This window comes from Mycobacterium sp. (genome assembly GCF_035640695.1).
Lineage (GTDB): Bacteria > Actinomycetota > Actinomycetes > Mycobacteriales > Mycobacteriaceae > Mycobacterium.
This window is the reverse complement of the sequence record NZ_DASQVQ010000001.1, coordinates 1-57,671: the sequence shown is the minus strand read 5'-3', so window position 1 is coordinate 57,671 and position 57,671 is coordinate 1. Positions and strand designations below refer to the sequence as shown.

The following is a 57,671-nucleotide window of genomic DNA, read 5'->3' as shown; positions in this document are numbered from 1 at the left end:
CGCACAGTGCGATCACGCCCCGCGCGGGCACACCGGGATTGTCCCGCAGCGCGGTCAGCGCGGCCGTCGCATCCGACAACGGCGCCGCCGGATTCGTGCCGCGCGACCATTCCGGCAGCGCGGACAGTGCTCGGCCCAATGCCTCCACGCTCGCCGGGCGCCAGTGCGTGGGGTGGGTGACGGTCGGCGGCTCGGCCGGTGGCCGGCCGTCGGTGGCCGCGTACAGCAGCGCGCGCAGTGCGTCGGCCAGGAGCACCTCGCCTCGGTGTGTCGAGCCGTCCGAAGCCACGATGCCCACGGGGTCGCCGACGCGGTCAACGAAGCCGCTGACGACGAGGCCGCGCTCGTCGAGGTTTGGGTTTTCCGACGGCACACCCACCTCAGGTTGCCGGTGCCGGAAAAGCGTCAGCACCGATTTCCGCGTCACCACCGCGCGCCCGGGCACCACCGCGGCCAAGTTGGTCGCACCGACCGACAACCCGACGGTCTCCGCCATGGCTGGAACCCTAGCGCTAGCGGTCGATTGTTCAGCGAATGGTCCCGGCCCCGGGAATCAGCGGCAGATCCAGTGCAGTCACCCAGCCGGGTGCGAGGTCGTTGACCGCGGGCACCGCGTTGAGTGCGCGCATGCCCGTCGCGAGGCAACCGGCCGCGGCGGCGTCACGGCCCGACCCATCGGTGAACCGAAAAGCAGTCTCCTGGAAAATGCTTGGCGTTCCCTCGATGTCGACGCGGTACACGTCGTCCTGGGTTCCTGACGGCCAATCCGGCGCGGCGTCGTGCCCGATGCGGTTGACGTGCTCGAGTTGGATGCGGGTGCGGCCCCGGTAGACGCCGTTGATCGTGAAGCGGATCGCCGCGACATGCCCCGGCTGGATGACCCCCTTTGCGGTTTTGCGCTCGTTGGGTGTCGCCCATTTCTCCCACGTGGTTGTGATCTGGTCGAGCATGATTCCCGCGGCGTGTGCGATCATCGGAACCGTTGCGCCCCAAGCAAATACAAGCACGTCGCTGTTTTCCATCAGGGGACGGAACTCCGGCGGCTTGCCAATGCCCATCTCGTTTTCGTAGTCACCCTCATAGTTGGTGTAGTCCAGCAGCTCCGAGGCGCGCACGTTGCGCACCTCCGAGCAAATCCCCATCAATGTGATCGGGAACAGGTCGTTGGCGAATCCGGGGTCGATGCCGGTGGTGAAGCACGACGCCTCCCCCAGCTCGCATGCCTCGGTGATCGGCACGATCCAGTTCGGCGGATTTAAGTGCATCGTCGGCCACACCCACGGCGTCATCGCGGTCGAGCAGACGTCGATGCCGGCGCGCAGGAACCGGGTGATCAGCCGGATGTTGTCGTCGGCGTGTGCGGCGGTCGGACCGTAATGGACGAGCGCGTCGGGCTTCAATTCGATCAGCGCGTCGACGTCGTCGGTGGCGGTCACACCGAGGGGCTCCGGCACGCCACAGATATCGCCGACGTCACGGCCGACCTTCTCTGGGTTGCTCACCCCGACGCCCACCAGCTCGAACAATGGGTGCTTGACGATTTCGGGGATCACCAGCTTGCCGACGAAGCCGGTGCCCCACACCACGATGCGCTTGGCCACCGCCTCACTCTAAGCGCGCAACGATAAGCTGAGCTCGTCTCTCTCAACGAAGTGGGGACGGCCGATTATGGGTATCGCAACTCGGGTCAACGGCACACCACCCGCCGACGTGCCACTGGACCAAATCGATCTCTCGTCGTGGGACTTCTGGGCTCGCGATGACGACTTCCGCGACGGCGCATTCGCGACACTGCGGCGGGTGGCGCCGATCTCATTTCACGCCGCCTTGGATTCGCCCGGCGTCGAAGACCACCTCGGACATTGGGCGCTGACCAAATTTGACGATGTATGGCACGCCAGCCGCCATCCGCACATCTTCAGCTCGAGTCCGAGCATCGTCATCAGCGACTCCAACACCGAGCTTTCGGAGTATTTCGGGTCGATGATTGTGATGGATGATCCGCGCCATGCACGGCTGCGCAACATCGTCCGGAAGGCGTTCACCCCAAAGGTCGTCGCGCACACCGAAGCCTCCGTTCGAGAGCGCGCGCGCCGACTGGTTGCGGACATGATCGCGCGGCACCCCGATGGCGCCGGCGAAGTCGTCTCCGAACTGGCCGGCCCCCTCCCGCTGCAGGTTATTTGCGACATGATGGGCATCCCCGAAGACGATCATCAGAAGGTGTTCCACTGGACGAACGTCATTCTCGGGTTCGGCGACCCTGACATCGCGACGGACTACGGCGAATTCGTGAAGGTGGCAACGGACATCGGCGCCTATGCCGCCGCGATGGCCGAAGACCGACGGGTCAACCCCCACGACGACCTGACCACTGCGCTCGTGCAGGCCGAGGTCGACGGTGAGCGGCTGACGTCGGCCGAGATCGCGTCGTTTTTCATCCTGCTGGTGGTCGCCGGCAACGAAACCACCCGCAATGCGATCAGCCATGGCGTGCTCGCCCTGTCCCGCTACCCCGAGGAGCGCAAGAAGTGGTGGGCGGAGTACGACAGAATCGCCCCCACCGCTGTGGAGGAGATCGTGCGATGGGCGTCGCCGGTGGTCTACATGCGCCGCAGAGTGGTCGAAGATACCGAACTGAACGGGACGAAGTTGGTAGCGGGCGACAAGATCACGTTGTGGTATTGCTCAGCCAACCGCGACGAGACCACGTTTTCCGATGCGTGGACGTTCGACGTCACGCGCGCCCCGAATCCCCACGCCGGCTTCGGCGGCGGCGGCACGCATTTCTGTCTTGGCGCCAACCTAGCCCGCCGCGAAATCACCGTCGCGTTCGAGGAGCTGTACCGCCAGATACCGGACACTGTCGCAACCGAGGAACCGGCGCGGTTATTGTCGCCGTTCATCCACGGGATCAAGCAATTGCCGGTGGCCTGGACCCCGCCCCGCTGACGCTACGCCGCCGACGCTCAGCCGCCGCCTGCGCTCAGCCGCCGACGTTCATCCCCGGCTGCGGGCCCACCGGGGTCGGGGTGACCGTCGTGACGCCGTTGCTGCCAACGTGAGGTGGCCCTGGGACGCCGGGCGCGCCGGGCGCGCCAGCCGGCTGCGGGGCGTCGGCGGGCGGTTGCGCCGCCTTGGTGCAGTTCAGCATCAGCGAGATGCGCGCCTTGGGCAGCATCTTCTGGCTCTCGACGACGCACTGGGCCTGGGGCACGTCGCTGCCGACCGAGCCGCCGAAAACGGCCTTGTAGCCCTGCTGCTTCAGCAGCGCCTCAGCCTTGCCGAACGGCTGGCCGGAGACGTCGAGCGGGGCGTCGCTGACGGCGTGGCCAGCGGTGATCAGCGCCATCGAGACCGCCGCGAAGGATCCGCCGGCCAAGGCGACAAGCTTCCTCACATGACCTCCACCTTGTGTCTGCGCCGTGCGAAACATAGCGCAGAACCGCCGGTCATGAAACCCGTGGCAACGGCAGGGTGCGCCAGATCTGTTTGCTGAGCTGGTGAACCACGACGAACGGCCCGACGTGTCACTGAGAGGGTTTGACGGCTGCGGAGGGGAGGTCAGCGCATAGTGACTCAGCTGGAATCGGTGCACGACGAAACCTCCCCTGCTCCGGCGCGGAGCCGGACCTGAGGCGGGAGCGATTCATGATGCGTGCCGTGCGAACATAACTCCACCGATCAGGAGGCGGCAGTGGCCGAGCACCAGGCAGTGGCCGAGCACCAGGTAGTGGTCGTGGGGGCGGGCCCGGCGGGTCTCTCGGTCGCGCTGAGTCTGCGTGACCGCGGCTTGCGCCCACTGCTGATCGACCGGGCCGACGGCGTGGGCTCATCCTGGCGCGGCCGCTACGACAAGCTGCGACTCAACACGGGCAAACAGCTCTCCCATCTGCCGAACCGCCCATACCCCAAGCACACGCCGGTGTTTCCGACCCGGGATCAGGTCGTCGAACATCTTGACCGCCACGCCCGCGAGGACGGCATCGAACTGCGGCTCAACACCGAGGTCAAACGAATCGATCCACGACCAGGCGGCTGGTGTCTGCGAACCTCCGGCGACGACATCGATAGCCGCCAGGTGGTGGTCGCCACGGGATACGAGCACACCCCTCGAATCCCGAACTGGCCGGGCCGCGAAACCTTCACCGGAGAAATGCTGCACTCGGCGGCGTATCGCAACCCGGCGCCGTACCTCGACAAGTGCGTTCTCGTCGTCGGTGCCGGCTCGTCGGCAATGGAGATCGTCCACGACGTTGCCACCGGCGGGGCGGCCAAGGCTTGGCTGGCCGTGCGCACGCCGCCGAACATCATGTTGCGCGCGTTGCCCTTCGGCTTTCCGTCCGATTTCATTGCGGCGCCGCTGTACAGCGCGCCGACCTGGTTCTCCGACACGATGGCGGAATTGGGGCGCCGAATCAGCATCGGGGACCTGACGGAATTCGGCTTGCCGAAGCCACCCGAGGGCGTGTTCAGTCGGGGAATCCGGCTCGGTCGGGCGCCCGCGATCGTCGACAAAGCCGTGCTCACCGCGATCCGGGATCGGCTGATCGAGGTGGTTCCCACCATCGATCACTTCGAGGGCAACATGACGTGCCTGATCGACGGGCGACGCATCGGCCCCGATGTGGTCATATGTGCGACGGGGTACTCCCACGGGTTGGAATCGTTGGTAGGACACCTCGGCGTGCTCGACGAACGCGGGGTGCCGCGGGCTGCCGGCGAGGTGCCCGCCGCCGAGGGCTTGCGGTTCGTCGGCTTCATGTCGCGCCCGGGGCTCATCGCATTCGTGGCCCGGCAGTCCCGCGTGGTCGCGGCGCACATCGTCGAGGAACTCCTGTCGTCGCCGCACCGTGACTCTGCAAAGCACACCAGCTAAACGATTTGAATCCGAAACTAGGCAATACCCCGCTTACCAGCGGAAACGCATGTGGTCACACTGCGGACCCTTTGACCTCGCAAAATTGACGGCGGCTTCACAAAAACACGGCGGAATTCCGCCTGAACCTCCCAGCCGCTGATCTCGTGGCAGTTAATGAGACCCAGTTAATGAGACAAGGCAAGTAGACGATCAGTGCACGACCGTTGGGAGGCCGTCGGTGCATGCCGGTTCGTCGGGGCCAGGACACGACTCATGGCGCGATTGGCTGCGCTCGGCGCGCGCCGGCATGGACCCGGACCGCTTCATGCGCCAGCATGCCGGCGACAAGGAACCATTCACGGTCATCTTCCCCGGCATGGGTCCGGTCCACTTCGTTGCGACCCGCGAGGCCGCCCGCGAAATCCTGACCACACCGCGGGAAGTCTTGTGCGCTCCGACGCCGAACCCGATCGAGCCGATCGTCGGACCGGAATCGGTGATCCTGACGTCGGGCGCGGTGCACCGCCGCCAGCGCACCCTGCTGTCCCCGGCGTTTCACGGCGCACAGATGAGAGAGCATGCCGACGGCATGGCGCGAGCCGTTGTCGACGAGATCGAGCCGTGGCGGGCCGGCGACCGGGTCGCGCTGCACGCGACGGCACAGTCGATCACGCTGCGGATCATTATTCGGACGGTGCTCGGCGTCGAGGCAGGACCTCGCTGCGAGGCGTACGCGGTAGTGGTCAGCGCGCTGATGAACGCGAACACCGCGCCGCTGATGCTGCTGCCGAGCTTGCGCAAGAACTTGGCGGGGCTGGGACCGTGGGCACGACTCGTCCGACTCCGGACGCAGTTCGACGGCATGCTGTCCGATCAGATCCGACTCGGTCCGCAATGTCCGGTCACCGGACGGGGTCCCATTCTCACCCAGCTGTTGTCGGAGGCCGAGGACGACGTCGGCGCCGCGCTCGACGCCGAGGAGCTGCAGCAGCAACTGCGCACTCTCGTCGTTGCCGGCCACGACACCACCGCCGCCGCGCTGGCCTGGACGCTGTACCACATTCATCACGAGCCGGGTGTAAGGGAGCGACTGACCGACGAACTGTGCACCGACCCGGCGCCGGAACAAATGGCGAAAATGCCGTATTTGTCGGCGGTCATCGCCGAAACCCTGCGGATGCATCCCGCGGTGCCGGTCGTGCTGCGAAAGCTCGTTGAGCCACGAACGATCTGCGGAGTACGGCTCTCGTCCGGCGAAATCGTCGGAATCGCAGTGCCGGCAGTGCATTTCAACCCGGAGCTGTTCCCGGACCCGTATCGGTTCGACGCCGATCGCTTTTTGGCGTACCGTCCGACGCCCTTCGAGTACATGCCGTTCGGCGGCGGGTATCGGCGCTGTCTCGGTGCTGCGTTCGCGATGTACGAGTTGGCGGTGGCTGTCGGGACGATGATGGGCATGGTGGCGCTGGCCATGCCGGCCAGGGAACGCCGCAGAAAGCCGCCCCGATCGGTGCCACGCGGCATCGCCGTCGTTCCGCGACGGGACGTGAAACTGCTCGTAACGGAACGTCTTTGAATATCGCGCGCCAGAGTCACACGCGTTGACGCCATGATCGTGGGCACACCCTTGTCACCGTGAACCGCCGACCGCATAGAGTTCGCATCGAGGAGGAGCCATGCGCGCAGTCGTCATCACTAAACACGGCGACCCATCGGTCCTGAAGGTGCAAGACCGGCCGGACCCGCCGCCGCCCACTGCCGGTCAGGTGCGCATCGCCGTACGAGCGGCGGGTGTCAACTTCGCCGATCATCTCGCCCGTGTCGGCCTGTACCCGGATGCGCCCAAGCCGCCATGCGTCGTCGGCTACGAGGTGGCCGGGACGATAGCGGCGGTCGGCGATGGCGTCGACCCCGGGCGGGTCGGCGAACGGGTCTTGGCCGGCACTCGCTTCGGCGGTTACGCCGAGATCGTCAACGTTCGCGCTCTCGACACGGTCGGGCTGCCGGAATCCATGAGCTTCGAGCAGGGTGCCGCAATCCCCGTCAACTATTCCACCGCCTGGGCCGCGCTGCACGGCTACGGGTCGCTGCGGACCGGCGAGCGCGTGCTCGTGCACGCGGCGGCGGGCGGTGTCGGCATCGCGGCGGTCCAGCTCGCCAAGGCCACCGGCGCGGAGGTGCACGGCACTGCGTCGCCCACCAAGCACAAGCGGCTCACCGAGCTTGGCGTGGACCGTGCGATCGACTATCGGCGCGCCGGCTGGTGGAAAGGCGTGGGCCCGTACGACATTGTGCTCGACGCGATCGGCGGCAGGTCGCTGCGGCGGTCCTACGAGTTGTTGCGGCCAGGCGGACGGCTCGTCGCATACGGGTTGTCGGCGATGCAGCAGGGCGAGACTCGCTCGCTGCGCAGAGCTGCGCCACAGGCGTTAGCAATGTTTCGTGGGTTCAATCTGATCAGGCAGCTCGAGGAGTCGAAGGCCGTCATCGGGCTGAACATGCTGCGCCTGTGGGATGACCGCGGCACGCTAGAACCGTGGATCGGCCCCCTGTCTGCGGCACTTACCGACGGCACCGTATCACCGGTAGTGCACGCCGCAGTGCCGTTTGACAAGGCGCCCGAGGCGCACCGCATCCTTGCCGCGCGGGAAAACGTCGGCAAGGTCGTGCTGGTGCCGTAGGGACCTAGGCCTGCTGTGGCGCAACCGCTCTGGTGCGCCGTCTGAGGAGCGATTCGAATCCGCTCATCACGTCGTAGTAACGGCTCGGAGCCAGCCGCGCGAGTGCGTCAAACACATAGGCGTCCGGGCCGACCAGGATGCGCGCCTTACCTTGTTCGACGCCGCGATGGATGATCGCGGCGGCCTTGTCCGGCTGAGTCATCGCGATCGCCGCGAATTCGGCGCTCATCTGTTCGTGCGTGCGGCCGCGGCCGTCCGGATCCCTGCGGAAGCGGGCATTGCGAACGATGTTGGTGTTGATACCCCCCGGGTGGACGTTGATCGCCGTCACGCCGGTGCCGCGCAATTCTTGCCGCAGCGAATCGGTGAACCCGCGGACCGCGAACTTCGCCGAGCAGTAAGCACTTTGATTGGGCATGCCGACGAGCCCGAACACGCTTGAAGTGTTGACGATCGCGCCGTCGTCCTGTGTGACGAGGATCGGCAGGAACGCCCGGGTGCCGTTAACGACACCATGGAAGTTGATGTTCCACAGCCAGTCGTCGTCCTCCGGAATCGCGTCGAGGACGCTGGAGGCGACGGCGACGCCGGCGTTGTTGAACACCGCGCCCAGCGACTGCGGCGCCCAATCTCGGACCTGGGCGGCGAAATCATGCTGCGCCTCGGCGTCACGCACATCCAGCACTCGTGCCAGCGACGGCCCGAGAAGCGAGGTCTCGGTCTCCTTCAGGCCCTTTTCGTCGACATCGGCGATGGCTACCGGGCAACCATGGGCCGAAAGCCGTTGCGCCAGCGCGCGTCCGATGCCTGACGCCGCGCCCGTGATCACCACGGTGCGGCCGCTGATCGTCCTGCGCCGTAATCTGCTCATCGCTGCTCCTCGCGTTCGGTGTGGGTGCCGGGTCCCCAGGTCGCTTGCTCAGTGATCAGATCGAGGACGCGATTCCACGCGCCTCACCCAGGTCGCCACCCTTCCATCGTGGTACTGCCAGGTACCGCCCACGGTACGCCAACGTACCGGCCCCGTACAACCGTTCCCGGCTTCGCTTCCCTGGCACGCCCGGGCCTGGTACGGTCTAGTACCAACGACTGGTACGTGTTCGTACCAGCTGCTCGTACGAGAGGTTAGGCATGTCGAGTGGACCGATCGAACACAGCGACGTCGTGATCGTCGGGGCCGGCCTGTCCGGCGTCGGCGCGGCGTGTCATCTTCGGCGCGAATGCCCGAACAAGTCGGTGGTGGTGCTCGAGGCCCGCGAATCCATCGGCGGCACGTGGGACCTCTTCCGCTATCCCGGCATCCGTTCCGACTCGGACATGTTCACCCTCGGCTACCGGTTCCGCCCATGGACCGAGCCCAAGGCGATCTCCGATGGCCCGAGCATCCTGCGCTACATCAATGACACCGCGGACGAATTCGATGTCCGGCGTCTCGTCAGGCTCAACCATCGCGTCCTCGATGCCAGTTGGAACAGCGACGAATCACGTTGGACCGTCAGCGTGCATCGCAGCGACATTGCCGCGTCGGCGACATTCAGCTGCCAATTCCTGTACGTCTGCTCCGGTTACTACCGCTACGACGAGGGCTTCTCCCCCAGCTTTCCCGGTGTAGAGCGTTTCGGCGGGCCAGTGATCCATCCCCAACACTGGCCGGAGGACTTGGATTACCGCGGCAAGCGTGTGGTCGTTATCGGAAGCGGCGCAACCGCGGTCACGCTGGTGCCGACGCTCGCCGAGTCCGCTGAACACGTCACGATGCTGCAGCGCTCACCCAGCTACATCGCGGCCCGTCCGGCGCGCGATCCGATCGCCGATCGACTGCGGGCATGGCTTCCGCAGAAGCCGGCGTACGGGATCGTTCGATGGAAGAACGCGCTCGAGGGAACCGCCTTCTTTCAGCTCAGCCGCCGCAGGCCCGAATTGATGAAGGCGCTGTTGCGCAAGGCCGCAACCAAGCAACTGCCCGACGGCTATGCCGTCGACACGCACTTTGCGCCGACGTACAACCCGTGGGATCAGCGGATGTGTCTCGTGCCAGACGGCGACCTGTTCACCGCGATCCGCGAAGGCCGTGCATCGGTGGTGACTGACCACATCGACAGCTTCACCGAATCGGGCATTCGGCTGCGGTCGGGCGCCGAGCTCGTTGCCGACATCGTGGTGAGCGCGACCGGACTGAACCTGCTTGCCATCGGCGGCATGCGCCTTGTGATCGACGACCGGCCCGTGGAGCTCTCAGAAACGGTGTCGTACAAGGGCATGATGCTGTCCGGCGTCCCCAACTTCGCGTGGACGATCGGCTACACCAACGCCTCGTGGACACTCAAGGCCGACCTCGTCGCCGAGTATGTGTGCCGGCTGCTCAACCACATGGACCGACATGACTACGCGGCGGTCACTCCCGACGCAAGCAGGACGACGGCCGCCGATCGGATCATCGACTTGGCGTCGGGCTACGTATTACGAAGTGCCGCGGAGCTACCAAAACAAGGCGAGCGCGCGCCTTGGCGCCTGCACCAAAACTACGTCCGCGACGTCCGCCTGCTCCGGCGCGGTCCCATCGACGACGATGTCGTTTTCACGCCTGCTGGCTCAGGCATGCGGCGGCGCGCGGAAATGAGCATCGCGTAGATCCCCGTGGCGCAGCCGTTAACGCGGTGCGACCAGGGCGATGGAGGCATCGACGGCTTCCTGCGTGACATCGCTGATCTGACCGCCACTCTCGACTGTGACGGCCGTCAGCTCCCGCAGCCCGCCGATCAACATGATCGCGCGCAATCGCGATACCGGCTCAATACCGGCAGCGCGCAATTCGCTTGTGTCACTGAGTATTTGGACCATGACGATGAACTGCTCCATGACATCGCGCTGCAGCCGCCGCGCCGCGGCGCCGAGGCCCGGCACGTCGCGAATCCAACTCAGCGTCAGGCTGGGCGTGGACTCCGCGGAGGCGATCCACGCCTCTACCGCGTGCCGCACCTGTGTTTCCCAGGGCGCGGTCCGGTCGACCGCGGCATAGATCTGCCGGATCATCTCCGCGGTGTTGTCGTTGTGCAGCGCCACGAAACAGTCCTCCTTGCTGGAGAAATGTTCGTAGAACGTCCTGCGCGAAGTGCGCGCGCGCCGCACGATGTCGGCCACCGTCGTCCGCGTGTAGCCGCTGTCCGCGATTGAGCCGGCAAGCCCGTCGAGCAGCCGCTGCCGGAATCCACCCGGATCGTCGTTGCTGGTCGGCCGGCTCGCGCGTTCGCGCTCTGCGGTCTTCGCCGTGGTCACGCATTCCTCTCGTTCGCCGAGCCTTCGCCGAGCCATCGTCGTAGATCGTACTGTCGGAGCGCGTCGGCGCAGCGCAACCGCCGCGCAGCGCGCCGACCGTAGTGTTTGACGACAGCCTATGCCGCAGGTGGCGACAATTCGCCGGGGATCACCGTGTTGGCCTCACAGTGCGGCCAGGTCGGGCATTGCAGCGGGTAAAGCTCGACCGGGATGCGCAACGGCGACAAATATTTGAGCGTGAACGGCTCCTTCACCAGCCCAGGCCGTAGCCCACACACGGCGGCATGGGTCGTCGTCTGCGTGCCGGTGAGCGTCGCATCGTCCCATGCATACACCTGCTGTGCCGGCGCCTTGCTGCCATCCGGGCAGGTCATCTGTGCTTGTTGATTCACCACAGTCCAAAGCGGAATGCCCTGTGCCGCGTTGGTGCTCAGCCGGGCGTCGCCGCTGAACCCCGGCTCATCGCTCAGCGGCCCATGATTCGGCAGTGAACTTTGTACGTGCAGAGTGCAGCCGGCGGGAACGCACGTCGGATAGATGGACCACTGGTATGGCGCCACGCCCTGTTGTTGGTAGAGGTAGACGCCGTCCATCGGTTCGTCCGCCGCGGCGGGGCTCGCTGATCCGAGAGCAGTGGCAGCGCAGACGGCGGCTGCTGTCAGCATCCGAATGATGGCCGGCATTCGATGAGTATCGCAGCGCTGCCGCAAACCGAACAGCAGATTCCGCACATCGCGGCGGCAAGCCGGTTCGCGACCCCCTCAATGGCAGCCGACCAGCGACTTCGATGCGGGCGCGATCGGGCACCAACAGCATCGCCGTGATTGACCGGCCGTCGCGTCAGGTGGGCGCCGCTGCAGCCCTTTCCAGGACGGGTCTCAGCTCGGGACAGTAGAAGTCGATCGAGGTGGCGAGAAATTGCCACGACTGTGCCACGGTCGAGTGTGGGGGCAGGTTGCGGAGAATGAAATCGGCCGACTTGTACGCATCGGCGTCCTGGCCGATGCCGAGCCGTTTGCAAACGATCTTGCCCAGCCACGCGTTGTAGTCCTTGGGACCGTAGACGCCGTAGGTGTGGAGCCGAGCAGCGAAATCGGCATCCACGTCGGCGTGCGCCGGCGCCGCCAGCGCGATCGCCAACGCGGCGATTGCGCCGAGCCAGCCTGCCTTCATGGGCTGGAGTGTATCCCCGCACGGCCGGTCGACCCAGCCCCGTTGCCGCTGTGGGCATCGTCACGTATTGGGTCACGCCCGGTGACCAGTCCAGCGCATCTCTCGCGAAACATGTTGCACCGCAGGTCTATTCGGATTGTTTGCGCATCCATGCCGTCGGTCCACCGCCGCTACGGCGGGCGGCGCTAACTGGGAGGTGGGCGCCGCTCGATCTCTCAGTTCCGAGCCTAAGTTTTCCGGATTCTGTTAAGTGAACTAATCTCTCCGTTAAATCGGCTAACCGGTCGGGACCATGGGAGAAGGCGGTGGACATGGCACGGATACGCTACCGAACGCACCTCTGCACGACGCGGAGATGACCGTCGACCGTCGAAAAACGGATGACGGGTTCGGGGGATCACGACCATGAAACTTCTCAAGCGAATCTGGATGCCGCTGATCATCGTGGTCGCGGTCGCCATCGCGGGATTCGGCGTCTATCGGTTTCACGGAGTGTTCGGCAAGACCGAAACCACGCGAGCGGGCAGTGGCCTAGCCAATGACCCCAAGCCGTTCAATCCCAAGCGTGTGACCTATGAGATCTTCGGACCCGAAGGGACCGTGGCGACCATCAACTACCTCGACCTCCAGGCGCAGCCGCAGGAAGTAAAGGACACCACCCTGCCGTGGTCGATCACCCTGACGACCACCGCCCCCGCGGCCAGCGCCAACATCGTCGCCCAGGGCGATAGCAGCAGCATCGGCTGCCGCATCACCGTGAACGGTGAGGTCAAGGATCAGAAAGTCGCCGAAGAAGTCAACGCCCAGACCTTCTGTCTGGTGAAATCCGCATGAGCAACAAGCATGTCGGCGCCCACCCGATCATCCCCCACGTAATTCGGCTGTTCTGTGTGCCGATCCTGTTGTTCTGGCTGGGGCTCACGGTCCTCGTGAACGTCGCCGCACCACAGTTGGAAACAGTCGGACAAAACCACTCGGTGTCGTTGGCCCCCAACGATGCGCCGTCGATGCAGGCGATGCAGCGCGTCGGCAAGGATTTCCAGGAGTTCGACTCCAACAGCTCCGTGATGGTAGTGCTGGAAGGCGACCAGCCACTCGGAGACGACGCCCACCACTTCTACGACGGGTTGGTCAAAAAGCTCGAAGCGGACAAGAAGCACATCGAGCACATTCAGGACTTCTGGGGTGATCCGCTGACCGCGGCAGGATCGCAAAGCGCCGACAACAAGGCCGCGTACGTGCAGCTGTACCTGGCCGGCAACCAGGGTGAGAGCTTGGCCAACGAGTCTGTCGAAGCGGTCCGGAACATCGTGGCGAATACTCCCCCGCCGCCCGGGGTCAAGGCCTATGTCACCGGTCCCGCGGCTCTCATGGCCGACCAACAGCACGCCGGCGACAAGAGCATCAGGATGATCACGATGGTGACCATCGGGGTCATCTTCATCATGCTGCTGTTGGTCTACCGCTCGATCATCACGGTGCTTCTCGTCCTCGCCATGGTCTTCATCGAGCTGGCAGCAGCCCGGGGAATCGTGGCCTGCCTCGGCTACTACGACTTGATCGGGCTTTCGACGTTCGCGGTCAATCTGCTCACGACGCTCGCGATCGCGGCGGGAACCGATTACGCGATATTTCTCGTGGGCCGTTATCACGAGGCGCGTGGGGCCGGCGAGGATCGCGCAGCCGCCTTCTACACCATGTATCACGGGACCGCCCACGTCATCCTGGGCTCAGGTTTGACGATCGCCGGTGCGACCTATTGCCTAAGCTTCACCCGGCTGCCCTACTTCCAGACTCTCGGCGTGCCCTTGGCGATAGGAATGCTGGTCGCAGTCGTGGCCGCACTGACCATGGCGCCCGCGCTGATCACGGCTGCCAGTCGTTTCGGCCTCTTCGAGCCGAAGCGGAAGATGAATACGCGTGGCTGGCGTCGGGTAGGCACGGCGGTCGTGCGCTGGCCCGTCCCGATCCTCGCCGCAGCGACCGCACTGTGCCTCGTGGGCCTGCTGGCGCTCCCTGGCTACAAGCCGAGCTACAACGACCGCAATTACCTGCCTCCCAATATCCCGGCAAACCTCGGGTACGCGGCGGCCGACCGGCATTTTCCGCAGGCCCGGATGAATCCGGAATTGCTGCTCATCGAAACTGACCACGATGTGCGCAATCCCGCCAACATGCTGGTCGTCGACCGGGTTGCCAAAGGCGTTTTCCACATCCCCGGTATCGGCCGGGTGCAGACCATCACCAGGCCGCTGGGCACGCCCATCGAACACACGTCGATCCCGTTCCAGATCAGCATGCAGGGCACCACCCAGACAATGAATATGGATTATATGCAAGCCCGCATGAATGACATGTCCGTCATGGCTGATCAAATGCAGACCGTGATCAACACCATGCAACAAATGATGAATCTGGTCGGACAAATCAGCGACACCACTCATTCCATGGTTGGCAAAATGCATGGCATGGTGAACGACATCAATGACTTAAGACAGCACATTGCCGATTTCGATGATTTCTGGCGGCCTATCCGTAACTATTTCTACTGGGAACCGCACTGCTTCGACATCCCCATCTGCTGGTCAATCAGAGCGATATTCGACGCGCTCGACGGTATCGACACGTTGACCGACGACATTCAGAATCTCATGCCGGATTTGGATCGCTTGGATTCGCTCATGCCGCAGATGCTTGCGCTGCTGCCGCCGATGATCAACACGATGAAGACCATGCGGACCATGATGCTGACGATGCGCAGCACCTTCGGCGGTCTGCAGGACCAGATGCAGGCCATGCAGCAGAATGCGACCGCGATGGGCCAGGCCTTCGACGCGTCGAAGAACGACGATTCCTTCTATCTGCCACCGGAGGTCTTCGACAACCCCGATTTCAAACGTGGTCTGAAGATGTTCGTGTCACCGGACGGCAAGGCCGTGCGGTTCATCATCTCGCATGAGGGAGATCCCGCGACGCCCGAGGGAATCTCCCACATCGACGCCATCAAGAATGCGGCGTTCGAAGCCATCAAGGGAACCCCGTTGGAGGGTTCCAAGATCTATCTGGGCGGCACTGCTGCGACCTATAAGGACATGCAACACGGCTCGAACTACGATCTCCTGATCGCCGGAATATCGTCGCTTTGCCTGATTTTCATCATCATGCTGATCCTCACCCGAAGTGTGATCGCCGCATTTACCATTGTCGGGACAGTGCTTCTGTCACTAGGCACTTCCTTTGGACTTTCCGTGCTCATCTGGCAGGACTTTATGGGCATCAATTTGCACTGGATGATTCTGGCGATGTCGGTCATCATCCTCTTGGCGGTGGGCTCCGACTACAACCTGCTGCTGGTGTCGCGGTTCAAGGAAGAAATTCACGCCGGGTTGAACACGGGAATTATCCGAGCGATGGCCGGCACGGGTGCGGTGGTCACATCCGCCGGGCTTGTGTTCGCCTTCACCATGGGTTCGATGGTGGTGAGTGACCTCATCGTCGTCGGTCAGGTAGGCACGACGATCGGGCTCGGCCTGTTGTTCGACACTCTGGTGATTCGTTCGTTCATGACACCGTCCATCGCCGCGCTTCTCGGCCGCTGGTTCTGGTGGCCGCAACGAGTACGCGCCCGACCGGTGCCGCAACCGTGGCCTTCCGGGCGAGGCGAATCCGACCCCGACTCGACTGATCGCATGCGCGTAGGCGCAAATCCTTCAAATCCTTGAGAAATTATCGTGAGCGGTATGCCTGAGTTTGGCCTGGATCGTGTACTGCGCGGCGACGCTAAGGAAATCGACCACTACGCCCAATGAGGAGCAGCCTCGTGACCCTCAACACCATCGCGCTCGAGCTGGTACCGCCGAACGTGGAACGCGGTCGGGAGTACGCGATGGAAGAAGCGCGCAAAGTGCTGCGATTCTCCGCGGATTCCGGGCTCGATGGCCGGATTCGACACGTGATGATTCCCGGGATGATCCAGGAGGAGGACGACCGGCCCGTCGAGATGAAGCCGAAGCTCGACGTGCTGGAGTTCTGGTCGATCATCAAGCCGGAGTTGCCCGGGGTGAACGGGCTGTGCACCCAGGTGACCGCCTTCATGGATGAGCCGTCGCTGCGCCGGCGGCTGACCGATCTCGGTGCAGCGGGCATCGAGGGCATTGTCTTCGTCGGCGTACCGCGCACGATGAATGACGGTGAGGGCTCAGGCGTCGCGCCGACCGACGCCCTATCGATCTATCGCGAGCTGGTGGCCAATCGCGGCGTGATCCTGATCCCCACCCGGGACGGTGAACAGGGCCGGTTCAATTTCAAATGCAACCAGGGTGCGACGTTCGGCATGACCCAACTGTTGTATTCCGACGCAATTGTGCGATTCCTGTCCGAGTTCGCCAGGAACACCGATCATCGCCCCGAGATCCTGCTGTCGTTCGGCTTCGTGCCGAAGGTCGAGAACCGGGTGGGGCTGATCGATTGGCTAATCCAGGACCCGGGAAATGCCGCCGTCGCCGAGGAGCAGGCGGTTGTGAAGGGGTTGGCTGACAGCGAACCTGCTCAGCGCCGCCGGCAGATGGTCGACCTGTACAAGCGAGTGATCGATGGCGTCGCCGACCTGGGCTATCCGCTGAGTATCCATCTCGAGGCGACCTATGGCGTTTCCGCGGCGGCCTTCGAGACGTTCGCCGAGATGCTCGCCTACTGGTCGCCGGCGAGCTCTGAACAGCCGCGGCAGGCCGGCTGAGACACCGGGCGGGGTTCAACGGCGGCCAGACTCACCCGTCACCCGCGCCGCGGCGGCACGCATGCTTCGGGTCGCCGCGACGAACCGCCGGAATCGTGGCCCCGGACGCTCGTTTCCCCTGGCCGGACGGCCGGCATCGAGGCGTTCCCGTTGGGGCACTACGACGTATCGCGGGTCCCGAGTGGACTCCACACCGGCCTCGAACACACCAAATCGCTGCAACGCGCTGCCGGCGAGCAGTGCCAGGCCGGACAGTGCGGCCGCGGGCCGGCTGCGGCCCGCCACCGCTGTGCCCAGCGCCCCGCCGACCGTTAGGTACTCCGCCCACTTCCGCAGCCGGTAGGCATTTCCCGTCGTGTACGCCTCGGCGCTCAGTCCAAGCCGCTGCTCGAGCAGCCGCGACGCGACGATCTCCATCCCAGCGCCCGCGACGGCCAGCCGTCGCGCCGGACCGGCTTCGCCGACCGGGGCCATCAGCATGCCGAGGCCGCCGCCGCTCGCCGCAGCAGAGCCGGTGAAGACAAACGGCAGGTACGCGTGCGCCTCGTGCCATGCCGGCACCGCAGTCTGCGACAACAGGACCGCGGTGTAGGACGCGACCCCGGGCGCGACGGCCGCCGCCGACAGCCCGGCCGGCCGTGCGGACCAGCTCAGCAGTTTTCCGAACCAACTGCACCGCCAGGCTTTCGGCAACAGTTCCGCGACCCCGCTGAAGGCGGCGCCCGGACCGTACATGACAAGGATCCACGTGCCGACACTCATCGGCGAGCTGGGCTTCGCAACCCGCAGCATGTGGTGGAACCGCTCCGGCCGGCCCAGGTCGGCGACGAGGAAGTACATGCTGGCCAGGATGCCGGCCAGCGCCCCCAGCCGGCTCACCCGGCGCAGCCCCGGCCGCCCCGTCAAGTCGGCTCCGGCGGCCAGCATCGCCGAACCCGCGGACAGCCCGCCCGCGAACAGGTACGCCGGAACCTTCCACTCCCAGACGGGTGTCTTGAGCACCGCGCGCCCGTAGTACGACCGGAATTCCGCGCGCGGCTGGCGCGGCAACGGGTCTTTCGCTTTCCCGCCGTCGGTCATCGCCTTTCCCGCCCAACGAACGCCGACACCGCAGCGGCGACCAACGCCGACGCCGCCATCCCGGCGTACTTCCACATCGCCGGCGCGTCCCGCGTAGGCACCACCGGGTCTGGCGGCAGCCCATACACCTCCGGCTCGTCCAGCAGCAGGAAAAACGCGCCGTCGCCGCCCACGCCGTCGTTCGGGTCGTGACCGTACAGCCGCGCCTCCGGCACTCCGCGCTCGTGCAGCTCCTCGACGCGGCGGGCGGCGCGCTCGCGCAGCTCCTCGAGCGGACCGAATTGGATCGAGTCGGTCGGACATGCCTTGGCGCACGCCGGTTCCAGGCCGTCTCGCAACCGGTCGTAGCACAGCGTGCACTTCCACGCGCGGCCGTCGTCTTCGCGCCGGTCGATCACCCCGTACGGGCAACCCGACACGCAGTAGCCGCACCCGTTGCAGATGTCTTGCTGCACAACAACCGTGCCGAATTCGGTGCGGAACAGTGCGCCGGTCGGGCACACGTCGAGACAACCCGCGTGGGTGCAGTGCTTGCACACGTCGGAGCTCATCAGCCAGCGGAACTGGGTGCGGGTCTCCGCGCCCGTTCCGTCGCCGGGCCGCTCGAACTTCGGCACCCCGAGATTTACTGGCGTCGTGCCCAGTTCGCCGCCACCTCGCTCGGTCTGCTCGATCGACGACGCGACGGTGTCCGCCGAGTGCTGGCTTCCTGACGGGCCGGTCGGCAGCCCTGCCAGGCCCGGGTCCTGCCCGCCCAGCGGCCGCGCTTGCTCGATGAACGCGACGTGCCGCCAGGTGTCCGCGCCGAGCATGCCCGTGTTGTCGAAGGACATTCCCAGCAGGTTGAACCCGTCGTCGGGTACCAGGTTCCATTCCTTGCAGGCCACCTCACATGCCTTGCACCCGATGCACACCGAGGTGTCGGTGAAGAACCCGACCCGGGGTGGGTGGTCGTCGTGTCCGGCGTTGCCGGCCGGGTCGTCCAGCGGCCCGTACAGGCTGTTGTCGCTGCTCATGCCTGCTCCTCCGGCTCGATGTGGGACACCCCTGCGGCGCGGGTGGTGTCCAACACCGTGCCCGTCCGTGGCGTAATGCCGGCCCGGCGCCGGTACTCGGCGACGTATTCCAGCAGCGCCTTCCCACGCGGCCGCCGCCCCGGCCGAATGTCACAGGTGGCTACCTTGCTTTCCTGAATGAACACGTTCGGGTCGGCAACCACCCCGAGCAGGTCGTTCACCACGTCACCGTCGACCAGCCCGACGTGGCCCCAGTGGTAGGGCATCCACACCTGGTGCACCACGCGGTCCTCGATCCGCAGCGGCGCCATCCGGTCGGTCACGAACACCCGTGCGTCCACCGCGGTGCGGCTGGTGATCACGTGCGCCCAGTCCAAGTGGGCCAGCCCGCGCTCGGCCGCCAGTTCCGGTGACACCTCCACGAACAGCTCCGGCTGCAGCTCCGCAAGGTACGGCAGCTGGCGGCTCATCCCGCCCGCCGTGTGGTGCTCGGTCAGCCGGGCCGCGGTGAACACGAACGGGAACACCTCGCCGTGCGCCTCGGGCGGCGACGGGTTCGACGGGTTGTCCGCCCGCCCATACACCTTCCGCACCGGGTTGGCCTGCTGGGCGTAGAGCGCGTTGCGCACCGGGGACTCGTGCGGCTCGTAGTGCGTGGGCAGCGGGCCGTCGAGCAGGCCGTTGGGCGCGAACAGCCAGGCCTTGCCGTCGGCCTGCATGATGAACGGGTCGTCTCCCCGCAGCGCCTCGACGCCCACTGCGCCCTCGGGCGGGCGGTAGTGCGGCGGCTTGGCCTTCTCGAAATCCGGCACGTCGTGACCGGTCCACTCGCCCTTCTCGGGGTCCCACCAGATCAGCTTCTTGCGCTCGCTCCACGGCCGGCCCTCCGGGTCGGCGGATGCCCGGTTGTAGAGCACCCGCCGATTCATCGGCCACGTCCACCCCCACTCCGACTCGTGCGGGCCCTGCTCGTCGTGCCGTTTGCGCCGGGCCGCCTGGTTGACATCGTCGGCGTAGACGCCGCTGTAGATCCAGCAGCCACACGCGGTGCTGCCGTCGGCCTTGAGCTCGACGTAGCCGTTGACGGCGCGGCCGGTGGTGAGATCGATGCCGTTCATATGCCGCAGTACATCCTCGCCCGAAGGCTCGTCACGCTCCACTTCGTAGTCCCACGCCAGGTCGAGCAGCGGACGGTCGCGCTCGTCGGTCGAGCCGGCCAGCTTCTCGCGGAGCCTGCGACCGAGGTGGTACATGAACCACAGCTCCGAGCGGGCGTCGCCGGGCGGTTCGACCGCCTTCTCTCGCCACTGCAGCATGCGCTGCGTCTGGGTGAACGTGCCTGCCTTCTCCACGTGCGACGCCGCCGGGATGAAGAACACCTCCGTCCGGCAGGTCTCCGGCGTGATCTCGCCGGTCTCGACTTCCGGGCCGTCCTTCCAGAACGTGGCACTTTCGATCATCACCAGGTCGCGCACGACCAGCCAGTCGAGGTTGGCCATGCCCAGCCGCTGCAGCCGTCCGTGGGCGGATCCCACGGCGGGGTTCTGGCCGAGTAGGAAGTAGCCGAAAACCTTCCCGTCGACCATGTCCATGACGGTGCGGTAGGTGCCGTGGTCGCCGTTGATCCGCGGCAGGTAATCGAAGCAATAGTCGTTCTCCGCGGTGGCCCGCTCGCCCCAGTACTCCTTGAGCAAAGACACCATGTAGCTGTCGGCGTTGTGCCAGAACCCCTTCTGGTTCTGGCTCCTGATTCTGTCCAGGTAGTCGGACAGTGTGGCCTGGCCCGCATGCGGCATCGCCAGATAACCGGGCAACAGGTTGAATAACGTCGGTACGTCGGTGGAACCCTGGATGCTCGCGTGACCGCGCAGCGCGAACACACCGCCGCCGGGCCGGCCTATGTTGCCAAGCAGCAGCTGAATGATGGAGCCGGCGCGGATGAACTGGGCGCCCATCGAATGCTGCGTCCACCCCACGCTGTACACCAGCGCGGCAGTGCGCTCGCGACCGGAGCTCTCCGTCCACGCCCGCGCGACCCGCAGGAACTGCTCGGCCGGGACGCCGCACACCTTCTCCACCATCTCCGGCGTGTAGCGGGCGTAGTGTCGCTTGAGGATCTGGTAGACGCACCGCGGGTGCTGCAGTGTCGAGTCGGCGGGGATATCGGCACCGGCCTCGATCGCCACCCCACCGGACCCGAGCTGGTCCGGGGCGGCCCGCTCCCGGGCGCCGGCCCCGCCGCGCCCTCCCGGGTGCGTCGTCTCGTAGTGCCAGGTTGCCGGATCGTATGACGCCGAGTTGTGGTCGTATCCGCTGAACAGCCCGTCGAGGTCCTCGGCGTCCTGATAGCGCTCGTCGATGAGGAACGAGGCATTCGTGTACGCGGTGACGTACTCCCGGAAGTCCAGCTCGTTGGACAGGATGTAGTTGATCACTCCGCCGAGGAAGGCGATGTCGCTGCCCGCGCGCAGCGGCACGTAGCGGTCGGCGACCGCACTCGTGCGCGTGAACCGCGGGTCGATGTGCACGACCTCGGCCCCGCGCGCCTTGGCCTCCATCACCCACTGGAACCCCACCGGATGGGCCTCGGCCATGTTCGACCCCATGATGACGATGAAGTCGGAGTTGACGAGGTCCTGCTGACCATCCGTCGCACCACCGCGACCAAAGGAGGCTCCCAGACCGGGAACCGTGGCGCTGTGTCAAATACGCGCTTGGTTCTCGATTTGCAGGGCCCCCAGCGCCGTGAAGAGCTTCTTGATCAGATAGTTCTCTTCGTTGTCGAGCGTCGCGCCGCCGAGGCTCGCGATGCCCATCGTGCGGCGCAGTTTGTTGCCCTTGCTGTCGAGCTCCTGCCAGCCCTTGCGCCGCGCGGTGAGCACCCGGTCGGCGACCATGTCCATCGCCGTGTCGAGATCGAGGTCCTGCCAGTCGGTTGCGTATGGCGCACGGTAGCGCACCTTCTTCACGCGCTGCGGGCCCGTGACCAACTGCGTGCTCGCAGATCCCTTGGGGCACAGGCGGCCTCGCGAGATCGGGCTGTCCGGGTTACCTTCGATCTGGACGACCTGCCCGTCGCGGACATACACCTGCTGCGCGCACCCGACCGCACAGAACGGACAAACGGAGTGGGCGACGTGGTCAGCTTCGGCGGTTCGGGGCGTCAGCCCGGCGGAACGAGCGGATTGGGCAGCCTTGCCGCGGCCCAATGCATCTGAACCGGTCAGCTGCCGGTAGACCGGCCACGACTGGATCAACTTCGCAATGTCCATCAGCGTCCCTCTCTCAAGGCTCGTCGCGGCTACCCGGCCGGTCTTCTGATCAAACTCTGCGGTTCAGGGTCTCGCAACGGCGCGCGTCCGCGTGCCGTCGTCCCGCCGCCGGGTGATCCGGCGGGCGTCGAGCTGCTCCAGCAGCGGCACGGCGACGCGGCGCGTTGTGCCCAGGGCACGGCGGGCCTCGCTCACGGTGAAGGGCTGCGGCAGCGTCGCGAGGATCCCGGCCGCCCGTTCGAAAGCGTCGGGACCGAGGACGACGCCCTCGGCGATCCGGGTCAGCCGCCCGGCACGCACCGCCGCGGCCAGCTCACGGCTGCCGAGCTTGAGCTCGGCCAGCTCGTCGGCCTCCGGCGCACGGAACGGCTGGGCCGCGAGCCACTCCTCCACGGTCCGCACCGCCTTGTCCAGCCACGCCGGCAGGCTCACGCCCGGTGGCCGAACCAGCCCCCCGGCCACCTCCAGGCCGGTGCCCTCGAGCAGCTTGGGCACCAGCTCGGCGGCGGGCAGCCCGGCCTGCTGCCGCAGCGTCTCCAGCGGCATCCCCGCCGCGATGTCGTGCTCGGCGGCCCACTGCTTCACGGCCGCGGTGGCGCGTTCCCGCCGCTTCGCCCACCACTGCGGGTCGGCCACCCACTCGCCCACCCGCTGCCCGATCTCGGGCAGGCCCATCGCGCGCAGCTCACGCGCCCGTATGCAGTCAGGCCGGCCAGCGCGTCGGCCCGCCAGCTCCTGGGCCCGCGCCCGCGCCGCGCCACGGCGACGCAGTTGCGGTGGCCGCACGTCGAGCACCTCGACCCCGGCTGCGATCCGGTGCTCGCCCGGATCCCGCAGCAACCCGATATCCGCGACGCGTAACGGCAAGGCCCGCGTCAAGCGCAGCCGCGCCGCGGCCGTGCCCAGTGCACGAACGTGTACGGGGACCGCAGCGGAACCCAGATGCAGCACGAGCTGCCGATGCAGCTTGCCCGCCGACCGCAGGGCGACGTCGATCTCTGCGGTGTCCAGCCATGCACCCGGAGTCAGCAAGGTGTCGCCGCGACCGATGTGCGCTCGGTCGACGCCCCGCAGGTTCACGGCGACGCGGGCTACCGCGCCGACCTCGTTCCGGTCGCGACCCAGGGACTGCAGACCGCGGACGGTGACGCGCCGCCCGGCGTGTTCGAGGTCGTCACCCACGCGGATGGTGCCAGCGGCCAGCGTGCCGGTGACGACCGTGCCCGCGCCGCGGACGGTGAAGGAGCGGTCGACCCACAGCCGCACATCGGCATTTCGGTCGGGCGCCGGCAGCCGGTCCACCAACGAAAGCAGTTCCGCGCGTACCCGATCCAGGTCCGCGCCGAGCACGACCGGCGGATCGGCGAGCGATGTGCCCGCGAACCGCTCCAGCGCCTGCTCGATTGCGGGTCCGGGATCGGCGATGTCGGCCTTACTGATCGCGAGCAGCCCGTGCCGCACGCCGAGGGCGTCGAGCGCGGCGAGGTGCTCGCCGGACTGCGGCATCCAGCCCTCGTTGGCCGCCACGACGAACAGCACCGCGGGCACCGGACCCACCCCGGCGAGCATGTTGGCGACGAATCGCTCGTGGCCCGGCACGTCGACGAACGCGAGCTGCCGCCCGTCGATCTCGGTCCACGCGAAGCCGAGATCGATCGTCAGCCCGCGGCGTTGCTCCTCGTCCAGCCGGTCGGGCCGCATGCCGGTGAGCCGGTGCACGAGCGTCGACTTACCGTGGTCGACGTGGCCCGCCGTGGCTATGACGAACATGCCCGCACCGCTGTGAGCAGCAGTTCGTCCTCCTCCGGCGCCACCGTGCGCAGGTCCAGCAGGCACCGGCCGTCCTCCAGGCGCCCGACGACCGGCGGGGTGCCGATGCGCAGCCTGGTGGCGTAGCACTCGGGCAGGCTCACGCCGGCGCTGGGCAGCCTCACGCCCGGCGCACCGCCGCCGCCGACGGCCGCGACGCAGTCCACCGCACGCGCGTCGGGCAGCCGCGCGACGAGCCGTTCGGCCCGGACACGCAGCTGTGTCACGTCGGCGATCAGCGCCTCCGCCACCGGCGGCGGCGGACCCGTCAGGGTCGCTTCGAGCGCGGCGAGCGTGAGCTTGTCGACGCGCACGGCGCGCGCCGCCGGATGACGCCGGAGCCGCTCGATTAGATCCGCCCTGCCCAACAGCAGCCCAGCCTGGGGGCCGCCGAGCAGCTTGTCGCCGCTGGCCGTGACGACATCCGCGCCGTCCCGCAGGGCCGTGGTCGCGTCGGGCTCGCCGGGTAGCAACGGATGTGTGGCCAGCAGCCCGGAGCCGATGTCGACCACCAGCGGGATGTCCAGCTGAGCCAACTCGGCGATCCCGACCGCCGAGGTGAAGCCGGTGACGTGAAAGTTCGACGGGTGCACCTTGAGCACGAAGCCGGTATCGGGCCCAATCGCCTCGGTGTAGTCGCGCAGGCTGGTGCGGTTCGTCGTGCCGACCTCGCGCAGCGTTGAGCCGGTGGACTCCAGTAGCTGCGGGATGCGGAACCCGTCGCCAATTTCCACCAATTCGCCTCGGCTGAGCACAATTTCCTTACCGGGAGCGAGGGTGAGCGCGGTCAGCAGTAGCGCGGCGGCATTGTTGTTCACGACGTGCACGCCGCCCGCGGCGGGTACCGCCCGTGCCAGTGCCGCCAGCGCGCCGCGGCCACGGCGGGCCCGGCGACCGGTCGCCAGGTCGAACTCGACGTCCGTGGCGCGGCCGGCGGTCACCACTGCGTCGAGCGCGGCCCGCGACAGCGGCGCGCGGCCGAGGTTCGTGTGCACGATGACGCCGGTGGCGTTGACCACCGGCCGCAGGCTCGCCGCGGTGACGGGGAGTGCAGCAACGGCATGCTCGGCGACCCGCTCCGGCTCGATCTCGCCGGCGCGTGCCCGCTGCTGGGCTTGGGCGACCACCGATTTCACGAGTGCGCGGCCCAGCACCCGCTCGGCCTCGGCGAGGCGCGGATCGGCGAGCAGCACGTCGGTCCGGGGAACACGTCGTCGCGGATCACCCATCTCAGCCCCTGAAAGCGTGGCGGAGGCGGACGGGAATCGAACCCGCCAGCGACAGGACGTGCCGCTCGACGATTTTGAAGACCGTGCCGGTCACCAGACCGGATACGCCTCCCTGGGCCATGGCGTACATCATCGCAGCCGTCCAGTGGCGGGCCTCGCCGGTGGGGCACCATGTGAGCCATGGCCTACCGATTGACCCAATACGCGCACGGCGGCGGCTGCGCGTGCAAGATCCCGCCCGGCGAGCTAGAGGACATGGTCCGCGGGCTGACCAGCAGTCAGCCCCGGGATCCAGCCGGCGAGCTGCTGGTCGGGCTGGACGGCGGCGACGACGCGGCAGCGGTGCGCATCGAGGGCGGCACGGCGCTTATCGCGACGACGGACTTTTTCGCCCCGGTGGTCGACGACGCGTACGACTGGGGCCGGATTGCCGCAACGAACGCGCTTTCCGACGTGTACGCGATGGGCGGACGGCCGGTGGTCGCGATCAACCTGTTGGGCTGGCCGCGGGAAGTCCTGCCCTACGAGCTCGCGGCCGAGACGCTGCGCGGCGGCCTGGACGTGTGCGTCGCGGCGGGATGCCATCTGGCCGGTGGGCACAGCGTGGACGACCCGGAGCCCAAGTACGGGCTCGCGGTGACCGGAACGGCAGACCCGGACAGGCTGCTGCGCAACGACCTTGGCAAACCCGGTACGCCGCTGTCGTTGACCAAGCCACTCGGAATTGGTGTACTCAACAGCCGGCACAAGGCCACCGGAGAGCGCTTTCCGGAGGCGATCGAAGTGATGACGACACTCAACGCCGAGGCCGCCCGGGCGGCGCTGGCCGCGGGCGTCGAATGCGCCACGGACATCACCGGTTTCGGGCTGCTAGGACACCTACACAAGCTGGCACGGGCCAGCGGCATCACGGCGGTGATCGACTCCTCGGCTGTGCCATGTTTGGCCGGGGCGCGCGAGGCGCTGGCGGCTGGCTACGTCAGCGGCGGCACCCGGCGCAACCTCGACTGGGTTGCCCCGCACGTCGACCTGTCCGCGGTAGGAGAGGAGGAGGCAGTCCTGCTCGCGGACGCACAGACCTCAGGCGGCCTGCTGCTCGCCGGCGAGATCCCGGGCGCGCCCGTCATCGGGGAGCTCGTGCCCCGCGAGGAGCACACGATTGTGGTGCGCTGACTGGCGGCTAGATCCCCCCGTGCAGCTCTCGCTTGACGTGTTCGAGACGATGCTAACCGCAGTCGAGCTTCGAGCGCCCGCTCACCAGCATGGAGATCGAGTGCAACCTCGTCGACGGTGACACGCCCCGGCACGCACTTCAGTGATCATCGGACTGCGATCGGACGACGCGGCCGGCGGCCCGATACAGACTGGCGGACAGCAGGATTACCACCACAACGGGAGTAATCCACCACGCGTTCGGTGTCACACGGTTCATTAGACCGGTGATGACGAGGGCAACGACAACGCCCACGGCCACGGTCCAGTCATCACCGATGAAAAATTGGTACCAGAACGCGGCGAAAGCTTTCAGTCGCGCCATCATGTCGACACCCTTGCCCGAGCCCGTAACGCCGCGGAAAGCAGCACGGCGACGCCGCCGTAGAAGGCGACGAGCCCTACAATCGCCGCGTCTGATCCAGGCCAACTGGCGCCCACACCTTCGACTGCCCAGAAGGTGCCGAAAGCACACAGCAGCACACCAACCACGAATTTCATCGAATTCTCCGGGATCCGCGACAGCGGGGCTCGCACCGCGACACCGGCCCCGGCTACCACGCACACCGCGACAACCGCCGCGATCGCGGCTAGCGGGATGTCGTGCTGGTTCGCCCCGAAAGTCAGGGCGATGAACACGACCTCAAGGCCTTCCAGAACAACGCTTTTGAACGACAGGGTGAACCCGTACCAATCCTTGATCGCGCCCCGCCGTCCGCTGGCCGTTGCTTCGGCGACCGCAAGCTGCTCGCGAAAGATGGCGTCCTCGTCGTGGAGGGCTTTCAACCCGCCGGCACGCAGCACTGCCTTCCGGAGCCATTGCAGGCCGAAGATGAGCAGTACTCCTCCGACCACCAGGCGTAAGACATTCAGCGGCAACACCGTTATGGCCGGACCGAGCACGGCCACGATCGCGGCGAGGGTCAACAAGGCGGCTACCGTGCCGCCGAGCGCCGAGCGCCAATGACGTGCGATGCCGACGGCCAATACAACCGTCGTCGCCTCCACCGCCTCGACGGCGCATGCCAGAAAAACCGTGATGAACAACGCGGCAGCGTTCACGGCGCATCGCTTTCCACGGTCGCGACACTACGCCGGCGGCGCGGTAGGCGAATTGCGGTCGCCTGCGTCGTGGCATGGGTGCTACCTGCAAGTTGCCCGGACGCCGGCCCGCCGCCCGTACCACCGCGACCGGTGCCGGCTGCCGGGTGTGACCTTTGTCATGAGCACTCTCAGCTGGCTTTCAGCATCCCCTGCTTAGGCTCGATGGACCCCACGAATGAGCGGAGGTGAGCCGAATGCCCGGCGAAGCAACCACGTTAAGGCGTAAAACAGCCGGTCGGTACCGGCATCGGCTCACCGATTAACGGCGGGGAAGTCGTGTTGACGGGATGGGGGCGATCGTGACCGTGCCGGGACTCGGTGTGGTTTCGCTGGCGGGCTTCGCGCACCGGCCGCTGCTACTGCTGGCTTTGGTGCCCGTCGGACTGGTTGCGCTGTATGTGGTGGCGCAAAGCCGCCGCAGCCATCGGATGCGGCGGTTCGCCGACCCGGAGCTGGTCGACTCGGTCGTCCCACGCCGCGCACACCCGTGGCGGCATGTGCCGATGGCTCTGCTGGCCGCGGCGCTGCTGTTGTTGACGATCGCGTTGGCCGGCCCCACCCATGACCAACGGGTTCCGCGTAACCGCGCCGTCATCATGCTGGTGATCGACGTGTCGCAGTCGATGCGCGCCACCGATGTGGCGCCCAGCCGGCTCGCGGCCGCGCAGCAAGCGGCAAAACGTTTTGCGCAGCAGCTGACCCCGGGGGTGAACCTGGGACTGGTCGCGTTCGCCGGCACACCAAACGTCCTGGTCTCACCCACTCCGGACCATCAGGCCACGGTGGCCGCGCTCGATAATCTTCGCCCGGCCGACGCGACGGCCACCGGGGATGCCATCTTCGCCGCCCTGGACTCCATCGCGACCGTGGCGGCCGTTCTCGGCAGTGGTAACACCACGCCTCCCCCGGCGCGCATCGTTCTGGAATCCGATGGCAAAGAAACCAAGCCGACGCATCCGGACGATCTACGCGGTGCATACACGGCGGCGCGCACGGCGAAAGACAGGGGGATACCGATCTCGACCATCACGTTCGGCACGAAAGCCGGCCGGGTCGAGGTGAATAACCAACAATTGCCTGTGCCGGTTGATGGTTCGATGATGAACAAGATCGCCACGCTGTCCGGCGGACAGTCCTACACGGCAACCAACGTCGACGACGTCAACCGCAGCTACGCCGCCGTGCAGCAGCAGGTCGGCTATGAAAATGTTCCGGGACCTGCAGGGGCGGCCTGGCTGCGCTTGGCCGTCTTGGTCGCAACCGTCGCTGCACTGCTCGCCGTCGTTGTCAACCGCCGGCTTCCGGCCTGACCGGCGCGTGACTGGGCGGACCGACTAGCCGAAACGCTTCGGCCGCTTCCCGCCAACAGCGCTCGGCGCGGCATCGCCCAGGGCGCTTTTCAGCCAGCTCTAATTCGGCAAGCGGCGGTTCATCATCACGCCGGCGATAAGCGCCGCCACCAACGCCAGCCCGCCCAGACGCATCCAGCCGTCACTGGCGTCCCCCCGGATGGTCTGATAGCCGATCTGCTGCTGCAGCGTGGCATAGACGCCGTTGAGTTCCTGCAGGCTTCCTGCGTGAAACGCCTGGCCGCCGGTGATCTCGCCGATTTTCTGCAAGGTCTGATCGTCCACCGGTACCGGCACCTGCTGCCCGTTGAGGTCGACATAACCGTTCGGAGTCCCGAACGAAATCGTCGAAATCGCCACCTTCTGATCCCTGGCCGACTGGGCCGCCGTGTACGCGCCCCGCGGTGCGGATGGATCCATCGGCACGGTCTCCTTGCCGTCGGATTCCAGCACGATCCGCGCCGGTGGCGGCGAATCACCCCCGCCCATCACGGCCCCCACGGTCGCGATGGCCTGCAGGGCGGTATAGATGCCTTCACCGGTGGCGGTGCGCTCACCGGCGTGCAACCCGTCGATCGCCGCCTTCATCGCCTCTCGGTTGGTCGTCGGCGGAACCAGCAGGCTCGCCGTTCCGGCGAAGGCGACCAGACCAAGGTTGATGCCCGGGGTCAACTCGTCGGTGAACTGCTTGCCCGCCTGCTTGGCCGCGGTGAGGCGGGTCGGGGCGACATCATCAGCCATCATCGACTCCGACACGTCGATCACCAGCATGACCACCGCGCGGTTTCGCGGAATCCGCACGTCATGGGTTGGGCCCGCCATCGCCGTGGTCAACAGCGCCAGCGAAGCCACCAGCAGCGCCGCCGGCAGGTGACGCCACCGCGGCGCCCGCTTGGGCGCGACGCGCTCCAGCAGCTCCATGTTGGCGAAACGCAGCACCCGTCTGCGCCGCAGCCTTTGCACCACCACATAGCACCCGACCAACGCGGCGACGACCAACAAGTACAGGAACAACCACGAATTCGCGAAACCCGACAAACTCAGTGGGCCCAGAAGGGGCACCGTCATGCCCGCCCGCCCTGACCGGGCGCCGCGGCCATCACCGCCGGCACCGACGACCCGCCGGGTGACCGCATATCCACCGCCAATCTCAGCCCAACAACTGTCACACCATTAAACGCCTGAATCCGGCGCGGACAAATCCGAAGCCCACCAAAGGCTTTGAACCCGACACGACGTTCAAGACCGCTTTGTCAGCATTTCCTCAGCCCATTCGGTGGATAATGACAGCGGCACGGCCCCGCACGTCCACTGGGTGACGGGCGCGTCCCACCTCAACGGAGAGGGAGTTGATCGGCGATGCTGGACTGGTCGCTCCTCTCGGGGCCGCTGCCGGTCCTGTCGCGGCTGGCCGCACTGGTCGCCGGATTATGGCTGGTGGGCGCGACCGTGCTGGCGCGTCGTCGCCGGTCGGCGGCGATCACGGAATTGGCCGCGTGCCTGCTGGCCGCAGCGACCGTGACGGTGGTTCTCGACCATCTGGTGCGCCACGTGTGGATGCTGTTTCCCGACCGTTTGGCCCCCACCACCTATTTGTGCACCTGCGCCGCCCTTTTCGCGCTGTTTGTGGCGACTACGCGCAGTGTTGCCGGACGCCGCGCGGGCGGCGCCGTTGCACTCATGACGGCGGCGTCTCTGGTTGTCGCCGGGTGCGCCAACCAGGTCAACGTCGCCTATGGCGCGTATCCAACAGCGCGTGATGCAATCGGACTGGCCCACACCGACGACGTCGCGCTGGTTGACACCCGAAGTGATGCCCGCCCGCTGCCCGATGCGCCGCCGGTGGCGTGGCGCTCATCGTCGCCGCCCGGATTGGCGGCGCACGGCAAAGTCGCATCGGCGGTGATTCCCGCCCCGTCCGCCGGCTTCTCGACGCGTAAGGCGAAAATCTATCTGCCACCGGCCTATTTCAGCGATCCGCGCCCCCGGCTGCCGGTGCTCGTGCTGTTGGCCGGCCAACCAGGCGAGCCGCGGGACTGGCTGCGTGCAGGGGGATTGGCACAAACCATGGATCGATTCGCCGCCGGGCACGACGGGCTGGCCCCCGTGGTCGTTGTCGCCGACGCCACCGGAAGCCGGTTCGGCAACCCGCTCTGCCTGGATTCGCGGCGCGGCAAGGCCGACACCTACCTCGCCAAGGATGTGCCCGCCTGGATCAAGTCGAATCTAACCGTCGAGCCTGACCCGAAGCGATGGGCGATCGCCGGCGCGTCCTACGGCGGCACCTGCGCACTGCAACTGGCCACCAACCATCCCGACGTGTATCCCACGTTCTTGGACATCTCCGGATCGGCCGAACCCACGCTCGGCGACTCGGCGCACACCATCGTCGAGGCATTCGGCGGCAACCGCAAGGCTTTCAGCCAGGTTAACCCGTTGGAACTGCTTGCCACCCAACGCTATCCGCAAAGCGCGGCGGCCATCGTGGTCGGCAACGAAGACCGCGACACCAAGCGCGATGCCCACCGGGTTTATCAGGCGGCCACGGCGGCGGGCATGGCGAGCCAGTACCGCGAAGTGCCCGGCGCCCACGACTGGCGGGCTTTTTCGGCGGCATTCACCCTGGAACTGCCCTGGCTGGCCGAGCGGCTGCAGCTCAATGCACCGGCGCCCAGCTGAGAGAACACTGAGGGCGTCGCCTGCCTGCGACTCAGTGATTTCACAGCGGCCGGCCGCCATCCTTGTTCGACGGCGACCGGAGTCAGCGCAGTGATGCCGGGAATTCAAGCGGCAGAGGGAATGAAGCCTTCCACCGGCCATGTCACGGGGTCACAATATATGCATGCAGTACATGGATCGGCGTAGGATGCTGTACGCGGTTGCGGCCGGCGTGCTGGCAACCATAGTCCGGGCGCCGGCCGCGGTCGGTGCCCCCATTCGGTGGAAGATTCCCCTGGGCCGGATACCGGCACCAGCCGGTGTGCTCACCCGGCTGCCCGGGGACGGCAATCAACTGGCGCTCACCGTCGACGACGGCACCAGCGTCCCGGTGGTCGGGGCGTTCGCGCAGTTTTGCCATGACACCGGAACCCGGCTGACCTTCTTCGTCAACGGCAACAACCCATCTTGGTCGGCAAACGCACCGGCGCTGCGGCCCATGGTCGACTCCGGTCAGGTCCAGATGGCCAACCACACCTGGTCGCACCCCTACCTCAACCGCATGGGCCTGCCCGCGGTGGCCGACCAGATACGGCGAAACGCCGACTTCCTGAGGAACACCTATGGCATGGACGGCGCCCCCTTCTTCCGTCCGCCCTACGGCGTTCACAACGCCGACATCGACCGGGTGGCCGCGGATCAGGGCTACACGACGGTCACGATGTGGAGCGGCACGATCGGCGACTCAGCGCCTGAGAACGAAGCGACTCTCGTCGCCAACGCCGCCAAATCATTTCAGCCGCAACAGATCGTGCTCACCCACGCCAACCTGCCCACCATCACCCACTGCTATGCCCAATTGATGGACCTCATCCAAAGCCGCAACCTGCAAACGGTCACCCTCAACGACATATTCGGTTAGCAGCGGAACCACGTTCCGGTGGCAGTGGCTGAATTTAAAGCCCGCGTAACAAGCACCTCAGCGATTTCTCAGCACCGCTCTGTGACCATGTGCGGGCACCGAGCGCACACCGAATTCTGAACGTTCGCAGCACATAACAGAGAGTTCTCAAATGAAGCCAATCGCACTGCCCATAGTCACCGGCGCGACCGCAGCCGCGGCTGTGGCACTGGCCGGCACCGCCCACGCCTCCCTGTACCCACCGAACCCGCCGGCGCCGTTTACCGGCTCCGCCTCGTCCCCCGATACAGCGCAGGACGTGGTGAGCAGGATGCAGTCCAACGGCTACCGGGTCATGCTCAACCGGATCGGCAGCGCGTCACTTGACCAATGCACCGTCTCATCGATAACACCGGGGCAAGCCATCGTGACCCCCGTGACAGCCGGTGCCGATGGAGCGGTCTTCAAGACGCAATACACCACCGTCTACATCACGGCGGACTGCACGCATCCGAAGCGGAAGCACTGACCATGACCAGTCAGGCTTTGAAGAAGCTGGTGGTCCTTTGCGCGGCAGCCGGCGGTGCGTCCGCGCTTACGCTCGCCACCGGGACTGCAGCCGCTAAGACATCGCCCGACATGACTGGCAAGACGTTCTCTGAAGCGCAGACTGCGTTGAAACAGGCCGGCCTTACCGCGGTCGTGTCCATCACCGTTGGAGACAAGTTGGCGCAGGGCGATTGCAAAGTGATCCGCCAACGCGACATGACCCCGGGCACACCTAGCTGGTTGACCTCCAACACCGTCGGCGGCGTGTTCGTCGGTGGCGATCAGCCGACGAACTTCGGAGGCCCAGGCTACGGAAACCAGCCGACCACCGGCCGGGTGTTTCTGACCTTGGACTGCTACGGCGCACAAGACGCGGCCCAAGGCGCGGCCACCGGAAAGGGAGACATCAACACGAAGAAGACCCGCTAGCTGGTTCTCGCACCGCGTTTCCCGCGCTTGCGCAGGCTCAGCCGACAGCGTTAAGTTGCCGACGGTCATTCTCGTCGAGCTCGATGTCGGCAACGGCCATGTTCTCTTCCAGGTGGTGCACCGACGAGGTACCCGGAATCAGCAGCACGTTGGGCGCCACCGACAACGTCCAGGCCAACGCGATCTGGGCCGGCGTTCGATCCAGCCGGGCCGCGGCGCGCCGCACCACCTCGTGGCCCAAGACGGGATTATCGGCCGCGAAGCCGGACCCGAGCGGAAAGAACGGCACGAACGCGATGCCGCGCGTCGTGCACTCATCCAGCACGGGCTGAGACGTGCGGTCAATCAGGTTGTACGCGTTCTGCACGCACACGATTTCGGTGCGGTCCAGCGCGTACAGCAGTTGTTCAATGGTGACGTTACTGAGACCGATGCCCGCGATCAGGCCCTCGTCGCGTGCCCGAATCATGGCCGTCAGCTGGCGATCGAACTCCTCGCGATGCAGCCGCCCGGGCTGGTTGGGATCGGCGGCCTCGGTGTCGATCACCCGCAGGTTGACCGCGGCCAACTGGTCCACATCGAGGGTTCGCAGATTATCTTCGATGCCGCGACGCAGTTCGTCGGGCTGCTGGGCGGGAAGCCAGCCGCCGTTGTCGTCGCGCCGGCCGCCTACCTTGCTGACGATGGCGAGGTTGTCTGGATAAGGATGCAGCGCCTCGCGAATCAATTCGTTGGCCACGTCCGGTCCGTAGAACTGCGCGGTATCGATGTGGTCCACGCCGAGTTCCAGCGCCCGCCGCAGCACGGCCAGGGCCTGATCGCGATCCCGCGGCGGCCCGAATACCCCGGGCCCGGGAAGTTGCATGGTGCCGAATCCAATTCGCGCGACCGAGAACTGTCCAATCCTAAAGGGCTGCATGAATTTCCATTCCGCTCCGCTCGTCGCCGCGCCGCACGCGTTCACCGGTGTGGATCCCCACCCGCACCCCGATTCCGCACCTCGCCAGGGTCGGCACCAGCTTCAGCCCGCATCGTACGCTCCCGGTCAGCTCACGATCGGGTTCCGCTACTGCACTTTCACCGGCCGGCGGCGTCCCGCGGAGAAGCGATGCTGGTGGTCGCTGAAGAGCCCGCGATCCTGTGAATCCGTTAACCAATGGCGCTTGCGGTTGCCAGCCGGCGCGCGTCGGGCATAGACAAAGACATGGTGCGAAACCAGGCCGCCGAAGCGACCCATCGCCACGTGGGTGCGGCCACGGGGGCTGACACGGTCGGCGGCCACCTCGACCACCACATCATCGGTGCGGCGCGCCAACAACCCGGGTACGGCTCATTGCAACCCGGGTACGGCTCATTGCGGGGTGTCACAGGGCTTGCCGCCACCGGACTGGTCGCGGTCGTCACCCTGGTGGCGGCAGCGCTTTCGGTGCCCCGCGAGTCGGTTGGCCCAGCCGGCGTCGTCGTGCCCACGGTGCCTGCACCCCAACGGCTTCCCGCAGCCCGTCTTCCCGCAAGAACCCACCGAGCACTACCCCCACTACTGAAGAGGCCCGTGATGCAAATTAAGGGCGCTCTCAACGTCGGCTTCGTAACATTCGCGATCTGATAAGCGCGTCGGGCCAGTGCCCGTATCCGTAGCCCGTCACCATCTTTAGCCGTCCGCTGACCCCAGTGTGACCGGCCGGGGCCCCGACGGTGTCAACCCACGCCGCTTATCGCGCTCGCGCGTTCTGCGCTGCGCCTCACTGACGCTCACCTTCGCTGCGCCCGCGCGGCTCCGCCGAATTTCGCCCACACCACCCCTCGCTGCCGCTCGCGGCGAAATTCACCTCCAGCGCGGCGGCTCAAAAGGGGTTGACCCCGCCACCCGGCCGGTCCCCCGGGCCGCAGCCAAACCGGCTACCGCATCACTTACCAGCGAAGGAGCACAGCATGTCTCGATCATCCGCGCCGATCCGCACCCTGCCCGCCGGCATCATCACCCACACCATCGCCGCCATCCGCGGCGCCCAGGACGGCGACATCACCGTCCACCACGCCCGCACTCCGCTGGTGCGGATGGTGCTGACCTGGGGCGGAATCATGATGACGCTGTCCACCGCCGACGCCGCACAGGGCCTGCTGGAGGCGTTCGCGGCCGCCCGCGCCAAGGCAGCCTGGATCCCACCCGAAATCCCAGCGGCCAGAACCGAACTCAACGGCCCATTCGCCAAACCGGTCGTGGCCATCGACTGGACGGGCCGCCCCAGCTACGCGGTGGTGCCCCAGAGCGCACCGAGCAAGTGCGGCGCCAACACCGTGCGCTGGGTGGATCTACACACCGGACCAATCACCTGGCAGATCCGCGACCACAAAGGACTGCACAGCGCGCTGGAACTTCTCACCCGCGCGCACCGCACCGCGATCGCGGTCTGCACCGACGGCGAACAGTTCAGCGCCGACCCCACCGCCGACGACTACCCGGCGGTGGCCTCCTAACTTCTCGCGCCGCCGGCCGGGCCCGCATCAAGGCCCGGCCGGAGTCCGGCGCAATTTACTGCCAGACAAGGCTCGCGGTGAACCAGCCATAACTCTGTTCGCCGACGCGCCACAACAACAGCACCGCGTCGACTGCCGCCAGTGCCAAAGCGATCCGGATCTTCCACATCTCAGCTCACCGCGACCGACGTAGTGCGCTCCGGATCTGGTGTGCTTGACTGCGATCCTGACGCGCCGGGCGTGTGCGCCGACGCCTTCTTGCGCCTCGCCTTCTTCGCGGCCACACCACCCAGCTGTCCGTTCATGCCGAGCTGGCGCAGCGCGTGGATCACCAAGCGACCGCCGGCCAGCTCCTGGTAGCGCTTCTGATACTCGCGAGCCACCGCCTCGCGTTTGGCGTTCAGCGCTTCCACTTGGCGACCGAGGTCAGCGTGCTGGTCGCCAAGTTCCTTGAGTGCGAACACTTCCCGACGCAGCCGCTCAGCCGCCGCCTCCAGCCGGTCGACGTCGCCGCCGCGGGACGCGACGCCGTCGACACTCACACGCTCCTCCAACACAGATAACTCCCTATGCACATCGACACGCCTTCCTCCGCAGCCTAAGCCCCACCGGCATCCGTCATGTGCATCATTTGGCGACCCCCACTTGGCGACCCCACCAACTGGCTTCCTCCGGCGCTACCCGCCTTGACTCCTGAAAATTCGTGCGGCACATTGGCACAAACCTGTGAGAGAGTGATTTCGGGCCCGTGGCGTCCGAAATCGCGGCGGCTGAATGCAAGCCGCACCGCTGTGCGGTCACACTACCGCTCCCCCGCGGCGACGCTCTGGCGACGCGCCGCGGCGCGTCCGAATATGGTTCGCCGCAAGCGAGCCCGCCACGGAAGCGAGGTGGCCGACATCCTGACGATCGCGCAGCTGTCGCGGTGGAGCATCCGCTACTACAACGACAGCGCCAACGATGTCAAGCCGGCGTCGGCGGATCGTGCGCAGGCCAGCGGCGGGCTGGCCGAGTACTACTGTGCGGCCGACACCCGCGCGCCCACATGGTTAATCGCCGGCGACGCAGCCAAAGTCGCCGACCTCACCGGCCTGACCGAAGCGGACCTCGACGGCGGGTTCGCCGACACCGACACCGCGGCCGCCTGGCTGGACGACGGCACGGCGCCCAACGGCGCCGCCGGGCGCGCGTTCGGCGTGAAGAGCCTGCACGGTTTCGACCTTACTTTCGCCGCGCCGAAAAGCGTCTCCCTGTTCAGGGCTCTCACCGACGACGTCGGCGAGAAATTAATCGCCCACGCTCACGTGACGGCGGTCCGGGCGGCGATGGAGTATCTGCACACCCACGCCGGGTACACCCGAACCCACAATAGGCTCACCGGTGCAAAGGATCTGGAAAAACTGCCCGGCCTGGTCGCGATCGCCTACCAGCACGAAACCTCGCGCGCCGGCGACCCGCACCTGCATAGCCACGTCGTCGTTCCCAACCGCCAGCCCCGCGCCGACGGGCAACTGGTGTCGCTCGACTCGAAGTCGCTCTACCACGAGGCCAAAGCCGCCGGCGTGATCTACCAGGCGGTGCTGCGCCATGAGCTGCACGCCGAAAAGGGCTTCGAATTCACCCCCACCGACGCCCACACCGGCATGGCCGAAATCGCCGGCGTGGACTCGGCCTGCATCAAGGCGTGGTCTCGGCGCTCCAGCCGGCTGCGGGAATGGGCGCGCAACAACCTGGTCGTCGTCGAGGGCGAACCCACCCCGGCACAGCTTCAGGCCGCGCAGAAGGCCACCCGGCCACCGAAACCCGAATCGCTCCCGTGGGCCGCGCTGAAACACATGTGGCGCGCCGACCCGCGCGGGCTGACCCTGCGCCGCGAGGCGCACTACGCCGCGAAAGACGAGCGCCGCCGCACCCAACCGCGCACGCTGGATCGGCCGCGCATCGCGGCGCTGGCCGCGCGCATCGACAAGCCCGCGTTCACCCGCGCCGACATGGTGGAGCTCGTCGGCGCGCAACTGCCGATCGACGCGCCCGGCGACCCGCGCCGCATCATCGAACAGATCGTCGACGCGGTGAGCGTGCGGGTCAGCGCACCCAGGCAGGCCCACCAACGCGAGGGCCACGAGAAATACACCATCGATTTCGTCATGGCCGAAGAGGAGCGGCTGTTCGCGATGGTCGACGATTCCGATAACCGCTGCCGCCTCGACCTGCGCGAGCAAGACCTCGGCGACCTGTCGGCCGACCAGCAGCGCGTCGTCGCCAACATCGCCGCTTCCCCTTTTCTCATCCAGCCGCTGCAAGCCCCCGCTGGCGCGGGAAAGACCCACTCCCTCAAGGCGCTTCGCGCCGCCGCGCGCCGCGCCGGCAAGCATGTCCTCGTGTTGGCGCCCACCGGAAAAGCCGTCGACGCGGCGGTGCAGGAAGGCGCCGGCGACCGCGGCCTGACCGTCGCCAAGGCGCTGCATCTCATCGAGGACAACGCGCTGCCCGTCGATGCCCGCGCGGTCGTCGTCATCGACGAGGCGTCGATGCTCGGCACCCCCGAGCTGAAGAAGCTGCTGTCGTGCGCTGTGGTTGGCCGCGCCAAGCTGGTGCTCGTCGGCGACGCATACCAGCTGGCGCCGGTGCGCGCCCGCGGCGGCATGTTCGAGCAGCTGTGCACCGAGCTGCCGTGGTCGCAGCGGCTTTCGGAGGTGTGGCGTATGCGCAACCGCGACGAACGCGACGCGTCGTTGGCGCTGCGCTCGGCGCACGGCAGCCGGCTCCGCAAGGCGGTCGCGTGGTACCGCGGCAACGGCCGGCTGCACACCGGCGACCCGATCGCGATGGCCGCAGACGCGCAGCTCGCCTACCTCAAGGACCGCGCTGCGGGCAGGGATTCGCTGCTGATATGTGACACCTGGGAAGTCGCCGACGCGCTGAACCGCCGCCTGCACGACACGCTGACCGCCGACGGCCCAAGTGTGGTCGGTGCGCGGGATCAGTGGATCCGCGCCGGGGATCTGGTGCTGAGCAGAAGCAACGATTCCAGCATCGCCGTGGGGCCGGGCCCCCGCCACCGACCCGGGCACCAGGTCGACCAGGTCCGCAACGGCAACCGGTGGCGGGTCGTGGCCGTCGACGCCGACCACTATCGGCTCGTCGCCGAGCGCACGGTCGACAATGCCCGGGTGGTGTTCGACGGCGAGTATCTGCGCGACCATGTGACACTCGGGTATGCGGCGACGGTGCACTCGGCGCAAGGAGTCACTGCCGACACCGCCCATGCCATCCTCGGCGAGAAAGCGACGCGGGCGATGCTGTATGTGGCGATGACGCGCGGCCGCGACAACAACCATGCCTACGTCTACGAGCGGCTGCCCGGCGAGGCCGATCACGACCACTCGACACCGCTGGCCGGCAGCGATATTCACGTGCTGCGCCGCGGCAACAAGTACGTGGCCGCACACCGCTTCCGTGCGATCGTCGCCAACGACGCCCGGCCGCGCACCGTGCACGCGGAAGCCGAACGCACCGAACGCCATCTGCTTCCCGACGTCATCGGCCAGCTGCTCGAGCGCCATGAGCAGCGACGCGCCGCGCGCCGCGCAGTGTGGCGCGAACACGCCGCGCGAGCGCGTGCCCGTGAAACAGCGTGCCACCGCGTGACCGAGCGGACAGGGCCCGAGCACGGCGTCGACCGCGACGCAGCCGTTGAGCTTTGATGAGAAGACCGCATCGGCGGCTTGCCGGGGCGACCATCGAACTTGTCGCCCGTGCATCCGCCGTGTCCGTCGACGTGTCATGCCCACCGCACTCACCGAGAGTTCTCTTGCTCTTTCCGATTTGGACGCTTTGCGGGCGCGGGTGACTCAGTACCGTCTCAGCCCATGCCGAACCTCGATCGCCGGACGTTGATGCGCGCCATCGCGGTGGGGTTTTTGGCCGCGACAGCGACCGCTCCGGATGCGTACGCCGACCCGATCCGGTCAGCGGGTTCAGCGGCCAGGCTGCCCGCCCCCAATGGGGTCCTGACCCGTCTTCCCGGGGACGGCAATATGCTGGCCTTCACGGTGGATGACGGCACCAGTGTTGAGGTGGTCGCCGCATTCGCCAACTTCTGTCGCGACACCGGCACCCGGATCACGTTTTTCGTCAACGGTGTCTACCGGTCGTGGACGGTGAATGCGCCCGCATTGCGGCCAATGGTGGATTCGGGTCAAATACAGCTGGCCAACCACACGTGGTCGCATCCCGACATCACTCGGTTGGGCCCGTCCGCGGCGGCCGATCAGATCCGGCGCAATGCCGACTTCTTGAAAAATACTTACGGGGTGGACGGCACCCCCTTCTTTCGGCCGCCGTACGGGCGCCACAGCCCCGACACAGACCGCATCGCTGCCGATCTCGGCTACCGCACGGTCACGCTGTGGAGCGGCACCGTCGGCGACTCGCGCCCGATTAATCAGACCGATCTGATCGCCCGCGCGGCGGAATCATTTCAACCGCAGCAGATTGTGCTCGCCCACGCCAACCAGCCGCCGATCACGCACTGCTATCCGCAGCTGGTCGACCTCATCCATAGCCGCGGCCTGCAAACCGTCACGCTGGGCGACGTCTTCGCCTGACCATCGCCGGGTCGTGGACGCGCCCAAGCACGCCGCCGCTGAACGTCCCATACAGGACCCCGACGATCGATTTACGGCGTTCTTGTCACACCCCCGGCCTACCGTCGATGCCATGACCAACTGGATCAACGTCGTCAGCCTCGACCATGTCCAGCGTGGTGTCGACGGCGGCTTCACCCAGGCCAACCACGGCAAGCCGCACATGCTGCGCAAGATGGTCCGCGGCGACTGGATTGTGTTCTATTCACCAAAGACCGCCTATGCCAACGGCGAACCGCTGCAGGCGTTCGCCGCCATCGGCCGCATCGCCGACGACGTGCCGTATCAGGCCGAAATGGCACCGGACTTTCACCCGTGGCGCCGCAACGTCGACTTCATGGACTGCACCGAGACGCCGATCCGCTCACTCATCGACCGACTCGACTTCATCGACGACAAGAAACGCTGGGGAGCAAAGTTCCGCTTCGGCGTCATCACAATCGACGACCACGACCTCGAGACGATTCGCCAAGCGATGACCGGGGACTAGGTGCGACAGTCATGCGGCGATCGTGAAGGGGCGGCACACAGCACCGCCATCGGGCGAGCACGTATTCGCCGTGTCGGCGTGCCAGCGCGCCGGTACCCTGTAGGCGATGGCGACCCCGACACCCGGTTCTCGAGTGGTTGAAGCCGAATTGACTTGGGCGCTCGCGGAAGTCGCGGGCGCACATCTCGACGTGGCCGAACGCAATAACCTATACGTCGCCATCGGTATCGGTGAGACCTTCTTCGCGATCGGGTTGCTGACGGCGGCGATCGTGCGCAACGACCTAGCGATTTCCGGTAACCTCGTCACTCGCCTGCACGCATGGTTAGACAGCTATTGCGGCCACGACGACGAGTTGCGTCTGCGTGACTTGATTGGTCGGATGTCGATCCACGCACGCGGCCAGCCGTAAGGCCATGACGACAGTGACCGAAAGCGAACACCTCGCGGACTGCATTCGCGTGCCGGACCGCCGTCGGTTAGGTTGGCCGGGTGCACAGCACCCTCAGCCGCATCGATCAGAGGATCAAGGCAAGCGAGGCAGCTGATCGGCAGCAAGCCGAGTACTTCCGCCGAGTATTGCGGGAACGCTGCACGGACCTCGATCGCAGGATCGAGAAGTACGAGAACGCCGTGGCGAGACATCTCACCCGAGGCAACTCAACCGACGCCCGTTTGCTGCGGCGCATGATGCGCACAGAGCAAGGGGAGCGTCAAACTCTCGAGCGGATGCTCTGGCGTCTTCACGACCGATTCGTGTTGCCGGACGAGCAGCTTGCCGACCTCCAGCGATCGGCACGGCGCTCATGAAAGCCGGCAAGAAAGCCGGCAAAAATGCCTAGTCAACGCGTTCAAGGACATTGCCCGCCGGTCACCGGACAGATTCCGGCGTCGTAATCCCGGCGCAGCCGCGTCTCGATGAAGTCCGCTGTCCCGCCGAAATGCGGGCTGAGCCAACGGCCCACGACCATCACGCTGACCGCCGCAGCGCCGGCGCGACGCAGCGTCAAAGCGGCCGACTGCGCGTTGGATCCGGTGGTCCAGACGTCATCGAGCACCATGACGTGCTGGCCATCCAGCCGGATGTGGGATGCCAACGCGAACTTGTCGGCATTGACCACCCGGTCACACCCACCGGTCGGCATCAGCGCGACAGTGTCGCCGACGGCGTTCATCGTCCGGGCGATCTCGAGTAACGGGTGTACCCCGCGGCGACTGGTCAGCGATGGAATCACCAGCCGCAGCGACACCGGCAGCCCGACGGCAGCGCCGAAGCACCGCTCATGCGATGCGATCGCCAGGAACATCAGCCAATTGATGATGAGGCCGTGTTGCTCGCGAACCTTGCGCGTCGGGTGATGTTTGTAGTCGCGCAGCAGCGCCGCGGACTCGGTGCTGCCAATGGCATAGGTCAGCGGCACCACCAGCTCGGCCACCGCCGCGATCCGCTGGTGCTCGTGACATCGCCAGCAGTACTCGAACCCGCCGACCGGAGCAGCGCAGACGCGGCAAGTCAGGTGCGGCTCCCGGACCGGATTGCGCAGAAACCCGCCGGCCGCCTTGACGAGGGCCGCTCGCGCCTCGGCGATGTCATCGATCAGCATCCTCGCGTTATATGAAGCCGGACCGACAAGCCCCGGGGAACAGCCGTCTTTACCCGAGGTTATTCACAGACCTTTCGATTCGTCGCGATCCGCTCGTCGAGCAGGTCGTCGATCAGGGCAATGGTGGGTGAGCCGCCGAGCCGTCGGATCGCCGCGGCGACCGCTGTCACCAGTTCGAGTTCGCGGTCGATCGTCTCGACGTCGCGCGGCTCCACCACCACTCCTTCCCCTATGCAGCCGCGATGGTAGATGCTCGCACCCCCGACGCCCTGCATCGGGTCCCGCGAGTCCTCTTACTACCGTATGTGTTTCATCAACAGACGCCGTGTTGGATAACGCCGCACATGTCTGCCGCACGGCGCGACTCAGTCGAGCAGGAACCTGATCCGCAATGCCTGGAGCAAGCGCCGCGCCTCGGCGAGTCGCTCGCGCTGGCACACCAACCCGGGCGGTTCACGGTCGGCCGCCCGCTTGGTGTCTCGACGATGGCCGCGCTGCTCCAGCGCATCAACACCCTGCTCCAGATCCAGGATCTCAGCTTTGAGCAGGTCGATGAACACCTGCGCCTGCGCCACGTCACCGGAGTGGGACGGACGTGTCCACGGCACCCGAGCGCCGTCAACCTTTCTGTTCGTTGACCGTGCTTTCGCGCTGATTTCGAGGTCGACGTTGTGCGCAGCTGTGGACACGTCGAAGATTCTGTCCGGATTCCGGCCGAACCGCGACTTGGAGGCTTCATCGCACGGTCGCTTGATGCACCGATTCTCGTCACCACGCGTTAACGCAGAACCCGGGCTGGCCCCCACGGCGCCGACCCGACGCGGCTGCTAGTCGAAAGGACCACTTGGGCACACGATGTCGACGTAGACGGTCGTCAACGTGCCTCGCCTGGCCGGCGCGATGTCAGGGTTGTGGATCCCGGTGACGTTGCACAGCGACAGCGGCTCGGTGCTAATACCGTTGACCCAGTTGATCGCGACGTCGTAGCCCTGGGATTGCAGGTCTTCGATCGTGGCGTCGGCCGGCTCGGCGCCGGCGAAGGGCCACACCGGGTCGGCAACCGCGATCGGCGCGATGGCAACCGACACGACGATCGCCGCGGCGCCCAGCACCGGTGCAATATGTCCCGGTTTGAGCGACATGACGATCCTTCACGACAGGCTGGGCCCAGCTGGCCTCTGCTTCAAGGATCCTCCCCAAAGTCACCGCCGCAACGGGTTACTGCCAATTGACAGCTCCTCCAGGCCAAGTTCGCAGCTTTTGCTGACTCGTGGCAGCTCGTTACGGTCCGCATGACTGGTCGCTGCTCACCTCAACACCGCATGGCAGGAATGCATTGAACGTCGTGATCCTGCCACGCCTGCACCATATGCTGCCAACCGGGGATGGATCGGCTGGACCTGGCTGTTTAGCCGGATAGATCGGCAAGGGAGCACCAAAGAGCCGATCACGTAGCGACAGACCCGCGGATTTCGGTCCGCGAGCCTCCGCACAGCTCGAACAAGAGGAGGCACCAAAGATGAAGAAGTTAACGTTTGCCGGTATCGCTTCCAGCGTCTTGGCAGCACTGGCCATCGGACTGGCCGCTCCGGCCCTCGCCAGCGATGGCGGACCGGGCACGGTCGCCCTCCCGCCGGGGGGTCCCATCGCGGTCTACCCGCAGGACAGCAGCGTCGGTGGCGCCAACCCCTACACGCCCTTCGGCACCGATCCGTACGTGCCCTTCGGCGTCTGGTCACACTGACACCAAACCAAGCCGTCCCGTCCGACAATTCGTCGGACGGGACGGTCGTCTTTGTCGGCCGTGCGCGGTCCGCGCTACTCGTGGCGTTTCAGGCTTTCCCAGTCGTGCTCTTGCTCGAGTTCGGCGATCACGCGGCTGGTGCGTTCCCGTAGCAGCAGCGTCGCGGCCACACCGCACATCACAGCGACGACGAGAGCTATCCACGAGAACCGGGAAAGCCAGCGCTCAGCGGCCACGCCCGCGTAGTAGACGACGGCCGTGGTGCCGCCGGCCCAGCACAGCCCCCCGCTGGCGTTGGCGGCGAGAAACTTCCAGTAGCGCATTCTCAGCGCACCCGCGAGGGGCCCGGCCAGTATCCGCAGCAGGGCGATGAAGCGCCCGAAGAACACCGCCCACACCCCCCAGCGTGCGAACAGCCGCTCGGCAAGCGCGACGTGTCCCGGGCCGAAATGTTTTGGAAAGCGTGTGCCGAGCCGCTCGAACAGCGACATGCCGAACCGGTGGCCGATCGTGTATCCGATGGTGTCACCGACGACGGCTCCGATGGTGGCGGCGGCGCCAACGTACACGGGGCTGATATCGAGGGTGTGGCGTGAGGCCAGCAAGGCAGCACTGACGAGCGCGATTTCGCCGGGAAGCGGAATACCAAGGCTTTCAATGCCGATGACGGCGCCGACGATGATATAGACCGCGAGAGGTGGGATCGACTGCAGCAGCGATTCCACGTTCACGTCGAAAAGCATGCCCTAATCCGGCCTGCCCGCCCACGCGGGCGGCGCGGCCGCGGCTCAGGCCGGCGTCGGCTCGCCGACTCTGACCAGCGTCTTGCCGATGTTGGCCCCGGTGAACAACCCGTTCAGGGCGTCGACGCACGACTCGATTCCCTCGAAGACGTGCTCGCGGTGCACAAGCCGGCCCTCCTGCTCCCACTCGCGGAGCGCGGCGAATGCCTCGTCAAAGCGGCCCCACTGGTCCAGCGCGTTGAACCCTTGCATGAGCGCCGTTTTGGCCAGCAAATTCACGTAGTTGGCCGGCCCCGGGTGTTCGCCAGTCAGGTAGCTGGAGATGACGCCGCAGAGCACGACCCGGGCCTTGGGGGCCAGGCGGCCCAGCACCGCGTCGAGAATCGGCCCGCCGACGTTGTCGAAGTAGACATCGACCCCGCGCGGGCAGTGCTCCTTGAGCGCCGCCCCGAGGGCCCCCCTCTTGTAGTCAATGCACGAGTCGAACCGGAAGCTCTCGACCACCGCCCGGCACTTGTGGGCGCCGCCGGCGATGCCAACCACCCGGGCGCCGGCGATCTTCGCGATCTGCCCGGCCACCGATCCCGTGGCGCCGGCCGCGGCGGAAACCACCACCGTCTCCCCGGGCTGGGGCCGGCCGATGTCCGTCATCCCGAAGTAGGCGGTGGCGCCGGTGGGGCCGTAGACCGACATCACCGCCAACTGGTCGACCGTGTTCCCGCCGGGGATGGGGGTGCTGAACACGTCGTCGCGGACGATCACGTACTCCTGGAAGCCCGTCAGCGTGGTGACGACGTCACCGACGGTGTACGCGTTGCAGTGCGACGCCACCACCTCGCCGATGCCGGCCGCCCGGATCACCTCGCCGAGCTGCACCGGCGGAAGATAACTCGGCTGGTCGTTGAGCCAGGTCCGTGCGGCGGCATCGATGCCCACGTAAGTGGTGCGAACCAGTGCCTCGCCCTCAGCGGGCTGTGGCGCCGCCGAGGTGACCAATTCGGTGTCACCGGGCTGGACCAGCCCGGTCGGCCGGCGACGCAGCACGATCTGGCGATTCATCAGGTCGGGCACATGCCGAAACTACCGAAGGCGCTGACCGCTTCTGCGGTGAAGCGCTGACACCAGGGTTAAGTGATCTTGAGAACCGGGTAGCCGTCCGGTATGAGGCGTCAGCAACTCACCCGGCGCGCTTCTGGTCTCGGCGCGCGGGAGACCGGATGACCGCTGTCCACAGGTGCGCCGCCTGCGGCTATCCCATGTTCGGTCCCGGTCTGTGCGCCTTCTGCCTGCCGCTGCGGGCGGTTACCGGCGACCAGGCTCTGCAGTGGATGCGGTCACCGAAAAGCAAACCCGACACCGAACGGCTGTTTGCTACATCCAATTCGGCCATGCCCGCCGGTTAGCACGGCTGTCGCGTCGGACGCTTTGTGCCGCTGGGACCTAGCCAGCCAGCGTATATAGTCCGAACGATGACCGACCACGATCGCGCCGCGGCCCGCCGGGAGATCACCGATGCGCTCGTCCGCGCACTCGAACGTCGTCATGAGGTTCTTGACCTGATCGTGGGCGCCGATGATCGATTCGCCGCAGTCAACGCGATTACCGATTTGCTGGACATCCCGCCCGCGGCGGCCGAAGCGGTGATGGCTATGTCGTTCGACCAGCTGACGAAGGAGGCGCGACAGCAGATCGCGACCGAGCTTGACAACCTCAACGCCCAACTGAGCTTCACCGCGCGGGAGCGGCCCGCTAGCTCGGGCGAGACTCTGATGCTGCGCCCCTTCTCCCCCGAGTCGGACCGCGACATCTTCGCCGCACGGACCGCCGACGTCGGAGCGGCAGGCGACGGCTCGGGCGCACCCGCCAGTGATCTCGACGACGAGATCGGTTCGGCGCAGACCCGGTTTCATAATGAGGATGCGGTCTGGCTCGTGGCCGTCGAGGGACAGCAGAAGGTCGGCATGGTGTTCGGTGAGCTCGCCGGCGGTGAGGTGAATGTGCGGATCTGGATTCACCCCGACCACCGCAAACGCGGCTACGGCACCGCGGCCCTGCGCAAATCTCGATCGGAGATGGCCGCCTACTTTCCGGCCGTACCGCTGGTAATCCGCGCGCCCGGCGCCATGCCCGCCGTGAATGGCTCTATCGGGCCATCGGCGGTGCCGCCGGTCGACGACTAGCCCGGTGGTTGGGGTTGGGCCGGCGGTGGCGCCCCGAGCACGGGCACGGAGATCGGCGGCAGTCCCGGAATCTCGATGACCGTCGAACCGATCTGGGGAGGTAGGTACGGGCGGGTGGGCCCGCGGACCGGCGCGCGCTCCTCAGGTGGCGGTGCCGGCGCAATCCCGTTGCTGAGGTTGATCGTGATGAGCGAGCCTGGGATGGTTTGACCGCTCGGGGTGGTCCCTACCGCGGTGCCGTATGGCGCCGAGCTGTTGACCGATATCGTCTGGTCGGCGACCTGAAAGCCGGCGTCCTTGAGGCGTTGCCGCGCCGCATCCACATTCAGGCCCTCCACACTGGGCACCCGGCCGCCCGGGGCGCCCTCGACGTAGCGGGGATCGATTGGCGGCAGGTGCAAGTCACCGTAAGCGGTGGCGATCGGCTTCATCGCCTCAAACCATGTGCGCGCGGGCTCGTTTCCGCCGTAGAGGTCGCCGCTGCCGCACTTGCGCAGCGGAAACGAACAGATGCCTGACGGCGTGTTGGAGTCGTCGAAGATGTAGTTCGCCGCGGCGTAGTGGTCGGTGAAGCCCACGAATCCCGATGACCGATGTGCCTCGCTCGTGCCGGTCTTGCCTGACATCGGCAGGTTCCAGCCCACGGAGCCGGCCGAGCCCGCCGCGGTGCCGCCGCCCTGGTGGTCCTTGCTCATCGCGTTTGCGAGTGTGTTGGCCAGTCCCTCGGGCACCGCCTGTTCGCACGGCTGGACGGTGTAGGACACCTCCTTTCCTCTTCGGTCGAAAATCTTGTCGATCGGACTGGGCGGGCACCACATGCCGCCGGAAGCCAGCGTTGCCGCCACATTCGACAGCTCGAGCGCGTTGAGCTGAAACGGACCCAAGGTGAACGAGCCCATGTTGTGTTGCTTGATGAAATCGGCCAGGCTTTCGTTGCCTGACGGGTCGTAGGTCCGCGCCGTTCCCGGTATCGCGTAGGACCGCATCCCCAGTCGCACCGCCATGTCCACCGCGCGCGGGACCCCAACCTGTTGAATCAACTTCGCGAAAGCGGTGTTCGGCGAGGTGGCCAGGGCGTCGGTGACATTCATCGAACCGCGATAGCGGCCGGCGTTCCTCACGCACCAGGTTTCCTTGGGACAACCCGGCGTGTCGCTGCTACCCAGGCCCTTGGCTTGGAAGAAGCCCGGCACCTCCAACTGAGTGTTGATGCCCATGCCCATCTCCATGGCCGCGGCCGTCGTGAAGATCTTGTATATCGACCCGGCGCCGTCGCCGACGAGCGAAAACGGTTGCGGCTGCATCGTTTCATGGGCATCGCCGTTGAGCCCATAGGTCCGGTTGCTGGCCATCGCCATCACCTGGTGGGCGTCCTTCCCGGGCCTGATCACGCTCATCACCGAAGCGACGCCGTCGAGGGTGGGCGTGGCGACCTTGTCGACCGCCTGCTTGACCGAGCTCTGCATCTTCGGGTCCAGCGTCGTGCGGATCAGATAACCGCCACGTGCGACCTGCTCCTTGCTGATGCCGGACCGTGCGAGGTAATCCAGCACATAGTCACAAAAGAACGCGCGATCGCCGGAGGCGATGCAGCCACCCGGCAGCACGTTGGGCCGAGGCAGCACACCCAGTGGTTCGGCCTTGGCGGCGCGCAACTCCTTTGCGTACTGAGGGACTGTCTGCATCATGGTGTCCAGCACCACATTTCGCCGATCCAACGCGGCTTGGGGATTGGTGTAGGGATCGAGCAGACTGGTCGACTGCACCATGCCCGCCAGCAGCGCCGCCTGTTGCCAGTTCAGCCGCGATGCGTCAACACCGAAATACGTCTGGGCGGCATCCTGGACACCGAACGCGCCGTTGCCGTACGCAATCAAGTTGAGGTAGCGCGTGAGGATCTCCGCCTTGGGGAAGGTCTTGTCGAGGGTAAGCGCCATCCGAATCTCGCGCAGCTTGCGCGCCGGCGTCGTCTCCACTGCGGCGCGCCTCTCGGCGTCGGTCTGCGCGGCGACCAGCAGCCGATAGTTCTTGACATACTGCTGCTCGATCGTCGAACCCCCGCGGGTGTCGAGGTTGCCGGATACATAGCCGGATAGTCCGGTCAGCGTGCCCGGCCAGTCCACGCCGTTGTGCTCGGCGAACCGCTTGTCCTCGATCGAGACGATCGCCAGCTTCATCGTGTCGGCGATCCGATCACTGGGCACCTCAAACCGGCGCTGCGAATACACCCACGCGATCGGTTTCCCCGCGGCATCGACCATCGTCGTCACCTGCGGGACGTCACCCTCGAGAAGCTGTGCGGAGCCGTTGCCGACGACGTCCGCAGCGCGCAGCGACACCAGCCCGATGCCGCCCGCGAAAGGAAACATCAGTGCGGCCGCCACCACGCCGGCCATCAGGCAGCACCACGCCAACCTGATGACAATTACGGATGGCGGCGGTCGCTCCCCCATAAACCCAGCCTATTCGCAAAACCCCAGCCCGGGACCGGATCCGCCGCATATGCGCACTCCGCTAGAGCCGGCTCGCGGCGAAACTTGCGCCCTGGCCCACCATCCCGTTGACCGAGTACAGAGCGTGCGAGACGGTGGCCGTCGCATCGGCAGCACCAGAGCAGATCGAGTCACCGGGCGCGCACAACTCAATCGTCTTGGGCTTATACAGGGGGCCGATCACGACAGGCGGCGCGCCGTACTGGCGCATGAACTGATCGGAAGGTTTCCCGAAGAGAGCGACCGCGGCGACGTGGTCGGCCACCTCCGGCGCCATCGGCGCAGGCACGAACGCAGCAGGTACTCCCTCCGGTACGGCAGCCGAAGTGACGAAACCCGTCACGACGGCGCCCTGGGAGTATCCGCCGAGCACCATCCTGGTCGTGGGACAGTTCGCCGCCGTGGACTGGATATGAGCGGCCTCGTCACTGATCCCGTCGACGACCGTTCTGGCGAAATCCATGCCGGCGCCGAAATCGCTGCTAGCAGGGTAATTGACCCCATACACCCCCACCGACCTGCCGCCGACCTGCGAGCGAAGCGCGTCGACGAACGCCTGCCCTGTGCCGCCAACGCCAGGCGGCTCGGCGGTACCGCGGGCGAACACGACCTCAACGTCGGGGCACGGCTGGGCCGACGCGGGTGGGGCGGGTGCGCTCAGCAGCACCGCCCAGGTGGACAGCATCGCAGCATAAAGGCAAAGAGCAATCCGGCGAGCACTCACGTCAACCCCCAGTCGGCGCGCCACCCCATCTTGATCAATTTGATGACGTTCATTTCAAGCGGTTACCCGAATGAGCCGGGCGTCATGCCCCGCAAAGCGGCGCATGTTGCGTCCGGTGCAGTGTGCACGACATGACGGTTACGCCCAATTTCTCGGAACCCACATCCAACACCGTGTAGCCGCTCGATTTCTGCAGTGTTGCAACGTACTGGTCACCAACCTTGAGGTCGAGTCCGGCGCCGCTACGTGAAATCAGGGATGCCAACGAGATGGTGACCCGCTGACTGGGGTCGCCCTTCCACGTGACCGACCATTTTTCGCCATCCGAGGACGCACCGGAGACCATGCCGAGTGTGCCCGTGCCGTCCGGCGCCAACTTCAAACTGCGGCCATTCCCCGACCACTCGGCGAACAACGACGGCTCATCCGCCCGGGCTATGCCCGGTCCAGAGGCAATGATCGCCGCGGCCCCCATCGTGACAGCGCCCCCGCGCAGCCATTTGTAGGCCTTGGTCATGAGAGTTCTCGCCTTCGGATGCGATTCGGTGGTCGTGGTCCAGCTTCGCCGGTAGCGGGGTTGTCCCGACCGACACGTTGCATGACCCTGACGTCAGGCTAGTACGGCGGAACTTTGCCAGGGCGCGGATCACGCCGCAAACCGACTCCGGTGTTCTCCCACCGCTCCCATCCGCCCGCGGCAACCGGCCAGCAACCGGCCAGCGACCGGCCATTAGCCCTCATCCACTGCCCAGCGCCGCCGCCAACGCCCGAGCCATGTCGTCCTCACTCACAACCAGCGCCGAAGCATCCATGGTCGCCAAGTCCGACGGCGCCACGGTCGACAACCGCCGTGCCCGCTCGTGCTTGCAGTGCACCACGACTTTCCGTGCGAACCGCCCGTTGCCGGCCACATCCAAAGCGGTGCCGTCCCCGGACAGCGTCTCCCGCAGTCGTGCCGCCTCGGCGTGCAGCAGCGGCCAGGCGCGGTCAGAAATGGCCACCTTCTCCTTGGCCGCAATCAACTGCGCGATCGAGACGATCTCCGCCGGGGTGTAGGACGAAAACGTCAGCGTGAGATGGAATCTGGACGCCAGCCCGGGGTTGGCGGCCATGAACCGGCGCATCTCGGTGGGATAGCCGGCCACGATCACCACGAAGTCCTCGCGATGATCCTCCATGTATTTCATCAGGGTGTTGATGGCGTCCTTGCCGAAGCTGTGGCCCTCGTGTTCGGGCACCAGCCGGTAGGCCTCGTCGATGAACAGCACCCCGCCAAGCGCTTCTTCGCAGACTTCCTTCATCCGCGCGGCGGTCTGTGACACATACCCGACCACCAAATCCTCTTCCGTGACCTCCAACACCTCGGGTCGGGCAATCTTGCCCAGCCCGAACAGGATTTCGGCGGCGATGCGCGCGAACGAGGTCTTAGCAGTGCCGGGCGGCCCCTCCAGCACGATGTGGTTCTCGTTGGTCGCCGACACCTGCTCGCCGCGGGCCGCCAGGATCTGGTCGATCTGAATCTCGGTGCGCCACACCGTAATCTGTTCCTTGGGGCCCTCCAGCCCAATCAACTCATCGAGCTTGGCCTGCGCCGAGGCCAGCACCGCCTCCTGCCGCGCCGCGAGCTCCAAAGCCTCGCGCTGCGCGCGGCTGACTTCCGTCGACGGGTCCCACGCATCTGAACGGGAAGCGATCGTCTCGACGTCGGAGACCACCAGCCGGTAGTCAGAGTTCTCCAACGCCTGGCGCGCGGCCGCAAGCGGCTCACCGTCGACCACCGCCTCCCGGAAAGCAGCCCTTGCGCCCTCCTCGTCACCCAGCTCCCGCAGACACCACCCACGCGTCAGCGCGACGTCGGCGGCCACATATGGATTAGCCGTGCGAACCCGCTGCAGCGTGTCCAGCGCCGCCTGCACCTGCCCCAGTGACGCCGCCGCGGCCGCCGACAAGGTGTCCACCGCGGCCGTCACCTCGTCAATCACGTGGGTGGCGTGCGGCGGCGGCGACTTGGCGGCCGCGGCAAGCAGATCGGGCCAGCGGCGGGCCCGATGAAACAGCGCCGCCCGCACGAACTGCAGCCACTGGGCGGCCTGGGCGTCCTCGGTGATCACCGGGTCTTCGAGCACGTCGGCGGCCGCGGCGTAGTCGCCGGCGATGATCAGTGCGCTGGCGTACGCCAGCCCGATGCTGGCCCGCGACCAGGCCGGCAGCGTCAGATACAGCGGGGCATGGGTGCGGGCGTGCAGCTGCCCGTCGGGCAACCCAAGCCGGCGGGTCTCGCGGTAGAGGGCGCGCGAATTGGCGTGCGCGCCGGCCAGGGTCGACACCGCGTCGTCGTCGCAGGCCAGCCGGCCCAGCCACGCGTCGGACATCCCCGGGTTGGCGTTGGTGATCGAAGTGAACGCGCCCAGCGCCCGGTCGGTGTCACCGGACTTGTAGTGCTCGATCGCGGCGTCGAAGGCGCGGCGCTGCTCGGTAGGCGAAGTCATCGCTGCAGTGGATCTCCTGGCTCAATGATGGGATTGACCGTAGTCGGTGACTCTTCGTGCGGCTGGTTCTCGGGGAGCTCGGGGCTTTGATTAACGTCGCCGGCCTCGCCACCGCGCGCCGGTTCGGCCACCGGCGGCACCGGGTAACTCACCATCACCGGTGTGGCCGATGCCGCACGGGTCAGCTTTCGACCGCCATCGGGACCGCCGCCCGAACGCCCATCCTCGCCGGAACCGTTGTGTCCGTGCAGGAGCGGCTCCCACCCCGGCATCGGCGGCCCGTGCACCTGCCGGGGGTTCTCGGTGGCCTTGTCGAGCTGCTCCCACGGCGGCGGATCACGTCGCGCACGCAGTTCGCGAGCCATACCACGGACGCCCCGCAGACCCGCCCGCCCCGCGCCACCGACGGCGGCCGAGATGCCCATGCCGAGCGCGACATCGGTGGCACGGCCCAGCATTGCGTGCCCACCCGGGTGACCGGCCATCTCGGCGCGCACGTGGCGCAGCAGATACAACGCGGCCAGCGACGCCGCCCCCATCATCAGCACGTGCGCGAACGGATTGGCGCCGCCCAGCTGGGCCGGCAACGGCGCCGACACCAAACGCTCGATCGCCAGCCCGATGACGCTGACGTAGACGATGTAGACCGTCACCTCCACGCCGTGGCCGAAGAAGTCCCACACCACCGCGATCGCGCGCCGCTGCGGGGCGCCGGGGATGGCGCCGCTCCACAGCACCGGTAGCAGGATCACCGTGGTCCACATGGCCTTGACCGACACCCGCAGCACCGCCCATCCCGATACCACCACGAACAGCGCCACCAGGCACGCTGCCGCAACGAACACCATGCCGATCCACACGTTGGAGCCGTCGAGGTGCTGCGCGTAGGCGACTGCCGCGCGATCGCCGCAGGCGCCCATCGCATGCACCGGACTGTCGGAGGTGTCGTCGCGCAATGCGGCCGACCAGGCCGCGCCGCAGTTGCCGACCCGGTCGACGACGTGCCCGAAGTTCCACAGCTGCAACGGTTCTCGCACCGTGTGGGTGATAAGGCTGGCCGTCAGCGCGTCGATCTGCCCTCCCACGCCGACGCCCGGATCGAGCTGCCCGTTGTGGGTGGCGGCCTCGGCGACCGAAAACCCGAGCCGCCGACCGAACGCCAGTAACCCGTTGTCCCCGTACATTTCGCCCACCGGGTCGGCGAACACCGCCACCGACAACGCAGGCACGGTCATCGCGATCAGGATCATGGTCGCACCCCGGCCGGTCTCCCCGCGCCGAATGGTGACGGCGCCGGCGAACACCCCGATCGGGATCGCGATCAGCAACAACCCCAGTCCGGTGGTGACTTGGATAACCGCAGTGGTGACGGCGCGGGCGATCTCGCCGATCACGGTGAGCCAGTAGGTGCTGACAGTGATCCGCAGAATCACCAGCGCGATCGCGATGATCCCCACGAACAGCCCCGCCTCCGAGGTCAGCATGCTGGCCACGGTCCACTGAGTGCCTAGCACCGCGAACGCGTGCACCGTCCACGCCAGCCAACTCGCCGGATCCCAGCCGAGGCCCGGGCCGGCCCGGGTGACCTGCTCGGGGATCGCGGCCAGCGACAAGTAATAGTCGCCGATCGGCACCCCGTAGCTGTCGCGCAGCCCGGTCCAGTTAAGCACCACCGCGTTACTTGAAGCGCTAGCCCGCGGCGCCGCGCACACCGCCAACATCGCCAGCGCGTGCACCGTGGCCAGCGTCCGCACCGACCGGCGCCAGCTCACCGAAACCGCCCCGTGCGTTGCGGATTAGTGTCCAGCTGGTGGGCCAGCCGCGCGGTCGGCGCCTCGAACAGCCGCACCTTGCCGAACCCGCCGAACTCGTCGAGAAACCAAGCCTCGCCCTCGCGGCCCGGGATGACCCTGCCGTAGCGGCTGTCGATGGTGTCGTCGCCGTGGTCGACCAGCTGCACCGGGCTGGTGTGCTCGACGTACATGCGTAGCAACTCCGGGTGGCGGTCCAGGTCCCGGCCGCACCACTGCAGCGTCGCCCGAGCCAGCCCCGCCTCCGTGAAACCCAAGCACAACCGCTGGTCGATGAATTCGTCCTCCAGTACCCCGAAGTCCTTGATCGGGTGCTGACTGATCCCAACGAATCCGGTCCAGCTCTTCCGGCCCTGGCGGATGATGCGGTTGCAGCACTTCTGCCCGCCCGGCGAATTCGCCAACGGCGCTGCCTCTTCCACCACCAGCACGTCGGGGCGGTCCCGCCTCGAGAAGAAGATAGTCTGCGATAGGTCGGCGGCCAGCCCATAGATCGCCTGACCGGCGCGCTGGCGCGGCGTGGTCAGGTGATGCAAATGGACCGCGTACTCCTCGGTCACCGTTGGCAGCTCCAAGCCGGCGGTGTTCCAGATCACCGCCGCCGCCCGGGCCAGGTCGGCAACCGGCAGCGTTTCGTCGAACACTGCCCTCAGGTGGCGTTCGGTGCGCAGCCCCTCCAGCACAACCAATAGGTCGTCGTCGGCACCGTCGCGGCCGTCGCGCAGCCCCCGCAGGTATTCGATGAACCGCGCCAGGCTGCCAATCCCGTTGGCGTCACGGGTTTCCGGCGCCAGGTGCGCGCGCAGCCGTGCCGCCTGCCGGCTGACCGCCGAATAGCCCAGCAGCGGCAGCAGATGGTCCACCGCGTGCTCGGCGGCGGAGTCGTACGGAAATATCCGCAGCGGGTCGATGCACATCCCCGGACGGGCCAGGTCGACGACGACCGTGTCGTCGACATCGGCCAGCGCCCGCTGGTGCTCGCGCGGCTCGCTGGGGTCGAAGACATGCACCCCGACCCCCAGCAGCAGCCACGCCCGGATCAGCAGCTTGCCGATGTGCGATTTCCCGCGGCCGGGTGATCCGCAGATGACCAGGTTGGCGCCGGTGTCGCGGGCTGGCGCGTTGAGCAGATCCAGCAGCACCACGTCGCGCAGGCCCGGGCTGGACAGGTTCATGCCCAGCGGCACCCCGGTGTTATTGCCCAGCTTGGCGGCCAGCAGCGGCACGAACTTGGCGAACCGCTCGGTGCTGGTGGGGTTGCGGAACTCGGCAAACGCGCCAGCCGCTTCGCCGCCCGGGCTGAATGCCCGCCACAGCGCGGCCTGCCCGCCGCGCCAGCGGCGAAACCCGATGTCCTGGCGGCGAAACGTCTGCGTCAGCGTCGCTACCGCGGTGTTGCACTCGTCGGCGCTGCCTGCGCCGGCGGCGAAGACGATGGCCACGTCGACGCCGCGTTCGGCGGTGCCGCGTTTGAGCTCCGACGTCAATTCTCTGCCCGATGCAAGCTTGCGGATCAACTCGTCGTCGGCACCGGCGTGGCGGCCGCGCTGGCGGAACTGGTCGGTGATGTTGGTGATCACGTTCTGGGCGGCCGCTACCGCCGCCTCGGCCGGCCGAAACGCGGCGGAAATCGTCCAGTCCAGCCTCACACCGGGCCGGCTCAGGTCGTCCAACACCTTGAACAGGGCCGAACGCGGCCAGGCGATCCCGGAATCCGGGAAATCCTGAAGCGGCAGCAGCGCCTGATACGCGTCGCCGACCTCGTCGGCCGGGTCACGGTAGGTGCGTACGAACGCGTCGGTCTCCGAGCGGGCCGCCCGCCACCGGCGGCCGCGCAGCGCCGCGGCAGCCTCATCCAGGTACACCGGGCTGAACGCCGACCCCGGGAGGCTGGCGTGCGGGTCAAACGGCACGGTGGGCAGCGGATGCGCCCATACCCCGCGGCTGGCGGTGTAGTTCCAGTGCCACCAAATCTGTTCCACGCTCGCCGGTTTCGGGAAAAACACCGCCGGCAGCGCCGCCATCATCTCCGCGGCCAGCGCCCGGTAGTGGGCCAGCGACTGCTCACTGTCCTTATCCCTGCCCCGCACCGAGTCGACCAGCCGCCGCCACGTCCCCGCCGGGGTACACCCGGCGCGGCCGTATTCCAGCGGCAACGTCAGCCAGTAGATGCGCCGGCTGGCGTGGTGGCGGGTGAGTATCGGCTCCCAGGCGCGGCAGTACCGCACCCACGGTTCGGCCTCGGCTGACATCGCACCACCGGCCAAGATCCCATGGGCGGCAAGGGTTTTGCGCAGGGCCGTGCGGGCCGGCACGGGAACCGTTAGCCCGCTGATTTGCGCGCCCGACGGCAGCGTGCGCCACAGCTCGGCGTGCTCGGCGGCCACCGTGTTCTGCCATTGTTCAGACAGGAAAATGAACGGCACGCCCGACAGCAGGTATTCGGCGTACACGCCGTAGGAGGTCAGGCGCAGGTTGCCCACCGCGCCCAGCGGAGCCAACGACATCGATCAGCCGGTGTAGATCCGGGGCCGCAATCGCGCCCACATCCACCGGGCGCGGGTGGCGACCGATGGGCGGTTGGCGGGCAGCTTGGCCAGCAGCCAGATCGCGCTAACCGTCAGCGCCGTGCCAACCACCAAGATGGTCAGCGCGTGCCCGCTGGTCAGCGCGGCGGTGGTGGCGGCGCCGGTCGTGACGAACCCGATCACCGCGGCGATCGCATCGGGGGCGCGCCACTTCTCCCGAAACGGCATCCGGAACCCGGTGCCGGAGTCGCCCAGATAGGTGACGACGGTGCGCTGGTCGGAATAGATCTTGGCGGGTGTGTCGGCAACCACGTCACTGCCCCCACGGGCTGTCGACGTGCACGGTGTTGCGGATGCCGTGGCTGTTGAACTCTCGGGTGACCATCGCGGCGATGCCGACCGACA

At 66.8% G+C, this 57,671-nt stretch carries 53 protein-coding genes and 1 tRNA gene (1 of these 54 running past the window's edge); 22 read left to right on the top strand and 32 right to left on the bottom strand.

Annotated features, from left to right (window positions below):
* Both VE759_RS00270 and VE759_RS00265 read right to left on the bottom strand, forming a co-directional pair.
* A protein-coding gene (locus VE759_RS00270; protein WP_324927026.1) for an Hsp70 family protein crosses the window boundary here: on the bottom strand, positions 1-496 show its 5' end (the start). The gene continues 1,238 nt to the left of window position 1, outside the view; the window shows 496 of its 1,734 coding nt (coding positions 1-496); the start codon lies at positions 494-496; its stop codon lies beyond the left edge, outside the window.
* A 31-nt stretch (positions 497-527) separates the two neighbouring features.
* Positions 528-1,601 (bottom strand): dihydrodipicolinate reductase, encoded by a 1,074-nt coding sequence (locus VE759_RS00265; protein WP_324927024.1) that lies wholly within the window; start codon positions 1,599-1,601, stop codon positions 528-530.
* A gap of 67 nt (positions 1,602-1,668) precedes the next feature.
* Between VE759_RS00265 and VE759_RS00260 the strand changes: the two genes are divergently transcribed.
* Positions 1,669-2,952: a cytochrome P450 gene (locus VE759_RS00260; protein ID WP_324927021.1), complete on the top strand. Its 1,284-nt coding sequence runs from the start codon at positions 1,669-1,671 to the stop codon at positions 2,950-2,952.
* Between the two features lie 34 nt (positions 2,953-2,986).
* On the opposite strand, the gene VE759_RS00255 is transcribed toward VE759_RS00260, so the two are convergent.
* The gene (locus tag VE759_RS00255; protein ID WP_324927018.1) at positions 2,987-3,400 is read right to left on the bottom strand and encodes a hypothetical protein; all 414 of its coding nucleotides are present in this window, start codon (positions 3,398-3,400) and stop codon (positions 2,987-2,989) included.
* 315 nt (positions 3,401-3,715) lie between these two features.
* On the opposite strand from VE759_RS00255, the gene VE759_RS00250 reads away from it, so the two are divergent.
* From VE759_RS00250 to VE759_RS00240, 3 genes are all read left to right on the top strand, one after another.
* Complete coding sequence (locus VE759_RS00250; RefSeq protein ID WP_324927236.1) at positions 3,716-4,879, top strand: NAD(P)/FAD-dependent oxidoreductase; 1,164 nt, start codon at positions 3,716-3,718, stop codon at positions 4,877-4,879.
* A 220-nt stretch (positions 4,880-5,099) separates the two neighbouring features.
* Positions 5,100-6,437, top strand: coding sequence for a cytochrome P450 (locus tag VE759_RS00245; protein ID WP_324927015.1), 1,338 nt, complete (start codon positions 5,100-5,102; stop codon positions 6,435-6,437).
* A 100-nt stretch (positions 6,438-6,537) separates the two neighbouring features.
* Positions 6,538-7,542 (top strand): medium chain dehydrogenase/reductase family protein, encoded by a 1,005-nt coding sequence (locus tag VE759_RS00240; protein ID WP_324927012.1) that lies wholly within the window; start codon positions 6,538-6,540, stop codon positions 7,540-7,542.
* A 4-nt stretch (positions 7,543-7,546) separates the two neighbouring features.
* On the opposite strand, the gene VE759_RS00235 is transcribed toward VE759_RS00240, so the two are convergent.
* Positions 7,547-8,413 carry an SDR family NAD(P)-dependent oxidoreductase gene (locus tag VE759_RS00235; RefSeq protein WP_324927011.1) on the bottom strand — a complete coding sequence of 289 codons (867 nt, stop codon included), beginning with the start codon at positions 8,411-8,413 and terminating at the stop codon, positions 7,547-7,549.
* A gap of 260 nt (positions 8,414-8,673) precedes the next feature.
* Between VE759_RS00235 and VE759_RS00230 the strand changes: the two genes are divergently transcribed.
* Entirely contained in the window at positions 8,674-10,173 is a 1,500-nt protein-coding gene (locus VE759_RS00230) for an NAD(P)/FAD-dependent oxidoreductase (protein ID WP_324927008.1), read from the top strand.
* Between the two features lie 18 nt (positions 10,174-10,191).
* Here the strand turns inward: VE759_RS00230 and VE759_RS00225 are convergent, their stop codons facing one another.
* The 3 genes from VE759_RS00225 to VE759_RS00215 form a co-directional block, all read right to left on the bottom strand.
* Positions 10,192-10,737, bottom strand: a complete 546-nt coding sequence (locus VE759_RS00225; RefSeq protein WP_324927233.1) for a helix-turn-helix domain-containing protein — start codon at positions 10,735-10,737, stop codon at positions 10,192-10,194.
* A gap of 197 nt (positions 10,738-10,934) precedes the next feature.
* A complete protein-coding gene (locus tag VE759_RS00220) occupies positions 10,935-11,501 on the bottom strand; it encodes a hypothetical protein (RefSeq protein WP_324927005.1) in 567 nt (188 codons plus the stop codon).
* A gap of 157 nt (positions 11,502-11,658) precedes the next feature.
* On the bottom strand, positions 11,659-11,991 hold the full coding sequence (locus VE759_RS00215; RefSeq protein WP_324927002.1) for a DUF732 domain-containing protein: 333 nt from the start codon (positions 11,989-11,991) through the stop codon (positions 11,659-11,661).
* A 429-nt stretch (positions 11,992-12,420) separates the two neighbouring features.
* Here VE759_RS00215 and VE759_RS00210 point away from each other — a divergent pair, with 429 nt between their 5' ends.
* From VE759_RS00210 to VE759_RS00200, 3 genes are all read left to right on the top strand, one after another.
* Positions 12,421-12,825 (top strand): MmpS family transport accessory protein, encoded by a 405-nt coding sequence (locus tag VE759_RS00210; RefSeq protein ID WP_324926999.1) that lies wholly within the window; start codon positions 12,421-12,423, stop codon positions 12,823-12,825.
* Positions 12,822-15,713, top strand: a complete 2,892-nt coding sequence (locus VE759_RS00205) for an MMPL family transporter (protein WP_324926996.1) — start codon at positions 12,822-12,824, stop codon at positions 15,711-15,713. The genes VE759_RS00210 and VE759_RS00205 overlap by 4 nt, the downstream gene beginning before the upstream one ends.
* Positions 15,714-15,811: 98 nt before the next feature.
* Positions 15,812-16,726, top strand: a complete 915-nt coding sequence (locus VE759_RS00200; protein WP_324926994.1) for a mycobacterial-type methylenetetrahydrofolate reductase — start codon at positions 15,812-15,814, stop codon at positions 16,724-16,726.
* Between the two features lie 15 nt (positions 16,727-16,741).
* Here the strand turns inward: VE759_RS00200 and nrfD are convergent, their stop codons facing one another.
* The 6 genes from nrfD to VE759_RS00170 all read right to left on the bottom strand — a co-directional run bounded on the left by nrfD (position 16,742) and on the right by VE759_RS00170 (position 25,244).
* Positions 16,742-17,806, bottom strand: a complete 1,065-nt coding sequence (gene nrfD, locus VE759_RS00195) for an NrfD/PsrC family molybdoenzyme membrane anchor subunit (protein ID WP_324926991.1) — start codon at positions 17,804-17,806, stop codon at positions 16,742-16,744.
* Positions 17,803-18,822, bottom strand: a complete 1,020-nt coding sequence (locus tag VE759_RS00190; protein ID WP_324926988.1) for a 4Fe-4S dicluster domain-containing protein — start codon at positions 18,820-18,822, stop codon at positions 17,803-17,805. The genes nrfD and VE759_RS00190 overlap by 4 nt, the downstream gene beginning before the upstream one ends.
* Positions 18,819-22,094: a formate dehydrogenase gene (fdh, locus tag VE759_RS00185; RefSeq protein WP_324926985.1), complete on the bottom strand. Its 3,276-nt coding sequence runs from the start codon at positions 22,092-22,094 to the stop codon at positions 18,819-18,821. The genes VE759_RS00190 and fdh overlap by 4 nt, the downstream gene beginning before the upstream one ends.
* Before the next feature lie 63 nt (positions 22,095-22,157).
* Positions 22,158-23,864 (bottom strand): SelB C-terminal domain-containing protein, encoded by a 1,707-nt coding sequence (locus VE759_RS00180; RefSeq protein WP_324926981.1) that lies wholly within the window; start codon positions 23,862-23,864, stop codon positions 22,158-22,160.
* Entirely contained in the window at positions 23,852-25,132 is a 1,281-nt protein-coding gene (gene selA, locus VE759_RS00175) for an L-seryl-tRNA(Sec) selenium transferase (RefSeq protein ID WP_324926978.1), read from the bottom strand. Before selA ends, VE759_RS00180 begins: the two co-directional genes overlap by 13 nt.
* Before the next feature lie 17 nt (positions 25,133-25,149).
* A tRNA-Sec gene (locus tag VE759_RS00170) sits at positions 25,150-25,244 on the bottom strand.
* Positions 25,245-25,312: 68 nt separating this feature from the next.
* Between VE759_RS00170 and selD the strand changes: the two genes are divergently transcribed.
* On the top strand, positions 25,313-26,305 hold the full coding sequence (selD, locus tag VE759_RS00165; protein WP_324926974.1) for a selenide, water dikinase SelD: 993 nt from the start codon (positions 25,313-25,315) through the stop codon (positions 26,303-26,305).
* A gap of 139 nt (positions 26,306-26,444) precedes the next feature.
* Here selD and VE759_RS00160 read toward each other — a convergent pair whose 3' ends face one another.
* Positions 26,445-26,672: a hypothetical protein gene (locus VE759_RS00160; protein ID WP_324926972.1), complete on the bottom strand. Its 228-nt coding sequence runs from the start codon at positions 26,670-26,672 to the stop codon at positions 26,445-26,447.
* Positions 26,669-27,406 carry a hypothetical protein gene (locus tag VE759_RS00155; RefSeq protein WP_324926969.1) on the bottom strand — a complete coding sequence of 246 codons (738 nt, stop codon included), beginning with the start codon at positions 27,404-27,406 and terminating at the stop codon, positions 26,669-26,671. The genes VE759_RS00160 and VE759_RS00155 overlap by 4 nt, the downstream gene beginning before the upstream one ends.
* A 341-nt stretch (positions 27,407-27,747) precedes the next feature.
* On the opposite strand from VE759_RS00155, the gene VE759_RS00150 reads away from it, so the two are divergent.
* Positions 27,748-28,758 carry a VWA domain-containing protein gene (locus VE759_RS00150; RefSeq protein ID WP_324926967.1) on the top strand — a complete coding sequence of 337 codons (1,011 nt, stop codon included), beginning with the start codon at positions 27,748-27,750 and terminating at the stop codon, positions 28,756-28,758.
* Between the two features lie 99 nt (positions 28,759-28,857).
* On the opposite strand, the gene VE759_RS00145 is transcribed toward VE759_RS00150, so the two are convergent.
* Positions 28,858-29,865 carry a VWA domain-containing protein gene (locus VE759_RS00145; RefSeq protein WP_324926964.1) on the bottom strand — a complete coding sequence of 336 codons (1,008 nt, stop codon included), beginning with the start codon at positions 29,863-29,865 and terminating at the stop codon, positions 28,858-28,860.
* Positions 29,866-30,156: 291 nt separating this feature from the next.
* On the opposite strand from VE759_RS00145, the gene VE759_RS00140 reads away from it, so the two are divergent.
* The 4 genes from VE759_RS00140 to VE759_RS00125 all read left to right on the top strand — a co-directional run bounded on the left by VE759_RS00140 (position 30,157) and on the right by VE759_RS00125 (position 33,334).
* Complete coding sequence (locus tag VE759_RS00140; RefSeq protein WP_324926961.1) at positions 30,157-31,476, top strand: alpha/beta hydrolase; 1,320 nt, start codon at positions 30,157-30,159, stop codon at positions 31,474-31,476.
* A gap of 163 nt (positions 31,477-31,639) precedes the next feature.
* On the top strand, positions 31,640-32,377 hold the full coding sequence (locus tag VE759_RS00135; protein ID WP_414687799.1) for a polysaccharide deacetylase family protein: 738 nt from the start codon (positions 31,640-31,642) through the stop codon (positions 32,375-32,377).
* Positions 32,378-32,528: 151 nt separating this feature from the next.
* Positions 32,529-32,885: a hypothetical protein gene (locus tag VE759_RS00130; RefSeq protein WP_324926958.1), complete on the top strand. Its 357-nt coding sequence runs from the start codon at positions 32,529-32,531 to the stop codon at positions 32,883-32,885.
* Positions 32,886-32,887: 2 nt separating this feature from the next.
* The gene (locus tag VE759_RS00125; RefSeq protein ID WP_324926955.1) at positions 32,888-33,334 is read left to right on the top strand and encodes a PASTA domain-containing protein; all 447 of its coding nucleotides are present in this window, start codon (positions 32,888-32,890) and stop codon (positions 33,332-33,334) included.
* A gap of 37 nt (positions 33,335-33,371) precedes the next feature.
* Here VE759_RS00125 and VE759_RS00120 read toward each other — a convergent pair whose 3' ends face one another.
* Positions 33,372-34,253, bottom strand: a complete 882-nt coding sequence (locus tag VE759_RS00120; protein ID WP_324926953.1) for an oxidoreductase — start codon at positions 34,251-34,253, stop codon at positions 33,372-33,374.
* 147 nt (positions 34,254-34,400) lie between these two features.
* Entirely contained in the window at positions 34,401-34,652 is a 252-nt protein-coding gene (locus tag VE759_RS00115) for a hypothetical protein (protein ID WP_324926950.1), read from the bottom strand.
* A gap of 614 nt (positions 34,653-35,266) precedes the next feature.
* On the opposite strand from VE759_RS00115, the gene VE759_RS00110 reads away from it, so the two are divergent.
* Positions 35,267-35,812, top strand: coding sequence for a hypothetical protein (locus tag VE759_RS00110; RefSeq protein WP_324926948.1), 546 nt, complete (start codon positions 35,267-35,269; stop codon positions 35,810-35,812).
* Between the two features lie 170 nt (positions 35,813-35,982).
* Here VE759_RS00110 and VE759_RS00105 read toward each other — a convergent pair whose 3' ends face one another.
* Positions 35,983-36,369, bottom strand: a complete 387-nt coding sequence (locus VE759_RS00105; protein ID WP_324926945.1) for a hypothetical protein — start codon at positions 36,367-36,369, stop codon at positions 35,983-35,985.
* Positions 36,370-36,711: 342 nt separating this feature from the next.
* Here VE759_RS00105 and mobF point away from each other — a divergent pair, with 342 nt between their 5' ends.
* The 5 genes from mobF to VE759_RS00080 all read left to right on the top strand — a co-directional run bounded on the left by mobF (position 36,712) and on the right by VE759_RS00080 (position 41,761).
* Positions 36,712-39,519: a MobF family relaxase gene (gene mobF / locus VE759_RS00100; protein ID WP_324927227.1), complete on the top strand. Its 2,808-nt coding sequence runs from the start codon at positions 36,712-36,714 to the stop codon at positions 39,517-39,519.
* A 165-nt stretch (positions 39,520-39,684) separates the two neighbouring features.
* Positions 39,685-40,422: a polysaccharide deacetylase family protein gene (locus VE759_RS00095; RefSeq protein ID WP_324926942.1), complete on the top strand. Its 738-nt coding sequence runs from the start codon at positions 39,685-39,687 to the stop codon at positions 40,420-40,422.
* A 112-nt stretch (positions 40,423-40,534) separates the two neighbouring features.
* The gene (locus VE759_RS00090) at positions 40,535-40,951 is read left to right on the top strand and encodes an EVE domain-containing protein (RefSeq protein WP_324926939.1); all 417 of its coding nucleotides are present in this window, start codon (positions 40,535-40,537) and stop codon (positions 40,949-40,951) included.
* Between the two features lie 133 nt (positions 40,952-41,084).
* Complete coding sequence (locus tag VE759_RS00085) at positions 41,085-41,363, top strand: hypothetical protein (protein WP_324926937.1); 279 nt, start codon at positions 41,085-41,087, stop codon at positions 41,361-41,363.
* Between the two features lie 80 nt (positions 41,364-41,443).
* Positions 41,444-41,761, top strand: a complete 318-nt coding sequence (locus tag VE759_RS00080; protein ID WP_324926934.1) for a hypothetical protein — start codon at positions 41,444-41,446, stop codon at positions 41,759-41,761.
* Between the two features lie 41 nt (positions 41,762-41,802).
* Here the strand turns inward: VE759_RS00080 and VE759_RS00075 are convergent, their stop codons facing one another.
* The 4 genes from VE759_RS00075 to VE759_RS00060 all read right to left on the bottom strand — a co-directional run bounded on the left by VE759_RS00075 (position 41,803) and on the right by VE759_RS00060 (position 43,697).
* Complete coding sequence (locus VE759_RS00075) at positions 41,803-42,555, bottom strand: amidophosphoribosyltransferase (RefSeq protein WP_324926931.1); 753 nt, start codon at positions 42,553-42,555, stop codon at positions 41,803-41,805.
* A 59-nt stretch (positions 42,556-42,614) separates the two neighbouring features.
* The gene (locus tag VE759_RS00070; protein WP_324926928.1) at positions 42,615-42,770 is read right to left on the bottom strand and encodes a hypothetical protein; all 156 of its coding nucleotides are present in this window, start codon (positions 42,768-42,770) and stop codon (positions 42,615-42,617) included.
* A 150-nt stretch (positions 42,771-42,920) separates the two neighbouring features.
* Positions 42,921-43,244, bottom strand: coding sequence for a hypothetical protein (locus VE759_RS00065; protein ID WP_324926925.1), 324 nt, complete (start codon positions 43,242-43,244; stop codon positions 42,921-42,923).
* A 138-nt stretch (positions 43,245-43,382) separates the two neighbouring features.
* Positions 43,383-43,697, bottom strand: a complete 315-nt coding sequence (locus VE759_RS00060; RefSeq protein WP_324926923.1) for a hypothetical protein — start codon at positions 43,695-43,697, stop codon at positions 43,383-43,385.
* A 377-nt stretch (positions 43,698-44,074) separates the two neighbouring features.
* Here VE759_RS00060 and VE759_RS00055 point away from each other — a divergent pair, with 377 nt between their 5' ends.
* Positions 44,075-44,299, top strand: a complete 225-nt coding sequence (locus VE759_RS00055; RefSeq protein ID WP_324926920.1) for a hypothetical protein — start codon at positions 44,075-44,077, stop codon at positions 44,297-44,299.
* 74 nt (positions 44,300-44,373) lie between these two features.
* Here VE759_RS00055 and VE759_RS00050 read toward each other — a convergent pair whose 3' ends face one another.
* Both VE759_RS00050 and VE759_RS00045 read right to left on the bottom strand, forming a co-directional pair.
* A complete protein-coding gene (locus VE759_RS00050) occupies positions 44,374-45,030 on the bottom strand; it encodes a DedA family protein (RefSeq protein WP_324926917.1) in 657 nt (218 codons plus the stop codon).
* 57 nt (positions 45,031-45,087) lie between these two features.
* Positions 45,088-46,113 (bottom strand): NADP-dependent oxidoreductase, encoded by a 1,026-nt coding sequence (locus tag VE759_RS00045; RefSeq protein WP_324926914.1) that lies wholly within the window; start codon positions 46,111-46,113, stop codon positions 45,088-45,090.
* A gap of 398 nt (positions 46,114-46,511) precedes the next feature.
* Here VE759_RS00045 and VE759_RS00040 point away from each other — a divergent pair, with 398 nt between their 5' ends.
* On the top strand, positions 46,512-47,222 hold the full coding sequence (locus tag VE759_RS00040; protein WP_324926911.1) for a GNAT family N-acetyltransferase: 711 nt from the start codon (positions 46,512-46,514) through the stop codon (positions 47,220-47,222).
* Here VE759_RS00040 and ponA2 read toward each other — a convergent pair.
* The 7 genes from ponA2 to VE759_RS00005 form a co-directional block, all read right to left on the bottom strand.
* The gene (gene ponA2, locus VE759_RS00035) at positions 47,219-49,675 is read right to left on the bottom strand and encodes a transglycosylase/D,D-transpeptidase PonA2 (RefSeq protein ID WP_324926908.1); all 2,457 of its coding nucleotides are present in this window, start codon (positions 49,673-49,675) and stop codon (positions 47,219-47,221) included. The genes VE759_RS00040 and ponA2 overlap by 4 nt on opposite strands.
* 61 nt (positions 49,676-49,736) lie before the next feature.
* A complete protein-coding gene (locus VE759_RS00030) occupies positions 49,737-50,399 on the bottom strand; it encodes a cutinase family protein (protein ID WP_324926906.1) in 663 nt (220 codons plus the stop codon).
* A 121-nt stretch (positions 50,400-50,520) separates the two neighbouring features.
* Complete coding sequence (locus tag VE759_RS00025) at positions 50,521-50,955, bottom strand: hypothetical protein (protein ID WP_324926905.1); 435 nt, start codon at positions 50,953-50,955, stop codon at positions 50,521-50,523.
* A gap of 220 nt (positions 50,956-51,175) precedes the next feature.
* The gene (locus tag VE759_RS00020) at positions 51,176-52,927 is read right to left on the bottom strand and encodes an AAA family ATPase (protein WP_324926902.1); all 1,752 of its coding nucleotides are present in this window, start codon (positions 52,925-52,927) and stop codon (positions 51,176-51,178) included.
* Positions 52,924-54,699 (bottom strand): hypothetical protein, encoded by a 1,776-nt coding sequence (locus tag VE759_RS00015; protein ID WP_414687798.1) that lies wholly within the window; start codon positions 54,697-54,699, stop codon positions 52,924-52,926. The genes VE759_RS00020 and VE759_RS00015 overlap by 4 nt, the downstream gene beginning before the upstream one ends.
* A complete protein-coding gene (locus VE759_RS00010) occupies positions 54,696-57,245 on the bottom strand; it encodes an ATP-binding protein (protein ID WP_324926899.1) in 2,550 nt (849 codons plus the stop codon). The genes VE759_RS00015 and VE759_RS00010 overlap by 4 nt, the downstream gene beginning before the upstream one ends.
* Before the next feature lie 3 nt (positions 57,246-57,248).
* On the bottom strand, positions 57,249-57,578 hold the full coding sequence (locus VE759_RS00005) for a hypothetical protein (RefSeq protein WP_324926896.1): 330 nt from the start codon (positions 57,576-57,578) through the stop codon (positions 57,249-57,251).
* Positions 57,579-57,671 lie beyond the last annotated feature (93 nt).

What these genes read in the sequence shown, in the direction of transcription:
- VE759_RS00260 (WP_324927021.1), top strand. Translation starts at nt 1,669, where the DNA reads ATGGGTATCGCAACTCGGGTCAACGGCACACCACCCGCCGACGTGCCA.
- VE759_RS00240 (WP_324927012.1), top strand. Translation starts at nt 6,538, where the DNA reads ATGCGCGCAGTCGTCATCACTAAACACGGCGACCCATCGGTCCTGAAG.
- VE759_RS00235 (WP_324927011.1), bottom strand. Translation starts at nt 8,413, where the DNA reads ATGAGCAGATTACGGCGCAGGACGATCAGCGGCCGCACCGTGGTGATC.
- VE759_RS00230 (WP_324927008.1), top strand. Translation starts at nt 8,674, where the DNA reads ATGTCGAGTGGACCGATCGAACACAGCGACGTCGTGATCGTCGGGGCC.
- VE759_RS00220 (WP_324927005.1), bottom strand. Translation starts at nt 11,501, where the DNA reads ATGCCGGCCATCATTCGGATGCTGACAGCAGCCGCCGTCTGCGCTGCC.
- VE759_RS00215 (WP_324927002.1), bottom strand. Translation starts at nt 11,991, where the DNA reads ATGAAGGCAGGCTGGCTCGGCGCAATCGCCGCGTTGGCGATCGCGCTG.
- VE759_RS00210 (WP_324926999.1), top strand. Translation starts at nt 12,421, where the DNA reads ATGCCGCTGATCATCGTGGTCGCGGTCGCCATCGCGGGATTCGGCGTC.
- VE759_RS00205 (WP_324926996.1), top strand. Translation starts at nt 12,822, where the DNA reads ATGAGCAACAAGCATGTCGGCGCCCACCCGATCATCCCCCACGTAATT.
- nrfD (WP_324926991.1), bottom strand. Translation starts at nt 17,806, where the DNA reads ATGACCGACGGCGGGAAAGCGAAAGACCCGTTGCCGCGCCAGCCGCGC.
- VE759_RS00190 (WP_324926988.1), bottom strand. Translation starts at nt 18,822, where the DNA reads ATGAGCAGCGACAACAGCCTGTACGGGCCGCTGGACGACCCGGCCGGC.
- VE759_RS00180 (WP_324926981.1), bottom strand. Translation starts at nt 23,864, where the DNA reads ATGTTCGTCATAGCCACGGCGGGCCACGTCGACCACGGTAAGTCGACG.
- selA (WP_324926978.1), bottom strand. Translation starts at nt 25,132, where the DNA reads ATGGGTGATCCGCGACGACGTGTTCCCCGGACCGACGTGCTGCTCGCC.
- selD (WP_324926974.1), top strand. Translation starts at nt 25,313, where the DNA reads ATGGCCTACCGATTGACCCAATACGCGCACGGCGGCGGCTGCGCGTGC.
- VE759_RS00160 (WP_324926972.1), bottom strand. Translation starts at nt 26,672, where the DNA reads ATGATGGCGCGACTGAAAGCTTTCGCCGCGTTCTGGTACCAATTTTTC.
- VE759_RS00145 (WP_324926964.1), bottom strand. Translation starts at nt 29,865, where the DNA reads ATGACGGTGCCCCTTCTGGGCCCACTGAGTTTGTCGGGTTTCGCGAAT.
- VE759_RS00140 (WP_324926961.1), top strand. Translation starts at nt 30,157, where the DNA reads ATGCTGGACTGGTCGCTCCTCTCGGGGCCGCTGCCGGTCCTGTCGCGG.
- VE759_RS00135 (WP_414687799.1), top strand. Translation starts at nt 31,640, where the DNA reads ATGCAGTACATGGATCGGCGTAGGATGCTGTACGCGGTTGCGGCCGGC.
- VE759_RS00130 (WP_324926958.1), top strand. Translation starts at nt 32,529, where the DNA reads ATGAAGCCAATCGCACTGCCCATAGTCACCGGCGCGACCGCAGCCGCG.
- VE759_RS00125 (WP_324926955.1), top strand. Translation starts at nt 32,888, where the DNA reads ATGACCAGTCAGGCTTTGAAGAAGCTGGTGGTCCTTTGCGCGGCAGCC.
- VE759_RS00120 (WP_324926953.1), bottom strand. Translation starts at nt 34,253, where the DNA reads ATGCAGCCCTTTAGGATTGGACAGTTCTCGGTCGCGCGAATTGGATTC.
- VE759_RS00110 (WP_324926948.1), top strand. Translation starts at nt 35,267, where the DNA reads ATGTCTCGATCATCCGCGCCGATCCGCACCCTGCCCGCCGGCATCATC.
- VE759_RS00095 (WP_324926942.1), top strand. Translation starts at nt 39,685, where the DNA reads ATGCCGAACCTCGATCGCCGGACGTTGATGCGCGCCATCGCGGTGGGG.
- VE759_RS00090 (WP_324926939.1), top strand. Translation starts at nt 40,535, where the DNA reads ATGACCAACTGGATCAACGTCGTCAGCCTCGACCATGTCCAGCGTGGT.
- VE759_RS00075 (WP_324926931.1), bottom strand. Translation starts at nt 42,555, where the DNA reads ATGCTGATCGATGACATCGCCGAGGCGCGAGCGGCCCTCGTCAAGGCG.
- VE759_RS00060 (WP_324926923.1), bottom strand. Translation starts at nt 43,697, where the DNA reads ATGTCGCTCAAACCGGGACATATTGCACCGGTGCTGGGCGCCGCGGCG.
- VE759_RS00055 (WP_324926920.1), top strand. Translation starts at nt 44,075, where the DNA reads ATGAAGAAGTTAACGTTTGCCGGTATCGCTTCCAGCGTCTTGGCAGCA.
- VE759_RS00040 (WP_324926911.1), top strand. Translation starts at nt 46,512, where the DNA reads ATGACCGACCACGATCGCGCCGCGGCCCGCCGGGAGATCACCGATGCG.
- ponA2 (WP_324926908.1), bottom strand. Translation starts at nt 49,675, where the DNA reads ATGGGGGAGCGACCGCCGCCATCCGTAATTGTCATCAGGTTGGCGTGG.
- VE759_RS00030 (WP_324926906.1), bottom strand. Translation starts at nt 50,399, where the DNA reads ATGCTGTCCACCTGGGCGGTGCTGCTGAGCGCACCCGCCCCACCCGCG.
- VE759_RS00025 (WP_324926905.1), bottom strand. Translation starts at nt 50,955, where the DNA reads ATGACCAAGGCCTACAAATGGCTGCGCGGGGGCGCTGTCACGATGGGG.
- VE759_RS00020 (WP_324926902.1), bottom strand. Translation starts at nt 52,927, where the DNA reads ATGACTTCGCCTACCGAGCAGCGCCGCGCCTTCGACGCCGCGATCGAG.
- VE759_RS00010 (WP_324926899.1), bottom strand. Translation starts at nt 57,245, where the DNA reads ATGTCGTTGGCTCCGCTGGGCGCGGTGGGCAACCTGCGCCTGACCTCC.